General features: G+C 64.5%; 55 protein-coding genes and 1 tRNA gene (2 of these 56 cut by a window edge). 28 read left to right on the forward strand and 28 right to left on the reverse strand.

Translation table 11 applies throughout. The features are described 5' to 3' along the window. The 3 genes in view from G404_RS0104430 to phhA are tightly spaced (each overlapping or abutting the next) and all read left to right on the forward strand, a layout consistent with a single transcriptional unit that may run on beyond the window. On the forward strand, window positions 1-273 hold the 3' portion of the coding sequence (locus G404_RS0104430) for a VOC family protein (RefSeq protein WP_028640018.1). It extends 270 nt beyond the left edge of the window; 273 of the gene's 543 nt are visible here — the last part of the coding sequence; the start codon falls outside the window, past its left edge; it ends in the stop codon at window positions 271-273. Continuing rightward, window positions 246-1,556, forward strand: coding sequence for a fumarylacetoacetase (gene fahA / locus G404_RS0104435; RefSeq protein WP_028640019.1), 1,311 nt, complete (start codon window positions 246-248; stop codon window positions 1,554-1,556). The genes G404_RS0104430 and fahA overlap by 28 nt, the downstream gene beginning before the upstream one ends. After that, complete coding sequence (gene phhA / locus G404_RS0104440) at window positions 1,553-2,380, forward strand: phenylalanine 4-monooxygenase (protein WP_028640020.1); 828 nt, start codon at window positions 1,553-1,555, stop codon at window positions 2,378-2,380. Before fahA ends, phhA begins: the two co-directional genes overlap by 4 nt. Here phhA and G404_RS18050 read toward each other — a convergent pair. From G404_RS18050 to glmU, 3 genes are all read right to left on the reverse strand, one after another. Next, window positions 2,377-4,704: a putative bifunctional diguanylate cyclase/phosphodiesterase gene (locus G404_RS18050; RefSeq protein WP_084601027.1), complete on the reverse strand. Its 2,328-nt coding sequence runs from the start codon at window positions 4,702-4,704 to the stop codon at window positions 2,377-2,379. The genes phhA and G404_RS18050 overlap by 4 nt on opposite strands. Before the next feature lie 158 nt (window positions 4,705-4,862). Further along, window positions 4,863-6,686: a glutamine--fructose-6-phosphate transaminase (isomerizing) gene (gene glmS, locus G404_RS0104450; protein ID WP_028640021.1), complete on the reverse strand. Its 1,824-nt coding sequence runs from the start codon at window positions 6,684-6,686 to the stop codon at window positions 4,863-4,865. Window positions 6,687-6,797: 111 nt separating this feature from the next. Beyond that, window positions 6,798-8,174, reverse strand: a complete 1,377-nt coding sequence (gene glmU, locus G404_RS0104455; RefSeq protein WP_036520392.1) for a bifunctional UDP-N-acetylglucosamine diphosphorylase/glucosamine-1-phosphate N-acetyltransferase GlmU — start codon at window positions 8,172-8,174, stop codon at window positions 6,798-6,800. Window positions 8,175-8,236: 62 nt separating this feature from the next. Between glmU and G404_RS0104460 the strand changes: the two genes are divergently transcribed. The 4 genes from G404_RS0104460 to G404_RS0104475 all read left to right on the forward strand — a co-directional run bounded on the left by G404_RS0104460 (window position 8,237) and on the right by G404_RS0104475 (window position 9,627). Then, window positions 8,237-8,908, forward strand: a complete 672-nt coding sequence (locus tag G404_RS0104460) for an HAD family hydrolase (RefSeq protein WP_028640023.1) — start codon at window positions 8,237-8,239, stop codon at window positions 8,906-8,908. Window positions 8,909-8,957: 49 nt separating this feature from the next. Then, window positions 8,958-9,032 (forward strand) — tRNA-Gln (locus tag G404_RS0104465). A 190-nt stretch (window positions 9,033-9,222) separates the two neighbouring features. Further along, on the forward strand, window positions 9,223-9,387 hold the full coding sequence (locus G404_RS20600) for a DUF3309 family protein (RefSeq protein WP_169719683.1): 165 nt from the start codon (window positions 9,223-9,225) through the stop codon (window positions 9,385-9,387). Beyond that, window positions 9,388-9,627, forward strand: a complete 240-nt coding sequence (locus G404_RS0104475) for a Thivi_2564 family membrane protein (RefSeq protein ID WP_245584387.1) — start codon at window positions 9,388-9,390, stop codon at window positions 9,625-9,627. Here the strand turns inward: G404_RS0104475 and G404_RS0104480 are convergent. Continuing rightward, the gene (locus G404_RS0104480; protein ID WP_028640025.1) at window positions 9,624-10,580 is read right to left on the reverse strand and encodes a GlxA family transcriptional regulator; all 957 of its coding nucleotides are present in this window, start codon (window positions 10,578-10,580) and stop codon (window positions 9,624-9,626) included. The genes G404_RS0104475 and G404_RS0104480 overlap by 4 nt on opposite strands. A 103-nt stretch (window positions 10,581-10,683) precedes the next feature. On the opposite strand from G404_RS0104480, the gene G404_RS0104485 reads away from it, so the two are divergent. The 9 genes from G404_RS0104485 (at window position 10,684) to glnT (ending at window position 20,864) form a co-directional block, all read left to right on the forward strand. After that, a complete protein-coding gene (locus G404_RS0104485) occupies window positions 10,684-11,937 on the forward strand; it encodes a sarcosine oxidase subunit beta family protein (protein WP_028640026.1) in 1,254 nt (417 codons plus the stop codon). A gap of 12 nt (window positions 11,938-11,949) precedes the next feature. Then, window positions 11,950-12,210, forward strand: a complete 261-nt coding sequence (locus tag G404_RS0104490) for a sarcosine oxidase subunit delta (RefSeq protein WP_028640027.1) — start codon at window positions 11,950-11,952, stop codon at window positions 12,208-12,210. After that, window positions 12,207-15,179 carry a sarcosine oxidase subunit alpha family protein gene (locus tag G404_RS0104495; protein WP_028640028.1) on the forward strand — a complete coding sequence of 991 codons (2,973 nt, stop codon included), beginning with the start codon at window positions 12,207-12,209 and terminating at the stop codon, window positions 15,177-15,179. Before G404_RS0104490 ends, G404_RS0104495 begins: the two co-directional genes overlap by 4 nt. Beyond that, complete coding sequence (locus tag G404_RS0104500; RefSeq protein ID WP_028640029.1) at window positions 15,172-15,669, forward strand: sarcosine oxidase subunit gamma; 498 nt, start codon at window positions 15,172-15,174, stop codon at window positions 15,667-15,669. The genes G404_RS0104495 and G404_RS0104500 overlap by 8 nt, the downstream gene beginning before the upstream one ends. A 13-nt stretch (window positions 15,670-15,682) precedes the next feature. Further along, on the forward strand, window positions 15,683-16,537 hold the full coding sequence (gene purU / locus G404_RS0104505) for a formyltetrahydrofolate deformylase (RefSeq protein WP_028640030.1): 855 nt from the start codon (window positions 15,683-15,685) through the stop codon (window positions 16,535-16,537). 113 nt (window positions 16,538-16,650) lie between these two features. Then, window positions 16,651-17,526, forward strand: a complete 876-nt coding sequence (locus G404_RS0104510; protein ID WP_028640031.1) for a class II glutamine amidotransferase — start codon at window positions 16,651-16,653, stop codon at window positions 17,524-17,526. After that, window positions 17,526-18,212: a GltB/FmdC/FwdC-like GXGXG domain-containing protein gene (locus G404_RS0104515; RefSeq protein WP_028640032.1), complete on the forward strand. Its 687-nt coding sequence runs from the start codon at window positions 17,526-17,528 to the stop codon at window positions 18,210-18,212. The genes G404_RS0104510 and G404_RS0104515 overlap by 1 nt, the downstream gene beginning before the upstream one ends. Before the next feature lie 11 nt (window positions 18,213-18,223). Continuing rightward, window positions 18,224-19,552: an FMN-binding glutamate synthase family protein gene (locus tag G404_RS0104520; protein WP_028640033.1), complete on the forward strand. Its 1,329-nt coding sequence runs from the start codon at window positions 18,224-18,226 to the stop codon at window positions 19,550-19,552. A gap of 19 nt (window positions 19,553-19,571) precedes the next feature. Further along, window positions 19,572-20,864, forward strand: coding sequence for a type III glutamate--ammonia ligase (glnT, locus tag G404_RS0104525; RefSeq protein ID WP_245584388.1), 1,293 nt, complete (start codon window positions 19,572-19,574; stop codon window positions 20,862-20,864). Window positions 20,865-20,936: 72 nt separating this feature from the next. Here glnT and G404_RS0104530 read toward each other — a convergent pair whose 3' ends face one another. Then, the gene (locus G404_RS0104530; protein ID WP_028640035.1) at window positions 20,937-22,061 is read right to left on the reverse strand and encodes an OmpA family protein; all 1,125 of its coding nucleotides are present in this window, start codon (window positions 22,059-22,061) and stop codon (window positions 20,937-20,939) included. A gap of 443 nt (window positions 22,062-22,504) precedes the next feature. Between G404_RS0104530 and G404_RS20720 the strand changes: the two genes are divergently transcribed. Next, window positions 22,505-22,888, forward strand: coding sequence for a hypothetical protein (locus G404_RS20720; protein WP_211230730.1), 384 nt, complete (start codon window positions 22,505-22,507; stop codon window positions 22,886-22,888). Window positions 22,889-22,931: 43 nt separating this feature from the next. On the opposite strand, the gene G404_RS0104540 is transcribed toward G404_RS20720, so the two are convergent. The 6 genes from G404_RS0104540 to G404_RS0104570 all read right to left on the reverse strand — a co-directional run bounded on the left by G404_RS0104540 (window position 22,932) and on the right by G404_RS0104570 (window position 28,043). Next, window positions 22,932-24,635 carry a DEAD/DEAH box helicase gene (locus G404_RS0104540; protein ID WP_028640037.1) on the reverse strand — a complete coding sequence of 568 codons (1,704 nt, stop codon included), beginning with the start codon at window positions 24,633-24,635 and terminating at the stop codon, window positions 22,932-22,934. 116 nt (window positions 24,636-24,751) lie between these two features. Next, complete coding sequence (locus G404_RS18060) at window positions 24,752-25,030, reverse strand: hypothetical protein (protein WP_036520395.1); 279 nt, start codon at window positions 25,028-25,030, stop codon at window positions 24,752-24,754. 261 nt (window positions 25,031-25,291) lie between these two features. Then, window positions 25,292-25,552, reverse strand: a complete 261-nt coding sequence (gene infA / locus G404_RS0104550; RefSeq protein WP_028640038.1) for a translation initiation factor IF-1 — start codon at window positions 25,550-25,552, stop codon at window positions 25,292-25,294. 4 nt (window positions 25,553-25,556) lie between these two features. Then, window positions 25,557-25,763: a cold-shock protein gene (locus G404_RS0104555; RefSeq protein WP_028640039.1), complete on the reverse strand. Its 207-nt coding sequence runs from the start codon at window positions 25,761-25,763 to the stop codon at window positions 25,557-25,559. Between the two features lie 184 nt (window positions 25,764-25,947). After that, a complete protein-coding gene (locus tag G404_RS0104565; protein WP_245584389.1) occupies window positions 25,948-26,601 on the reverse strand; it encodes a VC0807 family protein in 654 nt (217 codons plus the stop codon). Continuing rightward, window positions 26,598-28,043, reverse strand: a complete 1,446-nt coding sequence (locus tag G404_RS0104570) for an 8'-apo-carotenoid 13,14-cleaving dioxygenase (RefSeq protein ID WP_028640041.1) — start codon at window positions 28,041-28,043, stop codon at window positions 26,598-26,600. The genes G404_RS0104565 and G404_RS0104570 overlap by 4 nt, the downstream gene beginning before the upstream one ends. 28 nt (window positions 28,044-28,071) lie before the next feature. On the opposite strand from G404_RS0104570, the gene G404_RS0104580 reads away from it, so the two are divergent. Continuing rightward, a complete protein-coding gene (locus G404_RS0104580) occupies window positions 28,072-28,638 on the forward strand; it encodes a TetR/AcrR family transcriptional regulator (protein ID WP_245584390.1) in 567 nt (188 codons plus the stop codon). Here G404_RS0104580 and G404_RS0104585 read toward each other — a convergent pair. The 3 genes from G404_RS0104585 to dctA are packed head-to-tail and all read right to left on the reverse strand — an operon-like array spanning window position 28,635 to window position 31,296. After that, complete coding sequence (locus G404_RS0104585) at window positions 28,635-29,240, reverse strand: 2-hydroxychromene-2-carboxylate isomerase (protein ID WP_028640043.1); 606 nt, start codon at window positions 29,238-29,240, stop codon at window positions 28,635-28,637. The genes G404_RS0104580 and G404_RS0104585 overlap by 4 nt on opposite strands. Window positions 29,241-29,245: 5 nt before the next feature. Further along, entirely contained in the window at window positions 29,246-29,989 is a 744-nt protein-coding gene (locus G404_RS0104590) for an SDR family NAD(P)-dependent oxidoreductase (protein ID WP_028640044.1), read from the reverse strand. Between the two features lie 20 nt (window positions 29,990-30,009). Next, complete coding sequence (dctA, locus tag G404_RS0104595) at window positions 30,010-31,296, reverse strand: C4-dicarboxylate transporter DctA (protein WP_051280179.1); 1,287 nt, start codon at window positions 31,294-31,296, stop codon at window positions 30,010-30,012. A gap of 142 nt (window positions 31,297-31,438) precedes the next feature. Between dctA and G404_RS0104600 the strand changes: the two genes are divergently transcribed. Continuing rightward, complete coding sequence (locus G404_RS0104600) at window positions 31,439-32,710, forward strand: metal-dependent hydrolase family protein (protein WP_051280180.1); 1,272 nt, start codon at window positions 31,439-31,441, stop codon at window positions 32,708-32,710. 43 nt (window positions 32,711-32,753) lie between these two features. On the opposite strand, the gene G404_RS0104605 is transcribed toward G404_RS0104600, so the two are convergent. Further along, window positions 32,754-33,026 (reverse strand): BufA1 family periplasmic bufferin-type metallophore, encoded by a 273-nt coding sequence (locus tag G404_RS0104605; protein WP_028640047.1) that lies wholly within the window; start codon window positions 33,024-33,026, stop codon window positions 32,754-32,756. Between the two features lie 173 nt (window positions 33,027-33,199). On the opposite strand from G404_RS0104605, the gene bufA2 reads away from it, so the two are divergent. The 3 genes from bufA2 (at window position 33,200) to G404_RS0104620 (ending at window position 35,121) form a co-directional block, all read left to right on the forward strand. Further along, window positions 33,200-33,487 carry a BufA2 family periplasmic bufferin-type metallophore gene (gene bufA2, locus G404_RS0104610; RefSeq protein WP_051280181.1) on the forward strand — a complete coding sequence of 96 codons (288 nt, stop codon included), beginning with the start codon at window positions 33,200-33,202 and terminating at the stop codon, window positions 33,485-33,487. Window positions 33,488-33,556: 69 nt separating this feature from the next. Then, entirely contained in the window at window positions 33,557-34,375 is an 819-nt protein-coding gene (bufB, locus tag G404_RS0104615; RefSeq protein WP_028640049.1) for an MNIO family bufferin maturase, read from the forward strand. After that, window positions 34,372-35,121, forward strand: a complete 750-nt coding sequence (locus G404_RS0104620; protein ID WP_028640050.1) for an HvfC/BufC N-terminal domain-containing protein — start codon at window positions 34,372-34,374, stop codon at window positions 35,119-35,121. The genes bufB and G404_RS0104620 overlap by 4 nt, the downstream gene beginning before the upstream one ends. A gap of 6 nt (window positions 35,122-35,127) precedes the next feature. On the opposite strand, the gene G404_RS0104625 is transcribed toward G404_RS0104620, so the two are convergent. From G404_RS0104625 to G404_RS0104640, 4 genes are all read right to left on the reverse strand, one after another. Next, window positions 35,128-35,769: a DUF1109 domain-containing protein gene (locus tag G404_RS0104625; RefSeq protein ID WP_028640051.1), complete on the reverse strand. Its 642-nt coding sequence runs from the start codon at window positions 35,767-35,769 to the stop codon at window positions 35,128-35,130. Continuing rightward, window positions 35,766-36,305 carry a sigma-70 family RNA polymerase sigma factor gene (locus G404_RS0104630; RefSeq protein WP_028640052.1) on the reverse strand — a complete coding sequence of 180 codons (540 nt, stop codon included), beginning with the start codon at window positions 36,303-36,305 and terminating at the stop codon, window positions 35,766-35,768. Before G404_RS0104630 ends, G404_RS0104625 begins: the two co-directional genes overlap by 4 nt. A 93-nt stretch (window positions 36,306-36,398) precedes the next feature. After that, window positions 36,399-37,808 (reverse strand): succinylglutamate-semialdehyde dehydrogenase, encoded by a 1,410-nt coding sequence (astD, locus tag G404_RS0104635; RefSeq protein WP_028640053.1) that lies wholly within the window; start codon window positions 37,806-37,808, stop codon window positions 36,399-36,401. Window positions 37,809-37,820: 12 nt separating this feature from the next. Then, window positions 37,821-39,017, reverse strand: coding sequence for an aspartate aminotransferase family protein (locus G404_RS0104640; protein ID WP_028640054.1), 1,197 nt, complete (start codon window positions 39,015-39,017; stop codon window positions 37,821-37,823). Between the two features lie 113 nt (window positions 39,018-39,130). Between G404_RS0104640 and G404_RS0104645 the strand changes: the two genes are divergently transcribed. Further along, on the forward strand, window positions 39,131-40,006 hold the full coding sequence (locus G404_RS0104645; RefSeq protein ID WP_028640055.1) for a LysR family transcriptional regulator: 876 nt from the start codon (window positions 39,131-39,133) through the stop codon (window positions 40,004-40,006). A 20-nt stretch (window positions 40,007-40,026) separates the two neighbouring features. Here G404_RS0104645 and G404_RS19750 read toward each other — a convergent pair whose 3' ends face one another. Then, complete coding sequence (locus G404_RS19750) at window positions 40,027-40,707, reverse strand: hypothetical protein (RefSeq protein WP_051280183.1); 681 nt, start codon at window positions 40,705-40,707, stop codon at window positions 40,027-40,029. 228 nt (window positions 40,708-40,935) lie between these two features. Here G404_RS19750 and G404_RS0104655 point away from each other — a divergent pair, with 228 nt between their 5' ends. Then, window positions 40,936-42,336 carry an aldehyde dehydrogenase gene (locus G404_RS0104655; protein ID WP_028640056.1) on the forward strand — a complete coding sequence of 467 codons (1,401 nt, stop codon included), beginning with the start codon at window positions 40,936-40,938 and terminating at the stop codon, window positions 42,334-42,336. 34 nt (window positions 42,337-42,370) lie between these two features. Here G404_RS0104655 and tauD read toward each other — a convergent pair whose 3' ends face one another. Next, window positions 42,371-43,189, reverse strand: a complete 819-nt coding sequence (gene tauD, locus G404_RS0104660) for a taurine dioxygenase (RefSeq protein ID WP_028640057.1) — start codon at window positions 43,187-43,189, stop codon at window positions 42,371-42,373. Between the two features lie 107 nt (window positions 43,190-43,296). Next, window positions 43,297-43,863 carry a hypothetical protein gene (locus tag G404_RS0104665; protein WP_036520398.1) on the reverse strand — a complete coding sequence of 189 codons (567 nt, stop codon included), beginning with the start codon at window positions 43,861-43,863 and terminating at the stop codon, window positions 43,297-43,299. Between the two features lie 255 nt (window positions 43,864-44,118). Here G404_RS0104665 and G404_RS18070 point away from each other — a divergent pair, with 255 nt between their 5' ends. From G404_RS18070 to G404_RS0104685, 4 genes are all read left to right on the forward strand, one after another. Then, window positions 44,119-45,450, forward strand: a complete 1,332-nt coding sequence (locus G404_RS18070) for a cyclic di-GMP phosphodiesterase (protein WP_051280187.1) — start codon at window positions 44,119-44,121, stop codon at window positions 45,448-45,450. Window positions 45,451-45,535: 85 nt separating this feature from the next. After that, entirely contained in the window at window positions 45,536-47,971 is a 2,436-nt protein-coding gene (locus G404_RS18075) for an HAD family hydrolase (protein WP_156906189.1), read from the forward strand. A gap of 98 nt (window positions 47,972-48,069) precedes the next feature. Then, on the forward strand, window positions 48,070-48,867 hold the full coding sequence (locus G404_RS0104680) for a hypothetical protein (protein WP_028640059.1): 798 nt from the start codon (window positions 48,070-48,072) through the stop codon (window positions 48,865-48,867). A 41-nt stretch (window positions 48,868-48,908) separates the two neighbouring features. Beyond that, window positions 48,909-50,507, forward strand: a complete 1,599-nt coding sequence (locus G404_RS0104685; protein WP_036520402.1) for a tetratricopeptide repeat-containing sulfotransferase family protein — start codon at window positions 48,909-48,911, stop codon at window positions 50,505-50,507. A 43-nt stretch (window positions 50,508-50,550) separates the two neighbouring features. Here G404_RS0104685 and G404_RS0104690 read toward each other — a convergent pair whose 3' ends face one another. From G404_RS0104690 to G404_RS18095, 6 genes are all read right to left on the reverse strand, one after another. Then, on the reverse strand, window positions 50,551-53,058 hold the full coding sequence (locus tag G404_RS0104690; protein ID WP_028640061.1) for a TonB-dependent receptor: 2,508 nt from the start codon (window positions 53,056-53,058) through the stop codon (window positions 50,551-50,553). Between the two features lie 366 nt (window positions 53,059-53,424). After that, on the reverse strand, window positions 53,425-53,820 hold the full coding sequence (locus G404_RS20825) for a PepSY-associated TM helix domain-containing protein (protein WP_028640062.1): 396 nt from the start codon (window positions 53,818-53,820) through the stop codon (window positions 53,425-53,427). Continuing rightward, on the reverse strand, window positions 53,820-54,296 hold the full coding sequence (locus G404_RS20830) for a hypothetical protein (protein ID WP_245584391.1): 477 nt from the start codon (window positions 54,294-54,296) through the stop codon (window positions 53,820-53,822). The genes G404_RS20825 and G404_RS20830 overlap by 1 nt, the downstream gene beginning before the upstream one ends. After that, window positions 54,293-55,234 carry a tannase/feruloyl esterase family alpha/beta hydrolase gene (locus G404_RS18085; RefSeq protein WP_051280190.1) on the reverse strand — a complete coding sequence of 314 codons (942 nt, stop codon included), beginning with the start codon at window positions 55,232-55,234 and terminating at the stop codon, window positions 54,293-54,295. The genes G404_RS20830 and G404_RS18085 overlap by 4 nt, the downstream gene beginning before the upstream one ends. Window positions 55,235-55,265: 31 nt before the next feature. Next, complete coding sequence (locus G404_RS18090; protein ID WP_051280192.1) at window positions 55,266-56,219, reverse strand: alpha/beta hydrolase; 954 nt, start codon at window positions 56,217-56,219, stop codon at window positions 55,266-55,268. 1 nt (window position 56,220) lies between these two features. Next, window positions 56,221-56,414, reverse strand: partial view of an MFS transporter gene (locus tag G404_RS18095; protein ID WP_051280194.1) — the final stretch only. The gene runs 1,006 nt beyond the window's last position; 194 of the gene's 1,200 nt are visible here — the last part of the coding sequence; its start codon lies off the right edge, out of view — the gene reads right to left on this strand; the stop codon is at window positions 56,221-56,223.

Consider the following 56,414-nt stretch of genomic DNA (forward strand, 5'->3'; position numbering starts at 1 on the left):
TTTGAAGTGGCGGACGAGGCGGCGCTGATCGCCGCCAAGGCGCATATCGAGGCGCAGGGCATCGACGTGTTGGGGCCGACCTATCACGGCGTGTTCCGGTCGATCTATTTCTTCGATCCCAACGGGCACCGGCTGGAACTGGCCTGCAATATCGGCACCGCCGACCAGTACGCGCAATTGCGCGCGCTCGCCCCTGTGATGCTGGAGGAGTGGAGCCAGACCAAGCGCGCGCCGCGCCACGCCGAATGGCTGCACAAAGAGCCGCAGGCGTGATCGACCATACCCACGATGCGCACGCGTCGAGTTGGGTTGCGGGCGCCGATGATCACGCCGATTTCCCGGTGCAGAACCTGCCGCTGGGGGTGTTTTCAGCGGGATCGGGGCACCCGCGGATTGGTACCGCGATTGGCGATCATGTGCTGGATCTGACCGGGATTGCCCTGCACCTGCCCGTGGCCTGCCGCGGTGCGCTGGGTGCCACGACGCTGAACGCGCTGTTTGCGCTGCCCGCAGCAGACCGTTGGGCGCTGCGTCACGCGGTTTTTACACTGCTGACCGACAGCGCCATGGCACAGCGGATCGCGCCGCACCTGCATCACATGGCCGATTGCACGCCACACCTGCCGTTCCGCATCGGCGACTACACCGATTTTTACGTCGGCATCCATCACGCCACCGCGATCGGCAAGCTGTTCCGCCCCGATCAACCCCTGCTGCCCAATTACAGGCACGTGCCGATCGGCTATCACGGGCGCGCCTCGTCGGTGCGGGTGTCGGGCACGCCGGTGAACCGCCCGCATGGCCAGATCATGCCCGCCGGTGCGGTCGCGCCGGTTCATGGCGCATGTCAGCGGCTTGATTGCGAGCTGGAGCTGGGCCTGTGGATCGCGGGCGACAATGCACTGGGACAGACCATACCGATTGCCCAGGCGCGCGACCGCATCGGCGGGCTGTGCCTGCTCAACGACTGGTCGGCGCGTGATATCCAGGCCTGGGAATATCAGCCGCTGGGACCGTTTCTGGCCAAGAATTTCCTGACCACGGTGTCGCCCTGGGTGGTGACGGCCGAGGCGCTGGCGCCGTTCTGGCTGCCACAGCCACCGCGCGCGGCAGGCGATCCGGCGCCTTTGGACTATCTGACCGACGCCGACGACCAGGCGCAGGGTGCGCTGTCGATCGATCTGGCGATCATGCTGTCGACACCCGCGATGCGCGCGCAGGGTCTTGGTCCGCACCCGCTGGCGCAAACCAACAGCCGCAACGCGATGTACTGGACGCCGGCGCAGATCGTGTGCCACCACGCCTCTGGCGGGTGCGATCTGCACGCGGGCGATCTGCTGGGTACCGGCACGCTGTCGGGTCCGGCACAGGGCAGCGAAGGCAGCCTGATGGAAATGAGCCGGGGCGGCCGGCATCCGATCGTTCTGCCCAACGGCGAAACCCGCAGGTTTCTTGAAGATGGCGACGAACTGGCGCTGATCGGCCACGCCCGCCGCGACGGATATCGCGCGATCGGGTTTGGCCCATGCATCGGCCGGGTAGAGCCCGCGCGATGACAGACAAGGCAACCGACTGGACCATTCCCCAGAACTGGGCGGCCTATACCCCCGCACAACACGCCACCTGGGACACACTGTTCGCGCGGCAGGCAAAGCTGTTGCCGGGGCGCGTGGCGGATGAATTTATCACCGGGCTCGACATCTTGCGGCTGTCCAAACCGGGCATTCCGGACTTTGACGAATTGTCCGAACGGCTGATGAAGGCCACCGGCTGGCAGGTTCTGGCGGTGCCGGGGCTTGTGCCCGACGACGTGTTTTTCGACCATCTGGCCAATCGGCGGTTTGTGGCGGGCAATTTCATCCGGCGGCCCGACCAGCTTGATTATCTGCAGGAACCCGACGTGTTCCACGATGTGTTTGGCCATGTACCGCTGTTGGCGAACACGGTGTTTGCCGATTACATGCAGGCTTACGGGATCGGTGGGCAACGCGCCAACGGGTTGGGCGCGATCCGCAATCTGGCGCGGTTGTATTGGTATACGGTGGAATTCGGGCTGGTGCAGACCGCGCAAGGGTTGCGCGTCTATGGCGCGGGGATTGCCTCGTCATACAGCGAGACACTGTTTGCGCTGGACGATCCTTCGCCCAATCGCATCGCATTCGATCTGCGGCGGATCATGCGCACCTGCTATCGAATCGATGATTTTCAGCAGAGTTATTTCGTGATCGACAGCTTCGCAGCGCTGCTCGATGCGACACTCAGGACCGATTTCGGACCATTGTATGACGCGCTGGCCACACAGCACGACATCGCGGCCGATGCCATTGTTGCCGATGACCGCGTTTTGTCGCGCGGCACCCAAAGCCACGTTCAACGCTAGGCCGCAGCGTCGCGCGCGTTTTTGGTCATATCCTCGATGGTCCTGCGCGCCTTGGGCTTTGGTGCGACCAGCTCATAAGCCTCTTCCGGCGGCATGGGGCGCCCGAACAGATAGCCCTGGATCTTGCGGCAGCCGAGTTGCCGGACCATCGCCAGTTCTTCTTCGGTTTCGACGCCTTCGGCGGTGGTCGACATTTCCAGGCTGTCGGCCATGGCCACCACCGCGCGCACGATCGCCAGGCTTTCGGGATTTGACCGCGCCGCGCCCTGGACAAAGCTGCGGTCGACCTTGATCGTCGAAAAGCGGATCTTGCGCAAATACCCGAGCGAGGAATAACCGGTGCCGAAATCGTCGAGCGCGACACCGCAGCCCAGCGCGATGATCCGGTTCAGCGTTTCCAGCGCCACGGTCCCATCGCGCAAGAACACGCTTTCGGTGACTTCGATTTCCAGCCGGTGCGGCGGCAGCCCGCTGGCGGCCAATGCACTGACGACGGTTTCGGAGAACCCGGTTTCCAGCAGCTGTTCGCCCGAAACGTTCACCGCGATCTTGATCGGAGCAGGCCAACGAGCCGCCTCCTGGCAGGCCGTGCGCAGCGCCCATTCGCCGATCGGCACGATCAGCCGTGCGTCTTCGGCCACAGGAATGAACCGCGCCGGGGACACCGCACCATGTTCGGCGCTGGTCCAGCGGGCCAGGGCTTCAAAGCTGAGCACTTTGCCGCTGCTGGCATCGACCACCGGCTGATAAACGAGTGAAAATTCTTTTCGTTCAAGCGCATGACGCAGCGCCATTTCAAGCTGGCGGCGCTGTTCGGCATTGGTGTGCAGCGATGGTTCGTAGCAGAAATGGGTGCCTCCGCCTTCATCCTTGGCGCGATAAAGCGCCAGATCGGCATTGCGCATCAGCGTTTCCACCGTCGCACCGTCGCGCGGCCCGATGGCAGAACCGACACTGGCGCCAATATAAAGCGTGTGGTGATCGACGAGATACGGCTGTGACAGGCCCGAGATGATCCTTTGCGTTACGGTGTAGATCGTTTCGCTGTCGGCGCCATTGCCCAGCACCACTGCAAATTCGTCACCGCCCAGCCGCCCGCACAGCCCGGCCTCACCCACGTAAGTGCCCAGCCGTTCGGCCACCAGTTCCAGCAATTTGTCACCGATCAGGTGCCCCAGGGTATCGTTGACCGCCTTGAACCGGTCGAGATCGATCATCAGAAAGGCGCAACGGCTGCGGAACTGATCGGCGCGGCGCATCGCGGCATCCAGCGCTTCGGTCAGTTGCAGGCGGTTGGGCAGGCCGGTCAACGTGTCATAGCGTGCCAGATACGCGATCTGTTCTTCGCTTTCGCGCCGTTCGGTCACATCCGAACCGACCCCGCGAAACCCCACAAAGGCGCCGTTTTCGTCAACCCGGGGCGATGCGGACAATTCCCACCAGCGATGGATGCTTTTGATCGTGACCCGCACCAGCAGATTGGAAAAGCTTTCGCGCCGTTTCATGCGTTCGGCCAGGTCATGCAGCGACGAATGGAAAAACCCGGTGTCCCAGCTTTCGCCGGCGATCAACTGGATCAGTGGCTTGCCTTCGACATCGTCGAGTTCCTGCCCCAGTGCAAAGGCAAAGCGGGGCGACACATTGCGCACGCGGCGGGCCGAATCGACCTGCCACAGCCAGTCAGCCTCGCCCTCTTCAAATTCGCGCAACAGCAACGAGACAACCTCGCCCTTGTCGCGCAATCCCGCTTCGGCCAGTTTGCCATCCAGGAAATTGCGCGCCGTTTCAAAGGCACCGATCGACACGAACAGCACGAAACACGCCGCCACCGACGCGGCAGTCGCTTCGCCGTGCATGACGAAGGCCCCGATGCCGGCAAGCCCCAGGATCCACACAAAGACCTGCGCGCCAAGCGGCACCGCGGCAAAGGCAAAGCCCATCCCCGCCATCAGCATCGCCATGATCGACCAGATCACGCCGGTATCGGTCGTGCCCAGCCACGGCGCGAATGCCACGATCGGCAGCGCCCAGATACATGCCAACCCGGCCGACCCAAGTGCCTGAACCCGGATCTGGCGCACCCCCACCCGGCGCTGGTTGGCCGGACAAAGCCGCCGGTCAAGCATGACCGAGGCGACCACGGCGGCGACCAGCAGGCACAACCAGCCCAGCCCGAGCAGCGTGCCGACACTGGCCCGCAAGACGCGCATCATCAACAGCGCTGCAATCGCATGCGCCAGCATCCGGCCCAAAGTCAGCCGGGTCAGTCCGCCAAACTGCAGGCGGCGCAGCCGTCCCCAGTCACCATCGGCCGGGTCGGTCATTCCCAGAACGGCTGTCCACAACAGACGCGACGGCAATGCCGGTTTGGCGCGATCCGCCAGATGGGCGAACGATTGGGTGAGCGGCGAGTGATTCACCGCCCCAGTCTAGCCGCCAAAGCTTGCCCAATGGTAAGCGGGCAGGCGTTTGCGGCAAACGTTTATTCGACCGTTACCGACTTGGCCAGATTGCGCGGCTGATCGACATCGGTGCCCTTGGCCACCGCAACGTGATACGCCAGCAATTGCACCGGCACGGCATAGACCAGCGGGGCAATCAGCGGGTGCACTTTGGGCATTTCGATCGTCGCCAGGCAGCCTTCGCCTGCCTCGGCAATGCCTTCGGCGTCGGAAATCAGCACGATCTTGCCGCCGCGGGCGCGCACTTCCTGCATGTTCGACACGGTTTTTTCGAACAAGGGCCCCGACGGCGCCAGCACGATCACCGGCACTTTGTCATCGATCAGCGCGATCGGCCCGTGCTTCATTTCGCCGCTGGCATACCCTTCGGCGTGGATATAGCTGATTTCCTTGAGTTTGAGCGCGCCTTCGAGCGCCAGCGGATAGTCCGGTCCGCGCCCCAGATACAACACGTCGCGCGCCGGTGCGATCAGCGGCGCAATCGCGGCAATATCGTCATCATGCGCAAGCGCAGCATTGAGCGCGGCCGGCGTTTCGTCCAGCTGGCCGACGATTTCCATTTCTTCGTCGTGCGTGATCAGGCCGCGCTTGACCGCCAGATGCACCGACAGCGCGGCGAGCACCGCCAGCTGGCAGGTAAACGCCTTGGTCGACGCGACCCCGATCTCGGGCCCGGCATGGGTCGGCAGCAACAGGTCGGCCTCGCGCGCCATGGTACTGGTCGGCACGTTGACCACCACCGCAATCGTTTGCCCGGCGGCTTTGCAATGGCGCAGTGCGGCCAGCGTGTCGGCGGTTTCGCCCGATTGCGAGATGAAGATTGCCAGGCCGCCCGCTTCGAGCACGGGATCGCGATAGCGGAATTCGCTGGCCACATCGATATCCACCGGCAGGCGCGCAAACCGTTCGAACCAGTATTTGGCAACCATCCCGGCATAATAGCTGGTGCCACAGGCCACGATCGTCACGCGGCGGATGCTGGCCAGATCGAAATCGATCTGCGGCAGCGACACCACCTGTTCGTAGCGGCGCAGATAAGACCGCAGCGTCTGTGCGACCACGATCGGCTGTTCGTAGATTTCCTTCTGCATGAAATGGCGGAAATTGCCTTTTTCGATCGCCGCAGCCGTTGCACCCGAGGCAACGATTGCGCGCGTGACGGGATGGTTCGACACATCGAAGATCCGCGCGCCGTCGCGATCAATCACGACCCAATCGCCTTCTTCGAGATAGGTCACGCGCTGGGTCAGCGGGGCCAGCGCCAGCGCGTCCGAGCCGAGGAACGTTTCGCCATCGCCGTATCCGACCACCAGCGGCGATCCCAGCCGCGCCCCGATCAGGATGTCGGGATGGCTGCGGAACGCAATGGCCAGCGCAAACGCCCCGCGCAGTCGTGGCAGCACCGCCTTGACCGCGTCCTGCGGCGAAAGCCCGGCCTCGACCTGTTCGGACACCAGGTGTGCGACGACTTCGGTATCGGTTTCGCTTTCAAAGGTGCGCCCGCGCGCGATCAGTTCTTCGCGCAGCGAACGGAAATTCTCGATGATCCCGTTGTGCACCAGCGCGACTTCGCCGGTGGCGTGGGGGTGGGCGTTGTTGGTGGTGGGCGCGCCGTGCGTGGCCCAGCGGGTGTGCGCGATGCCGATGGTGCCTGGCGCGGGATGGCGCGCCAGTTCGACCACCAGATTGTTAAGCTTGCCCTCGGCGCGACGGCGGATCAGTTCACCCGCTTCGACGGTGCAGACCCCCGCGCTGTCGTATCCACGATATTCCATGCGGCGCAGGCCGTCGACCAGCCGGTCTGCCACCTGATCCTTGCCGACGATCCCGATAATTCCGCACATGGTGATTTGCCTTCAACAGATAAGGGGCGTGATGAGATGATCGGCGAGCCCCCCGGCGCGGCCCGATCCAGCGATGGCATGGCGCAGTCAAACTGAACGCCGGATTGCCTGTCAGGGTTTGCGTTCGGCCTTTTTCTTTTTCATCGCGTCGTGGAACCGGTCGGCCCAGCCCGGTTTGACCAGCTGTTCACCGCGCACCAGCCGCAATTCGCCGTCGGACACATCGCGGCTGACCGCGCTGCCGGCGGCCACGATCGCATCGGCGCCGATCCGCACCGGCGCGATCAGCGCGGAATTCGATCCGATGAATGCGCGTTCGCCAATCACGGTGCGATATTTGAAATAGCCGTCGTAATTGCAGGTGATCGTGCCCGCGCCGATATTGGCGCCTGCGCCCACATCGGCATCGCCAAGATAGGACAGATGGTTGGCCTTGGCCCCCTGGCCCAGCCGCGCATTCTTGACCTCGACAAAATTGCCGACGCGGCTGCCGGTGCCAAGCTCTGCGCCAGGGCGCAGCCGCGCGAATGGCCCGACCGATGCGCCGCTGGCGACATGCGCGCCTTCGATATGGCAGAACGCATGGATCACGGCATGATCATCGATCACCGCGCCGGGACCGAATACCACGTTCTGTTCGATCAGCACATCGCGGCCAACCGCCGTATCCCACGCAAACCACACCGTTTCGGGCGCGACCAGCGTCGCGCCGTCGGCCATCGCGGCAAGACGGCGGCGCGCCTGCCAGCGGCCTTCGGCAAGAGCTAGTTCGCTGCGACTGTTGATCCCCGCCACTTCATCGGCATCGTCGGTCACCACCACCGCCGCGGTGCGACCATCGGCCAGTGCAATATTGACGATATCGGGCAGGTAATATTCGCCTTGCGCATTGTCGTTGCCGACGCGCGCCAGCAGCGCGAACAGATCGTCGGCGCGCGCCGCCAGCAGGCCCGAATTGCACAGCCGCGTGGCGCGTTCGCCGGGCGTGGCATCCTTGAATTCGACCATCTTGTGCACCTGGCCCTGGTCGGCGATCACGCGGCCATAGGCCAGCGCATCGTCGGGTTCGAAACCCAGCACGACCACCGCCGGGGTGTCATCGGCGTGCAGACGGTCGAGCATGGCCTGCATCGTGGCGGCACGCACGAACGGCACATCGCCGTACAACACCAGCACGTCGCCCGAAAATCCGGCCAGCGCAGCTTGCGCCTGTTGCACGGCATGCGCGGTGCCGTGCTGCGGATCCTGGACCGCGATCGTGGCCGTGGTGCCGACCGCGCGTTCCAGCTGTTCGCGCCCGCTGCCCACGACCACCACCTGGTGCTGCGGCGAAAGGGTCGCGGCGCTGTCCATCAGGTGCATCAGCATGGGCCGCCCGGCGATCGGGTGCAGCACTTTGTGCAGATCGCTTTTCATGCGGGTGCCCTTGCCGGCGGCAAGGATGACGATGGCCAGCGGACGGGTGGCGTCAGAGATCGGCGTGTTCATGGTCGCTGTCCTTGCCAGCATTTTCTTGCAGTTTCCAGAAGGCTCGGGCAATCCTGCGGGCGATGGCTGATTTTCCCTTTGACCTGGTGGGGTTCGACCTCGACGGAACCCTTCTGGATACGGCAGATGACCTTGGCCATGCACTGAATCATGCGCTGGCGCAGATCGGCCGCCCGCTGATCCCGCTGACCGATGTGCGCGGCCTGATCGGTGGCGGCACCGCCCAGATGTTGCGCAACGGCCTGGCGCGTACCGGTGGCATCGATGAAGCGGTCCTGCCCGACCTGACCGAACGGCTGGGTGCATTCTACGCCGACAATATCGCCCGCCATACCGTGTTCTATCCCGGCGCCATGGCAATGATCGCCGATCTGGAAGCGCGCGGCGTCAGGATTGCGGTGGCCACCAACAAGCGCGAGGCGCTGGCGCGCCGGCTGCTGGACGAAGTCGGCCTGACCCCGCGCCTGGCAACAATCATCGGCGGCGACACGCTGGGGCTCGATCGCGCCAAGCCGAAGCCCGACATGCTGATCGAAATGGTCGAACGCACCGGCGCCAACCGCGCGGCATTTGTCGGCGATACCACCTATGATATCGGCGCCGCGCGTGCCGCAGGCCTGCCGGTGGTGGCGGTCAGCTTCGGTTTTTGCGACAAGCCGCCGCATGAACTGGGTGCCAACGCAGTGATCGACCATTTCGACGAACTTGTCCCCACGCTTGCCCGACTGGGCTGACAAGACCCCTTTTCATCCCCGCCGGTGCCGCTATATGCGCAACTCCCGTTGGGGCGTCGCCAAGTGGTAAGGCACCGGTTTTTGGTACCGGCATCCGCAGGTTCGAATCCTGCCGCCCCAGCCAACCGTTCAGATCCGACCGATTGCGCCGAAGGTTCCCGTGCGGCAGCTTGGGCATGCTTCGTACGCTTTGGTCGTCCGGGTATATTCCGATCCTGTTGCACGGCTTGCCGCGCTGTAAGGTGCGAAAATGCGGCCTTGGGCCGATGACGCGGGGGACGGTCGGTGGCACGTCGCCAATTCGGGGAAACTGCATGACGCTCGGGCTTCTTCTGACGATTGTACTCGTCATCGCGCTGCTGGGCGGATTTTCCGGCCGGATCGGCGGATATGGCTATGGTTTTGGCAATGGCGGGATCAGCGTGATCGGCGTGGTGCTGATCATCGTGGTCGTGCTGTTGTTGACCGGGCGCCTGTAATTGGACGGGTTCAGCAAATTCCTTGCCCGCGCGCCGCAGACCGGCCCGATGAGCCTGCTCAATGTCATGATCACCCTGATCACGGTCGGGGTGATCCTGTGGCTGGTGAACACGCTGATCCCGATGGATGGCAAGATCAGGTCGATCCTGAACTGGGTGATCGTGATTGCGGTGGTGGTCTGGCTGTTCAAGGTGTTCGACGTTGCCCCATTGCTGACCGGGCTCCACACCGGTCATTAAGGCCTGCGTGCGCACGACGGCGGCATGCCGAACCTGTGGCGGAAACGCCGCGAAAAATGCGCCGCGCTGGCAAAACCGCAATCGAGTGCGATGGTCATGACCGGCGCATCGGTGGTGCGCAGCCGGTGCGCCGCGCGGTCCAGCCGGATCGCAAGCGCGGCCTCGGTCATGCTGTGGCCCAGATGGACGTGAAACAGGCGTTCGATCTGGCGCAATGACCGTCCGCACGCCCTGGCGACGGCGTCGCGCGGCAGTGGCCGGTCCAGCCCCGCCTCGATCAAACCAAGCGCCTGCAACACGACATGGTTGGTGGTGCCGTGGCGCTCTGCCGGGCTTGGCCGTTGCGGCCCCGCGGCATCGCGCGGTGCGGTGCGGATGAACCATTCGCCCACCCTGCGTGCCAGATCATCACCATGATCGCGCGCGATCAACGCCAGCGCCAGATCGAGCCCCGCCGTCCCTCCGGCGCAGGTGATGACCGGGCCGTCGATCACGTAAAGCCCGCGTTCGAGTGCGACATCGGGAAAATCCTGCGCAAACAGATCGCGGTGTTCCCAATGGATCGTGGCGCGTCGTCCGGCAAGCAGCCCCGCGCGCGCCAGCACGAACGGCCCGCCCGACACCCCGGCAATCGCGCACCCGCCCCGAGCCAGCAGGCGCAGCCAGGCATATGTCGCCCGATCATCGAACTGCCGGGGATCGCCGCCTGCAAATACGAACACCCTGCCGCAATCGAGCCGATCACCCACCCGGGCATCGGCCAGGATGCGTGCGCCATTGGTGGCCTCGACCGCGGCGCCATCGGGCGAAATGTGGCTCCAGGCATAGAGCGCGCGACCCGACAGCGTATTGGCGGCGCGAAACGCCTCGACCAAGGCGGCATAACCCATCAGCGCAAAACCCGGGATCAGCAGCAGGCCAAGTCGGATCGGGGGCGATAATTCGCTGGTCATGTCTTTTTCGGACATGGCGATATCATAAATGGACAAGCCACGTGCGCACAACCGGCATATGTTTCTTTGCGAGAATTAATTTTGGCCGGTGCGAAAGATCCCCATGCGCTATTCGATCGTGCAACTGGCCCGTCAGGCCCTGGGCCGGCATCGCGGCTGGGCCCCGGCATGGCGCGATGCCACGCCCAAGGACGGATATGACGTGGTCATCGTCGGCGGCGGCGGACATGGGCTGGCAGCGGCCTATTATCTGGCCAAAGTGCATGGAATCACAAATGTCGCGCTGGTCGAACGGGGCTGGATCGGCGGGGGCAACGCCGGGCGCAACACCACGATCATCCGGTCGAACTATGGCCTGCCCGGCAACGAGCCGTTCTACGAATGGTCGATGAAGCTGTGGGAAGGGCTGGAGCAGGACCTGAACTATAACGCGATGGTCAGCCAGCGCGGCGTGCTGAACCTGTATCATTCCGATCCGCAGCGCGATGCCTATGCCAGGCGGGGCAATGCCATGCGCATGCACGGGGTCGATGCCACGCTGCTGGACGCCGATGCGGTGCGCAAGATGGCGCCGTTCCTGGATTTCGACAACGCGCGTTTTCCGATCGACGGCGGGCTGCTGCAGGAACGCGGCGGCACTGCGCGGCACGACGCGGTCAACTGGGGCTATGCCCGCGCCGCCTCGGCGCTGGGGGTGGATATCATCCAGAATTGCGAAGTGACCGGGTTTTTGCGCGATGCCAGCGGTGCGGTGACGGGCGTCGAAACCGGCCGCGGCACGATCCGCGCGGGCAAAGTGGGCCTGGCCGTGGCGGGGATGACCAGCCATGTTGCGGCCAAGGCCGGCCTGAAGCTGCCGATCGAAAGCCACGTGCTGCAGGCGTTTGTGTCCGAAGGGTTGAAGCCACTGATCCCGGGCGTGATTACCTATGGCGCAGGGCACTTCTACGTCAGCCAGTCGGACAAGGGCGGGCTGGTGTTCGGGGGGGATATCGACGGCTACAATTCCTATGCGCAGCGCGGCAACCTTCCGGTGGTCGAGGACGTGTGCGAAGGCGCGATGGCGCTGATGCCGATGATCGGCCGCGTGCGCATGTTGCGCAGCTGGGGCGGGATCATGGACATGAGCATGGACGGATCGCCGATCATCGATCACACCCCCATCCCCGGCCTCTATCTCAATGCCGGCTGGTGCTATGGCGGGTTCAAGGCAACGCCGGCATCGGGATGGTGCTTTGCGCACCTGCTGGCCACCGACACCGCGCACGATACCGCCACCGCCTATCGGCTCGACCGGTTCCGCACCGGCCACGTGATCGATGAAAAGGGCGCCGGCGCCCAGCCCAACCTGCACTGAGGATCAACCGGCATGCGCATTCCATGTCCGTTTTGCGGCGCACGCGATTCGCGCGAATTCGTGTTTCGCGGCGATGCCCAACCCGTTCGTCCCGGTGGGGATGATGCCGGTGCGATGTTCGATTACCTGTATCTGCGCGACAACCCGGCGGGGGCGTTCGAAGAATTGTGGTATCACGCGCAGGGGTGCCGCAACTGGCTGCGCGTCACGCGCAACACCGTGACCCATGCGATAACCGATGCCCGCCTCGCCCGGCCCGAGCCCGCGGCATGAGCGCGCAACCCTTTCGCCTTGCCCATGGCGGCCTGATCGACCGCAGCCGGACACTGACGTTCACCTTTGATGGCAAGAGCTACACCGGGCATCCCGGCGATACGCTTGCCTCGGCACTGCTGGCGCATGGGGTGCGTTTGTTCGGGCGCAGTTTCAAATACCATCGCCCGCGCGGTGTGCTGACCGCGGGCAGCGAAGAACCCAACGCGCTGGTGACCTTGCGCGAGGGTGCGCGGGCGGAACCCAACACCCGGGCAACCACGATCGAACTGTTTGATGGCCTGGTTGCCACCAGCCAGAACCGCTGGCCCAGCCTGGGTTTCGACCTGATGGCGGTCAACCAGCTGGCCGCACCGCTGTTTGTCGCCGGGTTCTACTACAAGACGTTCATGTGGCCGGCCAAAGCCTGGGAAAAACTGTACGAGCCGCTGATCCGCCGCGCCGCCGGGCTTGGCGCCTTGTCGGGGCAGGAAGATCCCGACCACTACGAACATGACCACGCCTTTTGCGATGTGCTGGTGGTGGGTGCAGGACCTGCGGGCCTGATCGCCGCGCTCGATGCCGGGCGCGCGGGCCTGCGGGTTGTTCTGGCCGACGAGGGCGCGATGCCCGGCGGGCAATTGTTGACCGAGCGGGTACAGATTGACGGCCAGGACGGCCCAGCCTGGGTGGCCGGTGCGATCGCCGCGCTGTCGGCCATGCCGCATGTGCGCGTCATGCGGCGCACCACGGTGTTTGGCCGGTTTGACGATGGCGAACACGGCGCGATCGAGCAGGTGGCCGACCACCTGCCCGTGCCGCTGCCTGGCCAGCCACGCCAGCGCCTGTGGAAAATCGTTGCCCGCCAGACCATCCTGGCAACCGGCGCGACCGAACGCCCGATCGTGTTTGATGGCAACGACCGGCCCGGCGTGATGCTGGCCGGCGCGGTGTCGACATATTGCAACCGCTATGGCGTGGCCCCCGGACGCCGCGCGGTGGTGTTGACCGCCAGCGACAGCGGCTGGCAGACTGCGGCAGACCTGATCGCCGCCGGTGTGACGCTGCTGGCCGTGATCGACACCCGAGCCGGTGTACCCGAAATCCTGACCGCGCCGATCCGCGCTGCCGGTGTGCCGGTGCTGACCGGCGGGCAACTGGTTGCCGCCAAAGGCAGCCCGCTGTCGCAGGTGATTGCTGCAGACAACCAAGGACGGCGGCACAGCTATGCCGCCGACCTGCTGGCCGTAGCCGGCGGCTGGAATCCGCAGGTGGCGCTGGCCGCGCACCTGGGTCACAAGCCGGTGTGGCGCGAGGATATCGCCGCCTATGCGCTGGGCGCTGCGCCTGCCGACGTGTCTGCGGCAGGGGCCGCCGACGGGGTCTATGGCCTGGCCGGGGCGATGGCCTCGGCGCGCGCGGCCGTGCTGAAGGCGGCAGCAGCGCTGGGCACGGCGCTGACGCCTGCCGCCTTGCCCGCAGCACAGGACACCGCCCACGCCGTCAGCGCGGTCTGGGCGACGGGGCCGTGCAAGGCCAAGGCGTTTGTCGATTTTCAGCACGATGTCACCGCCAGCGATGTCACGCTGGCGGTGCGCGAAGGCTATACCAGCGTCGAGCACCTGAAACGCTATACCACACTGGGCATGGCGACCGACCAGGGGCGGGTCAGCCAGGTCAACGGGCATGGACTGCTGGCCGCGGCAACGGGCAAGGCCTTGGCCGAAACCGGCACGATCCGCGCGCGCCCGCCGGTGGTGCCCGTGGCGATCGGCGCATTTGGCGGCCATCATCGCGGGCGGCAGTTCCGCCCGACGCGGCACACCGCCAGCCACGATTGGGCCGCGGCGCGTGGCGCGGTGTTCGTCGATGCCGGCCAGTGGAAGCGTGCACAATGGTATGCGTTGCCGCATGAAACCACTTGGCGCCAATCGGTCGACCGCGAAGTCCATGCCACGCGCAATGGTGTTGGCCTGTGCGATGTGTCGACGCTGGGCAAGATCGAACTGATCGGCGCCGATGTCGGCACACTGCTCGACCGGTTGTACATCAACGGCTTTGCCGCGCTGCCGGTGGGCAAGGCGCGCTATGGCCTGATGCTGCGCGAAGACGGGTTTGCCATGGATGACGGCACGGTCACGCGCTTTGCCGATGATCGCTGGTTCATGACCACCACCACCGCCAATGCCGCGCGCGTGATGCAGCATATCGATTTTGCGCGTCAGGTGCTGTGGCCCGATCTGGACGCGCAGGCCGTTTCGGTGACCGAACAATGGGCGACCTATTCGATCGCCGGGCCGCGCGCGCGCGAATTGCTGGCCGCGGCTTTGCCCGATAGCGATGTCTCAAACGTGGCGCTGCCGTACATGGGCGCCGTGGCGATGCGTTGGCGCGGGTATGCGGCGCGGTTGTTTCGCCTGTCGTTTTCGGGCGAACTTGCCTATGAGCTGAGCGTTCCGGCCCATCTTGGCGCAGCACTTGTCCACCATCTGTGCGATGTCGGCACGCTGTTCGGCCTGACCCCTTATGGCACCGAAGCGCTGGGGGTGATGCGCATCGAAAAGGGGCATCCGGCAGGCAACGAGCTGAACGGATGGACCACTGCGGCCGATCTCGGGCTTGGCCGCATGGCTTCGAAAACAAAGGACTACATCGGTCGGATCATGGCCGGGCGGCCCGCGCTGGTCGATCCGGCACGCCCCCGGCTGGTCGGGCTTAAGCCGGTCGACGGTGTATCGGCGGTGCGCGCCGGCGCACACCTGCTGCGCCCCGGCGCCACCCCGGCGCCTTCGCATGATGAGGGCTATGTCTCATCGGCGTGTTATTCGCCGACGCTGGGCACCCCGATCGCGCTGGCGCTGCTGGCGCATGGCGCGGACCGGCATGGCGAGGACGTGGTGGTGCACGATCCCGTGCGCGGTGCCGATGTGCGCGCGCTGGTGTGTGATCCGGTATTTTTTGATCCGGCAGGAGAACGGCTGCGTGGCTGATGTAGCGATTGGCGAAGCCGTCCACTTTGGTCTGGCCAGTGTTCTGCCCTACGCCGGCGTCGGGCCCGCAGCGCTGTCAGCGGCACTGGGTTTCGAGGTGGTTTCAGCACCGGTGGAAAGCGCTGGCGACGGCGTTACGCTATGGGGAACAGGCCCGAACCAGTGGCTGGCCCATACCAGCGTTGCCGCGCCCGACTGGGCCGAAGCCTTGGGAAAAACGCTGTCGGGCGTGGCCGCGGTCGTCGACCAGTCAGGCGCTTATGCCGGGTTGTCCATCAGCGGATCGGACGCACGGCGGCTGCTGCAAAAGGGGTTGCCGATCGATCTGTCGCCACAGGTCTTTGTGCCCGGCGCGGTCGCGGTCAGCGTGATCGCGCATATCGGCGTGATCGTCCACCACGCCGCACCCGGTACTTACGACCTTGCGGTGTTCCGCAGTTTTTCAACCAGCTTTCGCGAATGGCTTGACGCCGCAGTCGCGGCACTTTGATCAGGATCCGAGCATGACCGACTTTCTGCTGACCCTTTCGTGCGCCAATCAGCCGGGCATCGTGGCGGCAATCGCGACGACCGTGTTCATTCACGGCGGCAACATCACCGAAGCATCGCAATTCGACGATGCCGAAGCCAACCGCTTTTTCATGCGGCTGGCCTTTTCCACTGCCGATGCCGCCAGCGATGACGCGGTGGCGCACGAACTGGGCAGGATTGCCGACAAGTTCGCCTTTGTGTGGAGCTTGCGCCGCCGCGATCACCTGCAAAAGGTGCTGCTGATGGTCAGCAAATTCGACCATTGCCTGGTCGATCTGCTGTATCGCCTGAAAATGGGCGAAATCGCGATGGATGTGGTGGGCGTGGTGTCAAACCACCCGCGTTCCGCGCTGGGCGACATCAACCTGGGCGAAATCCCGTTCCATCACCTGCCGGTCACGCGCGAGACCAAGGCCGCACAGGAAGCCCAGATCAAGGCCATCGTCAACGAAACCGGTGCCGATCTGGTGGTGCTTGCGCGCTATATGCAGATCCTGTCGGACGACATGGCGGCCTGGCTGAGCGGCCGGTGCATCAACATCCACCATTCGTTCCTGCCCGGTTTCAAGGGCGCCAAGCCCTATCACCAGGCGCACGAACGCGGGGTCAAGCTGATCGGGGCAACCGCACACTACGTGACCGGCGATCTCGATGAGGGCCCGATCATCGAACAGGATGTCGAACGCATCACCCATGCAGACCATGCCGACGATCTGGTGCGCAAGGGCCGCGATATCGAACGCCGCGTGCTGGCGCGTGCCGTGCAGTTCCACCTTGAAGGCCGCAGCCTGCTGCACGGCACCAAGACGGTGGTATTCCGCGACTGACCGGCAAATATTCTTCATGGGAAATTTCTTTTCCTCTTGATTGACATTCCGACAGTCAACCGACTATCCCGGAGGCCTGGCACCAGATTGCGGGTTTCCGGGAGAATCACGAGATGTGCGGTATTGTCGGTCTGTTTTTAAAAGACCCGGACCTCGAGCCCGAACTGGGCCGGTTGCTCGCCGACATGCTGGTGGTCATGACCAGCCGTGGCCCCGACAGCGCGGGCTTTGCGGTGTTTGGCGATGGCAGTGCCAACCATCTGAAAATCACGCTGCGCGGCACCCGGCTGGATGACGTGGCCTCCGCGCTCGCCGACGTGGCAACCGCCACCCGGCGGGACACGCACATGGTGCTGTCGTTCGCCGCCGGGTGCGAAGACCAGGTGCGCGGCTGGCTGGCGCTCAATCGCCCCGATGTGGTGGTAACCGGCACCGGCAAACGCATCGAACTGTACAAGGAGGTTGGCCTGCCGCGCCAGGTGGCAGACCGCTTTGCCCTGCCCGCAATGGCCGGCACCCACGGCATCGGGCACACCCGCATGGCCACCGAATCCGCCGTGACCACCGATGGCGCACACCCCTTTTCCACCGGGCGCGACCAGTGCCTGGTGCACAACGGATCGCTGTCGAACCACCGTTCGCTGCGGCGCAAGCTGGAACACGAAGGGCTGAGCTTTGCCACCGACAACGACAGCGAAGTGGCTGCGGGCTATATCAGCTGGCGCCTGCGCGAAGGCGACAGCCTGACTGCGGCACTCGAAGCCGGGCTTGAGGATCTGGACGGGTTCTACACCTTCGTCATCGGCACCGAAAACGGCTTTGCGGTGATGCGCGATCCGATTTCGTGCAAGCCGGCGGTGATGGCCGAAACCGATCGATATGTCGCATTCGGGTCGGAATATCGCGCACTGGTCGGTCTGCCCGGCATTGAAACCGCGCGCATTTTCGAACCCGAACCCGCCCACGCCTATGTCTGGGAGCGCCACTGATGCCCGCTGTCGACCTTGCCGTCATGACCAAGCGCGACCTTAATGCGGCGCTGCATGCGCTGCCTGCCGATACCAATGAAACCCATTGGACCGTTGCCAATCCCGAAGGCGCGCATGCCATTGCCGCCGGGGTCGATGCCCCGATCACGGTCGAGATCGAAGGCCACGCCGGATATTACTGTGCCGGGATGAACCAGCGCGCAACCGTCATAGTGCATGGCAATGCCGGGGTCGGAGTTGCGGAAAACATGATGTCGGGCCGGGTCCATGTCAAAGGCGATGCCAGCCAGGCCGCAGGCGCCACCGCGCATGGCGGGCTGCTGGTGATCGATGGCAACGCATCGGCGCGGTGCGGCATTTCGATGAAAGGCATCGATATCGTCGTAAAAGGTTCGATCGGGCCAATGTCGGCGTTCATGGCGCAGGCGGGCAACCTGGTGGTGCTGGGCGACGCCGGCGAAGCGCTGGGGGATTCGCTGTACGAGGCACGGCTGTTCGTGCGTGGCGCGGTCAAAAGCCTGGGCGCTGATTGCATCGAAAAAGACATGCGGCCCGAACATGTCGCGATCCTGGACCGGTTGTTGGCCGATGCCGGGGTCGCAGGCGTCAGCGCGCGCGAATTCCGCCGTTATGGCTCTGCCCGCGGGCTGTACAATTTTCACGTCGACAACGCCTCGGCCTACTGAGGATCGCCCAGATGGACAATGCCCAGACCCCCCGGACTTTGCCGCGTTTTTCGGCGACGTTCGATCCGCACACGCTGGCCGAGATCCGCCGCGCGGCGGCCACCGGCATCTATGACATTCGCGGCGGCGGCACCAAACGCGCACTGCCCCATTTTGACGACCTGCTGTTCCTGGGCGCATCGGTGTCGCGTTATCCGCTGGAAGGCTATCGCGAAAAATGTGCCACCGATGTGTGGCTGGGCACGCGCTTCGCCAAAAAGCCGATCCATCTGAAAACCCCTGTCACGATTGCCGGGATGAGCTTTGGCGCGCTGTCGGCGCAAGCCAAGGAGGCGCTGGGACGCGGCGCAACGATCGCGGGAACCAGCACCACCACCGGCGACGGCGGGATGACGCCCGAAGAGCGCGGACAGTCGCAGACGCTGGTCTATCAATACCTGCCCAGCCGTTATGGCATGAACCCCGACGACATCCGCAAGGCCGATGCGATCGAAGTGGTGATCGGCCAGGGGGCAAAGCCGGGCGGCGGCGGAATGCTGCTGGGCCAGAAGATTTCCGACCGCGTGGCGGCGATGCGCACCCTGCCCAAGGGGATCGACCAGCGTTCGGCCTGCCGCCATCCCGACTGGACCGGGCCCGACGACCTGGAGATCAAGATCGAGGAACTGCGCGAGATCACCGATTGGGAAAAGCCGATCTATGTGAAAGTGGGTGCCACACGGCCGTATTACGATGTGGCGCTGGCGGTGAAATCGGGCGCCGACGTGGTCGTGCTTGACGGCATGCAGGGCGGCACCGCGGCGACGCAGGACGTGTTCATCGAACATGTCGGCATTCCGATCCTCGCCGCGATCCGCCCGGCGGTGCAGGCGCTGCAGGATCTGGGCATGCACCGCAAAGTGCAGCTGATCGTGTCGGGCGGCATCCGCAACGGCGCCGATGTGGCCAAGGCGCTGGCGCTGGGCGCCGATGCGGTGGCGATCGGCACGGCCGCGCTGGTCGCGCTGGGCGACAACGATCCGCGGTGGGCCGCCGACTATGCCGCGCTTGGCACCGAGGCCGGCGCCTACGACGACTGGCACGAAGGGCGCGACCCGGCCGGCATCACCACGCAGGACCCCGACCTGGCATCGCGACTGGATCCGGTGGCAGCCGGGCGCCGTCTGGCCAATTACCTGGCAGTGTTGACGCTGGAGGCACAGACGATCGCGCGGGCGTGCGGGAAAAGCCATCTGCACAATCTGGAACCTGAAGATCTGGTGGCCCTGACCATCGAAGCCGCCGCCATGGCGCGCGTGCCGCTGGCGGGCACCAGCTGGATCCCCGGACAGCAATTCTGATCCCTTAGCGAAAGACGCCATGATGAGCATCGATCTGGCAGAAGTGGCCCAAGCCAAGGGCATCAAGTATTTCCTGATTTCCTATACCGACCTGTTCGGCAGCCAGCGCGCCAAACTGGTGCCAGCATCGGCCATCGCCGAGATGCAGAAAAACGGTGCGGGCTTTGCCGGATTTGCCACATGGCTCGACATGACGCCCGCCGATCCCGATCTGTTTGCGGTGCCCGATCCTGAAAGCTTCATCCAGGTGCCGTGGAAAAAGGAACTGGGCTGGCTGGCGGCGGACCTGTGGATGGCGGGCAAGCCCGTGGCCGCATCCCCGCGCAACGCACTGAAGGCCCAGATCGCGCGCGCGGCAGAGCTGGGATACCAGCTGAAGACCGGGGTGGAGTGCGAATTCTTTCTGATTTCGTCCGACGGCAGCACCATTTCGGATGGCGCCGATACCCAAGTCAAACCGTGCTATGACGAACAGGCGCTGATGCGGCGCTATGACGTGATCACCGAAATCTGCGACGCGATGCTCGAACTGGGGTGGAAACCCTATCAGAACGACCACGAGGACGCGAACGGCCAGTTCGAGATGAACTGGCATTATGACGATGCCTTGGTCACCGCCGACCGCATGGCGTTCTTCAAGTTCCTGACCAAGTCGGTGGCCGAAAAGCACGGCTATCGCGCGACCTTCATGCCCAAGCCGTTCGTCAACCTGACGGGCAATGGTTGCCACATTCACCTGTCGATGTGGCAGGGCGATGTGAACGCATTCGAGGCCGGCGACGATATCAGCCCGCTGGCCAAGCATTTCATCGGCGGCCTGTTGCACAGCGCCCCGGCGATGGCTGCGATCACCAACCCGACGGTCAACAGCTACAAGCGGATCAACGCGCCGCGCACCAATTCGGGCGCAACCTGGTCGCCCAATTCGGTAACCTGGACCGGCAACAACCGCACCCACATGATCCGCGTGCCCGAGCCCAACCGGCTGGAACTGCGGCTGGCCGACGGTGCGGTCAATCCCTATCTGTTGCCCGCAGTGGCACTGGCTGCCGGAATCGACGGGATCATCAATGCCCGCGATCCGGGGCCGCGGCTTGACATCAACATGTACACCGAGGGCGAAAAGGTCGGCAATGTGCCCAAGCTGCCGCTCAATCTGCTCGATGCGATCCGCGCGCTGGAATCGAACGCGGTGCTGGGCGAAGCGTTGGGGCCGCTGGTGCCGTCATACCTGAAGCTCAAGCATGCCGAATGGAACGAATATACCCGGCACCTGACCGATTGGGAACGCGCCACCACACTTGATTGCTGATGCGAAGACAGGCGGGGGGCCGGATCGCTCCGGCCCCCCCGCCCCTTTTCTTCGATCGGATCGGGCGCAGGATCAGTTGCCTGCGCCAGGTCCATAATTGATTTCCACGCGACGGTTCTGCAATTCGCGCACGCCGTTGGCGGTGGGCACGCGCTGGTTGGCTTCACCATACGCATGGGACGAAATTGCCCCGGCAGCGACGCCGTGGCTGGTCAGATAGGCCTGCACCGAGGTATCGCGACGACCGGCAAGGCCCATATTGTAGACCGGCGTGCCCGAACTGTCGGTATAGCCGGCCAGCGTGATCGGCACGGTGCCGCAATTGCCATAGGCGGTAACCGCGCTGTCGAGAATCTGGGCGGCTTCTGCCGAAATGTCCGATTTGTCCCAGTCAAAGAACACGATGTACGGCCCCTTGTTGCACACTTGCGCGATGACGATCGGCGGCGCCGGGGGTGGTGGCGGCGGCAGCGGCGCAGGCGGCGGCGGCGGCGGCGGGGCTGCGGCCGGTTCGACCGCCGGTTGCGGGGCAACGCGCCCAAAGTTGTAGGTCAAGGTGGCCAGCACCGAGTGCGAGCGCAGCTTGGCCGTGCGGTCGGCCCCCTCTTCGGACACGAAATGGTTGGCGCCGGTCGGATTGAAGTACCGGTAGCGTACGCCCAGATCGATATGGCGGCCAAGCGGTACGGTCAGGCCCGCCAAGCCCTGCCAGGCAAAGCCGTCGGCGCGAGCATAGATCTGATCGCCATATTGCGAATGTTCTTCAAGCCTGGTCCGGGCATAACCGGCACCACCACCGACATACAATTTCAGCCCGCCCCAATGCCCCAGGCCGAGCAACGCATTGCCCATCGCAGCATAGGTCTGGGTGCGACCGGCCAGGCCATTGCCATTGGTGGTGACCACGGTGCCCGCGTCGCCCCCGAAATAGCGATCCTGTTCATGCAGTGTGGAGCGGTTGAAAAAGCCTTCGGCTTCGAGCCGGAAATGGCCGAAGTCATACCCGACGGCAGAGCCAGCCTCCCATCCGGTGCTGAAACGGTCGGTATAATCCAGGCTGCCGGGCGCATAGACGTTGGCACGTTCCTGTTTGACCCCGCCCCCTTCGACCGTGATGTAGGGGCCGGTATCGTCGGCAAAGGCCGGTCCGGCCATCGCGCACGACGCCAGCGCCGCAGCAACAAAAAGCTTGTTCATCAAATTGTCCATTCTTTCGCGTGAAATCTTCGAGCGTGCCGGGTGAAGTGCGCGCAGGGGGCAGCCGGCTGGCCGGCCCGAAAGGCTTGGCCAGGCAGACGCGGCCAAGTCCTGCAAAAGGCGACACACAAAGCGACGGTCGCACACCGCCAACCCTTGAAACGTGGTCTATGCGAGTGTTCCGCCGCTGATGATACCGACCATCAAAGCCGCATGGCAACGTGGATGGAGACTATGCGGCTGCGAACAACGTGCCGGCAGGTACGGCCGCCCGGCCACCCTGCCCAGCGTCGGAATGTACCCAGTTGGCACACGGCAATGCCCGTGATCGCGCGGCGGCGGTTCTGCGTAGATTCCGGTCCTGCCGACCGGACACGCGCATTTTATGGTGCGCGCCTGGTCTGCCGGGATGCGGGCCACTGTCTTAGCCAGGAAAATTGCCCATGGATGTCCGTAAAATGTTTGTCACGTTGTCCGCGCTGGGGCTTGCCGCGGGGGTTCTGCCTGTGGCCCCGGCCGTCGCCCAGCACCAAAGCGAGGCCCATGGCGGAGGGGGCGGCCAGATGCACGGCGGTGGCGGAGGCGGTCATGGTGGCGGCGGACGGATGCACGGCGGCGGCGGCCACGGATATGGCGGCGGTGGCCAGATGCATGGTTACGGCGGCGGCCACGGATATGGCGGTGGCTATCGCGGGTCGCGCGCCGGATGGGGCCGCGGCTTCGGCTATTATGCCGGTTACCCCTGGTATTGCCGCGAACACCGCCATTGGCGGTGGAGCCGTCGGTTGCAGACCTATGTCTACTGGACCGGCGGCGGGTATTGCTGATCGGCAGGCGGCGCAGGTCTTGCCTGCGCCGCCCACATCCTGATCAGTCCCGGCGCCGGGGCGGACCCTTGCGCACCGGTCCGCGCGGACCGCGTGGTGCCTGCCCGGCGTTGTCGCGCGAATGGGTGGGCTTGTTGTCCTTGGGCGGTTCGGGCGAAAATTCGATGGTGATGCCGCTTTCATCTTCGGCACCGGGGATCGACGTGCGCTTCAGCGCGGCGCGGAATTTCGCCTCGACATTGCGCGGCACCTGGAAATAGGTGTCGTTGGCTCCGATGCGGATCGCCCCGATTTCGTTGCGGGTGATATGCCCGCGCCGGCACAGCAGCGGCAGGATCCAGCGTGGATCGGCGTTCTGGCGACGGCCGATATCCATGCGGAACCAGGCCACGTCTTCAAACCCGGCGCGCCGTTCGGGCCGTGCGCCAGGCTCAGGCGCCGATGCCTCGATCAGGTCTTCGGGTTCGGGCACGCCCTTCTTGCGCGCGACGACCAGCGCCAGCGCCACATCAAGCGGTTCCATCGTTTCGATGATGCGTTGCGCCATCGCGCGATCGCCGTCGCTGGCTTCGACCGGTTGGGCCAGGTCCTGCAGCAGGCGTTCCCGATCGCGATCGCGGATCGCTTCGGACGACGGCACCGGCACCCAGGTGGCGGTAACGCGCGCATCGCGCAGCATGCCTTCGACGCGGCGGCGGCGCGGATAGGGCACCACCAGCACGGCCGTGCCTTTGCGCCCCGCGCGGCCGGTACGGCCGGACCGGTGTTGCAGCACTTCGGCATCGCGCGGCACTTCGACATGGACAACCAGGCTGAGCGAGGGGATATCGATCCCGCGCGCGGCCACGTCGGTGGCGACGCAGATCCGTGCACGGCCGTCACGCAGCGCCTGAAGCGCGTTGTTGCGCTCGTTCTGGCTGTGTTCGCCCGACAACGCCACCGCGGCAAAACCGCGTTCGATCAGCGATGCGTGGAGATGACGCACATTGTCGCGCGTGGCACAAAACAGGATCGCGGTTTCCGCCTCGTGAAACCGGACCAGATTGATCACCGCGTTTTCGATGTCGGCGGGCGACACCGCGACCGCCTGGTAATCGATATCGCCATGCCCCGAGCTTTCGCCGACGGTCGAGATGCGCAGCGCGTCGCGCTGATAGCGCTTGGCCAGCGCCACGATCGGGCGCGGCATCGTTGCCGAAAACAGCAACGTACGCCGCTCGTTCGGAGTTGCCTCGAGGATTTCCTCAAGATCGTCGCGAAAGCCCATGTCGAGCATTTCGTCGGCTTCATCGAGCACGACATACCGCAGTGCCGACAGGTCGAGCGCGCCGCGTTCAAGGTGATCGCGCAGGCGTCCGGGCGTGCCGACCACGATCTGCGTGCCGTGGTTCAGCGCGCGGCGCTCCTTGACCGCATCCATCCCGCCAACGCAGGTGGTGATGCGCAAGCCCGTCTTGGCAAACAGCCACATCAATTCGCGGCTGACCTGCAGCGCCAGTTCGCGCGTAGGCGCAATCACCAACGCCAGCGGGCTGCGGCCATAGGCTTCGCCTTCGCCGGCCAGGATGCGTTCGGCCATGGCGATGCCAAAGGCCACGGTCTTGCCCGATCCGGTCTGGGCCGAAACGAGCAAATCGCGATTTTGCGCCTCTGCTGCCAGAACGGCGGCCTGAACCGGGGTCGGTTCGGCATAGCCTTGTTCGGCAAGCGCGGTGGCGATCAACGGAGGAAGTGAAGAAAAGGGCATAATGTTTATGACTTTGGGCTTTTGGCTCAGGCGCGACACATTGCGGTTTGGCACCTGCAGGCAGAAACGGGAAACGCCGGGGTCAGACCCCGGCGCACAATCGAGTGATCCGCGCCTTATACGGTTTCGTGGCCGGATGCAGCCCCGAACAACATGGCAGGATCGGGCCGGGTGTCGAAGCCGGTAGCCGTCAGATCGGTTTCGACCTGGCGTGCCACCTTTTCCGCATCGCGTTTTTCACGCGCAGCGGTGATTTCGATTTCCCGGTCGGCCAATGCCTGCCACGCAGCCCCGGCCCGCGTGTAGGTTTCACGCTGGTTGGCCAACGTGGCGCGCTCTGCCGATTTGGCGCAGAGTGCGGCCTGATCGAGGTAGAACTGGCAAGATGCAGACATGTCGGCCCCTTTCGGCTCTGCCATTACAACGGCAGATACGCACTTCGGCACGCCGGAAGGATTAATCCACCATATCGAGGATCAGGCGCTGCAATTCCTGGCGTGACAGCACAGGCGGAGGGCGGCGCGAAACGATTGGGCCGCTTGGCGCGGCAACGACGGGTTTTGGCGAAATGTGCAGTTGATAAGTACTGAAGACAGAATTTGACGTAAACATTGAGATCCTTGACGCTCTTGTGGCGCCTGATTGTATTGGTTGGTTCAGCGCCGCTTGCGCGGGGGTCCGCCGGGTCCGCCACCAGGACCCTTGTCCCGGAAAACGATGCGACCCTTTTGCAGGTCATAAGGGGTCATTTCAACGCGAACCCTGTCGCCAACGACTGACCGGATGCGGAATTTGCGCATCTTGCCAGCCGTATAGGCGATGATCCGATGGTCGTTTTCAAGCATGACGCCAAAACGACCATCGGGCAGGATTTCGTCGATCTGGCCTTCGAGGGTCAAAAGCTCCTCTTTGGCCATACGATCAGACCGCTTCGATGTTGACAGCCGCAGTCTTGCCCCGACGGTCGGTTTCGAGCTCGTACTTCAGGCGCTGATCCTTGAGCAGCGTGCGAAGACCGGCGCGTTCGACCGCACTGATGTGGACAAAGTTGTCGGGCGTGCCATCATCGGGTGCGATAAAGCCATAGCCCTTGTCGGTATTGAAAAATTTCACGGTGCCTACTGGCATGATCCGGTTCCTTACACAGGTAGAATGGTCTGCCGACAAAGGTGCCGGCAGAGCGAAGAGTCGTGATAAGGATCGGAAGGCGAAGGAGCCGAAAGTCCAGTCTCAGGCGACGTTAGCCACCCTCATATAGGCGACATCGCACCAAAGTGCAATGTCTGTTCCGGCGATGTTCGCATGAAGGGGCTCAATCGCGCGCATGGGCCTGCGCCAGACGTGTCCTGCGGCGGCGATAAAGCACGGTCCAGCCGGTCAATCCGCCGATCGTGACATAGCCGACAACGGGCCCCACAATCAGATATTGCGCCACGCTGGTGGTATAGATCAGCAGGACCGAAACCGCAAAATCAAGCAGCAGGCCAAAGCCCCAGGCCAGTGTCATCACCATGATCGTGCGGCGCAAAAACGGATCGTTGCGTCGCGCATCGAAGGCCGCCAGTGATTCGGCGGATTCGCGCGCCACGGTCGCGCGCGCCAGCGGCCCGATCAGCGGCCGGCCGATCGCTGCCGATCCCAGGAACGCCATGGCGATCGACGCCGTCACCAGCTTTTCGCGCAATTGCAGAAACCGCGCCGAGCCGCCGCCAGCCATCGCGATCAACGACAACGCGATCCCCACCAGCACCATGATCGACAGGGCATCGATCCGGCGATGGCGGGCAAGCCCGACCAGCGTCCACACGAGCGGCGGCGCGCACGATGCCAGCAGCGCCGGAACTTCGCCCCAACGGTCCTGCAGAATGGCATAGATCAGCGCCGGGGCGGCAATGTTAATGGCGCCTTCGACGATCACCACCGGGCCGTTCCGGCGCAGCCAGGCCAGGGCCGTGTCGCGGCTCACTTGGCAGTGCCTGTTGCAATCCAGTTGCCGTGAAAGCCCGGCGGAACACGGTGCGGCAGATGGATCATTGCCACCGGCGGCGCGTCGAACTGGCGGGCATCGAGAATGACCAGATCGGTGGTGCTGTGCGCCATATCGACCACCAGCCCGACCAGCCAGCCATATCCTTCGGGCGCATCGGCCGTGTGCGGTACGAACACGAATTCGCCGGGATAGCGGTCAGGCCCGAAATCATGGACCTGCCGCGTGCCGGCGACCAGATCATGCGCATAAAGCCGGGTCGATCCGATAAACCGGTCGTCGGGCTCGGTTGGCGTCGCCATCGTCCAGGCATGGCGATAGGGCTGCCCGAAAAAGCGTTCATCGCAACGCGGAAATTCCTGCGGCGCCGGATCGAGTGTCGTCATCGTGACGGTCTGCGATTGCGGGTCGATCGTCCAGCGTTCAAGCCCCCGCGCCCGCGCATCGGGGCCTTGCGCTCCATCGCCGAACATCGTGTCATAGGTACAAAGATCAAGCACCACCGTGCCGTCGGCAGCGTCATAGGCATTGGCAACGTGGAATGCGAAACCCGTGGCACCCTGACACCAGATGATATCGTCCTGCGTGCCATGGCGCGGCATCAGGCCGATGCGGCCAGGATGCGCCGGATTCCAGCGATAGGGAAATCCGTGCCCGGCAATATGGGTCTTCATCGAAAACGTGACCGGCAGATCGAGAATGACCACATAACGCCCGGTGATCGCGCAATCGTGGATCATCGGCCCGTGGCGCACCGCGATCGGTTCTTCGCGGATCACACGGGCCTGCGCATCGACCACGACGTGACGGATCGTGGTCAGATCGCCGGCGGCATAAGCGATTGCATGGTGTTCGCCGGTCAACGGATCGTGATGCGGATGGGCCGAAAAACTGCCGTGGAGCGTGCCATCAAACGGATTGAAGGCCTGTCCGTCGAGCGTTTCATCCAGTTCGACCGGATAACTGCCGGCCTCGACCAGCGCGAACGTGCGCCCGGCAATATCGAGCACATTGGTGTTGACCGTGTCGAAGATATGACGCGGTCCCGGTGCGGGCTCGACCCCCAGGGCATCTGCCACAGCGTTCGAGCGGATCCAGCGGTTGCGATACCACAACGCCTGTCCGTCGGCGATGGCCAGGCCGTGCACCATGCCGTCGCCGATGAACCAGTGATAGGCGCCGGCATTGGCCGCCACCGGGTTCGGGCCGATGCGCAGATAGCGGCCATTCAAACCGTGCGGGATTGTGCCGGTAACGTCGAGCGCGGTCAGGGTCAGCTGATCGGTCATCGGCGTATGAATGCCGGTCAGGAATGGGCTGCCGCCGGCAGGGGGCGCCAGCCGGCTGCGATTGAAGCTGGCCAGCGCCTCGATCCCGCGTGTGACTGTGCCGCGAATCAGTGTCTCGATTGCGCTTCCCATTGCCGGCTCCTATGTTTACAGTGTTACCATGACCGCAAATGCTAACACTGTCAACATGGTTCGTCGCAGCTATCATCACGGTGACCTGCGTGCCGCGCTGATCGCCGAGGGGCTGCGCCTGCTGGCCGATCAGGATGCGCAATCGCTGTCCTTGCGCGAAGTGGCGCGCAACATCGGCGTCAGCCCGACATCGGTCTATCGCCATTTTCCCGACAAGGATGCGCTGATGACCGCACTGGCGGTGGATGGGCTGAAACAACTCGGGCTGGCGCAGGCCGCCGCCAGCGAACTGGCCGGTGGCGGCCCTGCCGGATTTGCCGCAACGGGCCGTGCCTATGTGCGGTTTGCGCTCGACAATCCGGCGCTGTTCCGCCTGATCTTTGCCTCACCCGCGTTGCGTGCGGCCGATCTGGGCAATGCCCGATTGGCAGGTGACATGTTGCAGACCAACGCCATGCGACAGGCTGCGCACGAAGGCGGCGAAGCCGGCCTGCGCGCGATCAGGGCCTGGTCGCAGGTCCATGGTCTGGCGATGCTGATGCTCGATGGCCAGATTCCGGTCGATCAGGACGTGATCGAACGCGCGATCGGTTAAGCCGTCAGCTGTGCCTCGATCTGGGGCAGCCGTTCCTTGCCGAAATAGATCGCGCCATCGACCCACATCGTGGGAATGCCAAAGGCGCCGCGCGCAGCCGCAGCCTCGGTGCTGGCGGCAAGTTCGGCCTTGATCGCGGCGTCCTGCGTTGCGGCAAGCAGCGCCGCGCCGTCGAGGCCTGCGGCATTCATCACCGCGACATAGACGTCGGGATCGTCCATCGCGCACCCTTGTTCCCACATCGCGGCAAGGCCGGCTTCGACGTAGGCCGCCTGCTCGCCGCGGTGGCGGGCAGCGACCAGTCCGCGCATCAGCAACAGCGTATTCACCGGGAAATGCGGGTTCATCGCAAACCCGGTCAGGCCGTGGCGCGCGATGAAACGCTGCATTTCCAGATGTTCGTACGCCATTTTGCCCTTGATCGACCCGAACGCCACCATCGGTGCCTGGTTGCCGGTCAGCTTGAACAACCCGCCCAGCAGGCAGGGGACCAATCGCAGTTCGGCATCGTGGCGCCGTGCCATCTCGGGCAGGACCTGCCACACGAGATAGGCATTGGGGCTGCCGAAATCGAACAGCAATTCAATCAGTGGACGGGTCATGCAGGTCACCATTGTTCGCGCCAGGGGCGCAAGTCGATTTCGTGGCTCCACGCTGATCGCGGCTGGCGGTGCAACCACAAATAGGCCTGGGCAATGTCGTCGGGTTTCAGGATCGCATCGTCGCGCAGCAGGTCGGTGGTGTCGCCCACGCGTTCGCGGATGAACACGCCGTCGATCGATCCGTCGCAGATCACGTGCGCCACGTGCACGCCCTGCGGACCGAGTTCGCGCGCCATCGATTGGGCCAGTGCGCGCAAGCCATGTTTGGCGGCGGCAAAGGCCGCAAAGCCTTCGCGCCCGCGCACGCTGGCGGTGGCGCCGGTAAACAGGATCGTGCCGGCCCCGCGCGGCACCATCACCCGCGCCGCTTCGCGCCCGGCAAGAAACCCGGCAAAACAGGCCATTTCCCAGACCTTGGTGAAAACGCGTGCGGTGGTTTCGCGAATGCCGAACTGCACATTGGCACCGATGTTGAACACCACAACGCCGATCGGCCCGATCTCGCGTTCGATCCGGTCAAACAGCGCCACGGTTTCCTGTTCCGAACGAGCATCGACGCCAAAGGCATGCGCCTGCCCGCCGGCGCCGCGGATGCCGTCGATCAGTGCATCGAGCTGGGCCAGATTGCGCGCGCGGCGGGTTACGCAGACCGGGTGTCCGTCGGCCGCGAAGGCGCGGGCAACCGCCTGCCCCACGCCCTCGCCGGCGCCGATCACCACGCAGACCGGTTTCGCGGGATCGTTGTCCATCGCGGTTTGCCCTAAGGGGTTCATGCGCGTGTTCCGCCCAGCGCCGTGGCCAGCCGTTCGCGATCGAGCGTGCCTTCCCAGCGCGCAACGACCAGCGTCGCGACAGCGTTGCCCATGAAATTGGTCAGGCTGCGGCATTCGGACATGAAGCGGTCGATCCCCAGAATCAGTGTCATCCCGGCAATCGGAATCGATGGCACGATCGCCAGCGTTGCCGCAAGCGTGATAAAGCCCGCACCGGTAACGCCGGCGGCGCCCTTTGACGACAGCATCGCCACGCCCAGCAGCAGCAATTGCTGACCCAGCGTCAATTCCACTTTGCACGCCTGGGCGATGAACAGCGCGGCCAGCGTCATGTAGATATTGGTTCCGTCAAGATTGAAGCTGTAGCCGGTGGGCACGACCACGCCGACAATCGCGCGCGGCACGCCTGCATCTTCCATCTTCTGCATCAAGCCAGGCAGTGCGGATTCCGACGAGGACGTGCCCAGCACCAGCAACAGTTCCTGCCCCAGATAGCGCGCCAGCCGGAACACCGAGAACCCGCACAGCCAGCCGACCACACCAAGAATGCCGAACACGAACACGAACGAGGTGACGTAAAACGTCGCCACCAGCATGGCCAGCTTGGCCAGCGCCGCCACCCCGAACTTGCCCACGGTAAAGGCCATGGCACCGAATGCACCGACCGGCGCCGCGCGCATCAGGATCGCCACGAGCCGGAACATGACCGCGCCCAGATCTTCGAACACGCCCAGCAGACGTTCGCCCGCGCCCGGCACAGTGGCCAGCGCCACACCGAACAGCACCGCCACCACCAGCACCTGAAGAATATTGCCTTCGGTCTGCGACGAAAGCAGCGTGTCGGGGACCAGGCCCAGGAAAAATCCGATCAGCGTGGTATCATGCGCCTTTGCGACATAGTCGGCCACTTTGGTCACATCGAGCGCGCCGGGTGCGATCGCGAAACCTGCCCCGGGGCGCACCACATTGGCGACCACCATGCCCAGCACGAGGGCAAAGCCCGACATGACCGCGAAATAACCGAGCGCACGCGCCGCCACCCGGCCCAGTGCGCCCAGATCGCGCATGCCCGCGATGCCTGTAACGATCGACACGAAAATCACCGGCGCAATCACCATCCGCACCAGCTTGACAAAAAAGTCGCCCAGCGGGCGCAGCGCCTCGCCAAAGTGTGGTGCAAACGCACCCACTGCGACCCCCGCAACGATCGCAATCATCACCTGCACCGGCAGCCGACCCAGCGCACGAACCGTTTTTGATGCCACCTGCAGACCCTCTGTCATTTGAATTGCCCCGCACCGCCTTAATGCGAAGCACGCCATTCGCAAAGAGATCCGCGCCGACGTTGCCCGGTATCGTGCCACAGGCTTTTACTGGGCAGCCGTGGCGTTGCGGAATGTGTCCATGCCGCCTAGCATACAGCGCATGAAAACCCTGTTTTGCCGTGCGATCGTCGCGTTTGCCGCCTGTATGCCGCTGCCCGCCATGGCTGCGCCGACCCTGCTGCGCCCGGCCCAGGTGTTCGACGGGGTCGACGCCACCGCGCATCCGGGATGGCAGGTGCTGGTCGACGGCGACAGGATCGTTGCAGTCGGGACAAATCTGCCGGTTCCGGCAGGCGCCAAAGTGATCGATCTGCCGGGCGCGACGCTGATGCCGGGGATGATCGAGGGGCACGGTCATCTGTTCCTGCACCCCTATAACGAAACGCCATGGGACGATCAGGTGCTGCACGAGCCACTGGCGCTGCGCACGGCGCGCGCCGTGGCGCAGGCGCGCGCGACACTGCTGGCCGGGTTTACCACCGAACGCGACCTGGGCACCGAAGGCGCCGGCTTTGCCGATGTCGGTTTGCGCGATGCCATAGCCCAGGCGATCGTGCCCGGGCCGCGCATGCTGGTTGCGACACGCGCGATCGTGGCGCGCGGTGCCTATGGCCCCAAAGGGTTCGAACCGGGCGTGCCGATACCCCAGGGCGCCGAAGAAGTATCGGGCATCGACGAAATCGTGCGCGCGGTGCGCGGTCAGATTGCCGCCGGGGCCGATGTGGTCAAACTCTATGCCGATTACCATTACCAGCGCGGTGAACCCAGCCGCCCGACGCTGACGCTGGCGGAGATGACCGCCGCGGTTGCCGCCGCGCACGATGCCGGGCGGCCCGTTGCAGTTCATGCAGTCACGGCCGAAGGCATGCGCCGCGCAATTGCGGCGGGCGTCGATACGATCGAACATGGCGATGAAGGCACGCCCGAGCTGTTTCGTGCGATGCATGACAAAGGCATTGCCTATTGCGCAACGCTGGCCGCCAGTGATGCGATTGCCCGGTATCGCGGGTGGAATGGCCAAGGCACACCGCCTGCGGCGGTGACAGAGGCGGTGCACGCGTTCCACCTGGCCATGACCGCGGGAACGCCCTTGTGCATGGGTGGCGATGTCGGCGTGTTTGCCCACGGCACCAATGCGCGCGAAATGGAACAGATGCAGGCGGCCGGCCTGCCCCCGGCCCAGGTGCTGATCGCGGCGACATCGGGCAATGCCCGGTTCTTCGGTCTGCGTGACAAGCTGGGCAGTGTGAAGCCGGGTCTGTTGGCAGATCTGATTGCAGTGGCGGGCGACCCTACGCGCGACGCAGCCGCAGTGCGCCACGTGGTCATGGTGATGAAGGGCGGCACTGTCATCACCGCGCCGCGGGACTGACCGTAACGACCGCAGACAACGGCGCTTCGGCCCCCCGTTGCGATCAGCTGGTGCGGGGGGTCAGCGATCCCTTGCCTTTGGGCGTGCTGATCGTGGTGCAGGTGCCGGCCTTGACCATTTTCCACAGATTGCCCTGATAATCGGCCTTTTGCGTGCCCGCGCACGATGTCACGCCACCCGCGGCGCAATCGTTCTGTCCGGCGCGCGCGACGCCGTAACATTTTTCCATCGCCGGCTTGCCATCTGCGGCCTGCGCGGCCCCGGCGGCAAGACCCAGCGCCACGCTGGCGGCAAAGGCGGCGGGGGCAAGTTTCATGCGGTGTTCTCCTGCCGGACTGTTCCGTTCGGTGTCGTTGTGCCCCAAAACGGCCCGTGCATCGACTGCCCTTGCGCACAGTTTGCCGCAAAACGGTGGATCGGGTGTAACCATGTGCGAACATGGCGCGAAGGGGGTCATGCCACACTGGCACACCTGAGGAGGATCGTTCCATGACCAAGCCCGTTTCGCGTTATGCGCCCAATGCCCTGATGCTTGCCAGCCAGGCGGCCCTGGTTGCCGCGGCGCTGGCCGCACTGCCCGCACCTGCCATGGCCGACCAAACTCCGGCCGCCAAGGCAGTGCATTGCTATGGCATCAACAGCTGCAAAGGCACGTCCGACTGTGCCACCGCCAAGAACAGCTGCAAGGGCCAGAACAGCTGCAAAGGCCAAGGCTTCAAGGCCGAGAGCAAGGACCAGTGCATGGCCGACGGCGGCAGCCTGACCGAACCCAAGTAATCCCCCCTGTTCGATGGCCGCCCATAACGGGCGGCCATCGCCCCTTTTGCAAGCGGACACGCCACGACCATGCCCACGCCCCTGTCCGGATTTGGCCTTGGCATGCGCCGGCCGCATTATGCCAGCTATCTGGCGGGCGATGCTCCGGTTGATTTTGTCGAAGTGATTTCGGAAAATTTCATGGTCGAAGGCGGCCGGCCGCTCGATACGCTGCTGCGGGTGCGCGAACATTACCCCGTTGCGCTGCACGGGGTGTCCTTGTCGGTCGGATCGGCCGATGGCCCCTCGATCGATTATCTCGACCGGCTGAAAACGCTGGTTGAACGGATCGATCCGGCGGTGGTGTCCGACCATCTGTGCTGGACCGGCGTGGGCGGGTTCAATTCGCACGACCTGCTGCCAGTGCCGCTGACGGACGAGGCGCTCGACACCGTGTGCCGTACGATCGACCGGGCGCAAAGCCATCTGGGCCGACGCATGCTGTTCGAAAACCCGTCGAGCTACATCGCGTTTCCGGGCACGATCACCGAATGGGATTTTCTGGGCGAAATGGTCCGCCGCACCGGCTGCGGCCTGCTGCTCGACGTGAACAATGTGTTTGTCAGCGCAATGAACCACGCAATCGACCCCTTCGCCTGGCTCGATGGCCTGCCGCTGCATGCGGTCGGGCAGATCCACCTGGCCGGGCACAGCCAGGGCGCGCACGGGCTGATCGATACGCATGATGCGCCGGTCGATCCGGCGGTGTGGGCGCTGTATGCCAAGGTGATCGGCCGCACCGGCCCCGTGCCGACAATGATTGAACGCGACGGCAACATTCCCGATCTTGGCGAATTGCTGGCCGAACTGGCGACAGCGCGCGCGGTTGTGGCAGAGCCGGTGGCATGAGCGACATCGCGCCACTGGCCACGGTGCAGCACCGGTTCTGCGCCTGGTTGACCGAACCCGATGAAGACCGCGCGGCCGAGCTGGCGCAAGCGCTGCATGTGGGGCCGGGCCTGGTCGTCTATCAGAACAATTACCGTGTCGCGCTGATCGATGCCTTGCGCGAAACGCATCTGCGCGCGGCGGCATGGCTGGGCGAAGCTGCGTTTGCGGCCGCGGCGGCGCGCCATATCGATGCACACCCCCCGACACGCTGGACGATCGACGCCTATGGCACCGGTTTTCCCGAGGGGCTGCGCGCGACCGACCCGGTTGCGGTCGATCTGGCCACGATCGATCGCGCCATCGGCGATGCGTTTGTCGCCGCCGATGCAATGCCGGCCGAGGCCACGGCGCTGGCCGCGGTCGACTGGGAACGGGCAGCCATCCGTCCTGTGCCGTCACTGGCGCTGATCCCGGTCGAAACTAACGCCGATGCCATCTGGCTGGCGTTGGTGGCTGAGACCGCGGTGCCGCAACCCTGTGCCTTGCCCGGCACAGTGCTGGTCTGGCGTCAGGGGTTCGAGCCGGTGATGCGCCGTGGCGACCCACTCGAATGCCGTATCCTGCGCCGATCGCTTGACGGCACCGCCTTTGCCACGATCTGCGAAGATCTGGCCGACGAAGGTGATCCCGAACAGGTGGTCACCCGTGCCGGAACGGCGCTGGGTCGGTGGCTGGGCGAATCCATGATCGCCGGATTCGACTGATCGTCCTTACCAGCGCAGCAGGCGCGGCCCCGCCAGACGCCCGACCAGCGCGGCCCCCAGCATCCCCAGCGAATACCAGGTCAGCACGAACAGGGCCGAGGTTTCCGGGCAGTGCAGGCAATACAATGTCGCGCCCCACGCCCCTGCGGCCATGCCCGCGCTGGTGCCGGCCAGCGCCAGCCGCGTCGGGGCAAGCCGGCGGAATGACCAGGCAAGCCCGGCAAAGATCGGCAGGGCAAGCAGGAACACATTGCGCGAACAGATCGTCCAACTGGCCCCGAGCCACATCGCCAGCCATGGCGCACCAGGTGCTGCGGCCAATTCGAACGCGGCGATCACTGCCAGCCCCAGCACCGGAACCGCCATCAGCCATAGTGACGCACCGACCCGGCCATCGGGCCGCGCCAGCCGCGACGCCGCGACAGTGGCACAGACCGCAAGACTGATCGTATAGGCCCATTTCAGCCAGAACGTGGACCCGTGCATGGCCAGCGCCAGATCGGGACGCAAGCCAAGCCAGCCGATCACCGCCGCCAGCGTGACCAGAGCACCGCCGACAAGGCCCAGCGCCAGTCGCAGGCCCAAAGCATGGCGCGGCACGGGCCGAAGATCCTGCGCCAGGCTGGCAATCAGATCATCGCTATTCACAGCCAGCTGTCCCTGACCCGCGCCGCCAGCGCCTTGAGCCCGCGATGCGCCGATACCTTCACGTCGGATTCGCCGATGCCCAGGCGCTCTGCCGCTTCAGCCGTGTTCAACCCATCGATGCGCGTGGCGCGCAACACTGCGGCCTGTTTTTCGGGGATCGTTGCCAGCAGGCGATCAAGATCGGACCGCGCGTCGCTGGCTTCGGCAAAGGCAAAGTCATCGGCCAGTTCAGGCAGATCGTCGATCGGCGTGGTGCGGCCCGACCGGCGATAGCGATCGATCAGTTTGTACCGCGCGATCGCATAGACCCAGGCCCCCAGCGGGCGGTCAGGGTCATAAGTGGCACGGCGTTGGTGCACGGCGATCAGCGTTTCCTGCACAAGGTCCTCGACATCATCATCCCGCCCGCCAAGCCGGCGACGGAAAAACCCGCGCAATGGCATCAACAGCGCGCGCAACAGCGCTGCATGCGCAGCGCCATCGCCCGCCAGCCCTGCCAGCATCAAAGCCCGCAGGCGATCATCATCCTGCCGCATGCGCATCTACCCCTGCGTATTCGTGGTACGCAGCGGTTTGGTTACAGCAGGTCCGGACAAAGGTCAGCGCAAAAAGTTGGCGCGCCAGCGCGATCAGGTCAGCCCGGTGATCGGCACCGGGGTCAGATCCGACGCTTCGAAGCTGGCCACCGGATAAGCGCAATAGTCGGCCGCGTAATAGGCGCTGGGGCGATGATTGCCCGATTCGCCCAGGCCTCCGAACGGCGCGGCCGAGGCGGCACCGGTTGTCGGCCGGTTCCAGTTGACCACGCCTGCGCGGATTTCGGTGACAAACCGATCCCACAGCGCGGGATCGGCGGCCAGCAGACCGGCGCTGAGGCCGAACGCGGTGTCGTTGGCGGCGGCGATGGCTGCGGCAAAATCGGCCACGCGCACGATCTTGAGCACCGGGGCAAAGATTTCCGCATCGGGTGTGGCAATGCCCGTGGCATCGAGCAGCACCGGGCCAAAGAACGCCTGGCCCCGCCCGTCGACGACATTGCAATCAAGCAGCACCCGACAGCCCGACGCGACCAGCCCGGCCAGCGCCGCGCGTGCGCCTAGCGCTGCCTGCACCGAAATCAGCGGGCCCATGAACGCGGTGTCATCGCCCGAACCGATCGGCAGGCGTGCCGACAGATCGACCAGCGCGGCCACCAGCGCATCGCCGGCAGGTCCCTGCGGCACGATCAGGCGGCGCGCGCACGAACAGCGTTGCCCGGTGGTGACAAAGGCCGAATGCACCACCAGATTGGCCAGCACCGCCGAATCGGTGGCGTCATCCCACACCACCAGCGGATTGTTGCCGCCCAGTTCAAGTGCCAGGATCACCCCCGGCCGATCCACAAAGGCGCGGCGGAAATGGCGCCCCGCGGTGGCCGATCCGGTGAACAGCAGGCCATCGATATCCTGTTCGATCAGCGCCGCCCCGGTGTCGCGTCCGCCCTGCAGCACCTGCAACACATCGCCCGGCAGGCCCGCTGCGTGCCAGGCATCGACCATTGCCGCGCCCACGCCGGGCGTCAGTTCGGATGGCTTGAACACCACCGTATTGCCCGCCAGCAAAGCCGGCACGATATGCCCGTTGGGCAGGTGACCGGGAAAATTGTAGGGCCCCAGCACCGCCATGACGCCGTGGGGATGGTGGCGCAATACCGCGCGGCCAAAGGGCTGCGCGCCGGCGCTGACGCCGGTGCGTTCGGCCTGCGCGCGGATCGAAATATCGACTTTGCCGATCATCGCGGCCACTTCGGTGCGCGCTTCCCACAGCAATTTGCCGGTTTCGCGCGCGATCAGCAGCGCCAGGTCTTCGCGCCGCGCCTCAAGCACGCCGGCATAGGCACGCGCCATCGCGATTCGGTGTTCCACAGGCAGCCGCGCCCAGCCCGGGCCGGCAGCGCGGGCACGCGCCACCGCGTCGGCCGCACCGGCCGCATCGGTCACCGGGCCCTGCCACACCACTTCGCCGGTGGCCGGGTTCAAAGATTGCAGCATTTCGATCATCCCGACATTCCTTCAGGCCGCTTGTGCCATGCGGCGGCGGGTCGTGGCAAATGCCATGGCCAGGCGATCCAGCGCGGCATCGACTTCGTGCGCAGTGATGATCAGCGGTGGCAAGAGCCGGATGCAGTTTTCACCACCGCCTGCGACCAGCAGCCCGTGTTCGCGTGCGGTTGCCATCATTTCGCGGTTGTTGACCACCAGCCTGACCCCGATCAGCAGGCCTTTGCCCCGCACATCGACCGCCACATCGCGATAGGCCGCAACCAGCGTGCCGAGGCCTGCGGCAAAACGGTCGCCCATCGCACGGGCATGGTCGAGCAGGGCCGGATCGGCAAGCAGGTCGAACGCGGCATTGCCCACCGCCATGGCCAGCGGATTGCCGCCGAATGTGGTGCCGTGCGTGCCAACCACCATGCCCTGCGCCGCATCGCGGGTGGCCAGACACGCGGCCATCGGGAACCCGCCGCCCATCGCCTTGGCAATCGCCATGATGTCGGGTTCGGCACCCGGCGCCCACTGGTGCGCGAACAGACGACCGGTGCGGCCCATGCCGCATTGCACTTCGTCATGGATGACCAGCACGCCGGCGGCGTGCGCCATCGCTTTCAACGCCTGCAGCCATTCAACCGACAGCGCGCGGGCCCCGCCTTCGCCCTGGACCGGCTCGACCAGCACGGCCGCGGTGGTCGGTGCCGCGATCGCGGCGGCAAGGCCCGCTGCATCATCGACCGACACGTGCACATAACCGGGCAGACGCGGGCCGAACCCTTCGAGATAGGACGGGTTGCCCGAGGCATTGACCGCCGCATAAGTCCGGCCATGGAACGATCCGGCAAAGCCGATCACGTCGATGCGTTCGGGATTGCCCCGCGCCGCATGATACCGGCGTGCGGTCTTGATCGCGCATTCGATCGCCTCAGTCCCCGAATTGGCAAAGAACACCACGTCGGCGAACGAGGCCCCGGTCAGCTTTTCGGCCAGTTCTTCCTGCCCAGGGATGCGAAAGATATTCGATACATGCCACAGCCGTGCGGCCTGCTGCTGGATCGCGGCGACCAGTTTGGGGTGGCAATGGCCCAGGGCATTGGTGGCGATCCCGCTGACGCAATCGAGATAGGTCTGCCCGTCGCGCGCGTGCAGCCACACGCCTTCGCCGCGGTCGACCTCGACCGGGGCTCGATTGTACACGCCCATCAATGCATCGGTCATCGTGCGGCCTTTCGCGAAAACTGGTTACCTGTTGCAAATATCGCATGGTCGGGGCATTCCAAAACAAGGAATGCGCATCCTTTGATGCGCCAGACGCATCAAGCAGGGCTGCAATGACCAACCGTTCGCTGCTGCCGCCGATGGGGGCGATACATGCCTTTGTCGAATCCGCCGCAACCGAGAATTTCTCGACCGCAGGTGCGCGGCTGGGGCTGAGCCAAAGCGCGATCAGCCGGCAGATTGCGGTGATCGAAGCCATGGCGGGCACGCCGTTGTTCGAACGGCGCGGCCGGCGCGTGGTGCTGAATGCTGCCGGGCGGCAGGTGCATGCCGCGCTGGTTCCCGCACTTGACCAGATTGCCGGCGCAATGCGCGCGGTGCGGGCGCGCGAAAGCGAATTGACCGTGGCCACCCTGCCCGGTTTTGGCATGCGCTGGCTGGCGCCGCGCCTGCCGCAATTGAGCGCACGGCACCCCGACCTGATCGTCAATCTGACCGTGCGGATCGATCCGTTCGACCTGACCCGGGAAGGGTTCGATGCGGCCATCCATTTCGGCGCACCCGACTGGCCCGACGCAGAGCATCATTTCCTGTTCGAAGAGGACCAGGCCGCGGTTGCGGCGCCGGGTTGGGCCGACGCGCACGACGTGTACCGACCCGAACATGTGATCAATGCGCCTTTGCTGTTTCAAAGCCTGCGCCCGACCGCCTGGAACGACTGGCTGGCAGCACAAGGCATTGCGGCACCGCGGTTGACCGGGGCGCGGTTTGATCAGTTCATGATTCTTGCTCAGGCCGCCGCCGCCGGCTCGGGCCTGGCGCTGATCCCGCGGTTTCTGATCGAGCCGGAACTGGCTGCGGGCACGTTGGTCGAACCCTTTGCGCACCGGCTGAAAAGCCGTTCGGCCTATTGGCTGGTGCACGCAAAAGGGCCGGTGTCGCCGGCCCTTGTACGATTTCGCGATTGGCTGACCGGGTTGCAAACCTGATCAGCCGATCATCCGAAGGTTTAACGGTGACCGCCATGGCCGCCGCCGTAACCACCATGACCACCACCGGCATAGGCGTGTCCGCCACCGGCATAGGCGTGTCCGCCACCGCCATAGGCATGGCCGCCGCCCGCATAGGCTGCGTGCCCACCGGCGGCATAGCCGCCATGATAGCCGCCGTTCGCGTATCCGCCATGGTATCCGCCGTTGGCATAACCGCCGTGATAGCCGCCGTTGACATAGCCACCGCGGTATCCGCCATTGGCATAACCGCCGCGATAGCCGCCGTAGGCATAGCCGCCGCGATAGCCGCCAACCACGAACGGATGGGCATAGCGCGCACCGCCATACCACCAACCGCCGTCATGCCAGCCCCAGCCGAGGTTCACGTAATACGAGGCCGGATAGCAATAGCCGTCATAACCGGGATAGGCGGAATAGCAGGGCGGCGGCGCATAGGCGACCGGCGGAGCGTAATAGCCGACCGGAACCGGCGCCACATAAGGGCCATGATCCGACGCAATCGCAACCCCGGCGGCAAGTCCGATCAAGCCAGCGGCAACCGCAACGCCGCCGCCGCCGTGATGGTATTCGCCGCCCCAAGGCCGTGCCTCTGCCGGCGCTGCACCTGCAAGAACGCCGGCTGCCGCGGTTGCGGCAAGCACGGAGCCGAGCACCGCTTTTTTGAAGATGGTCTTCATGGTCTGCCTCCTTGTCGGCGTTGTCAGGGGGTGAAACTTGATCCCGACAGCGATTCGTTGGTGTTAAAGCCTGTTTACCGTCTGGAACCTGAACGCTGGTGGAAGCGGGGATGCAGCGAATGTTCATCTGCGGCAGCCCGCCGCCAAATTGCGGGGGACCGATTGCGCATCGCCCGCTTATGCTATAATTCATATCAATAATCGCATCCAGCCGGGAGAGCTTTGGCCATGGAATTCGCCCGTTTGAACCCCCTCACCGGGGCCATTGCCTCATCCGCGCCGGCCATGCAGGCCGCAGCAATCCCCGCGATCGCGGCGCGTGCCGCAGCCGCGCAACCGGCCTGGGGCGCCTTGGGGCCCAATGCGCGACGTGCCGTGCTGATGAAGGCGGCATCGGCGCTTGAGGCGCGCAAGGATGATTTTGTGGCGGCAATGATGGGTGAAATCGGCGCCACCGCCGGGTGGGCCATGTTCAACCTTGGCCTTGCCGCATCGATGGTGCGCGAAGCGGCCGCGCTGACCACGCAGATCGCAGGCGAGGTGATCCCTTCGGACAAGCCGGGGTGCCTGGCCATGGCAATGCGCGAACCGGTGGGCGTGATCCTGGGCATTGCGCCGTGGAACGCCCCGATCATCCTGGGGGTCCGCGCGATCGCGGTGCCGCTGGCCTGTGGCAATGCGGTAATCCTGAAGGCCAGCGAACAGTGCCCGCGCACCCACGCGCTGATCATCGAGGCCTTTGCCGAGGCGGGCTTTCCCGATGACGTGGTGCAAGTGGTGACCAATGCGCCGGCCGATGCCGCCGCGGTGGTCGGCGCGCTGATCGACGCGCCGCAGGTCAGACGCATCAACTTTACCGGATCGACTGCGGTTGGCCGGATCATCGCGATGCGCGCGGCACAGCATCTGAAACCCTGCCTGCTGGAACTGGGCGGCAAGGCACCGCTGATCGTGCTCGAGGACGCGGACCTGGATGAAGCGGTCAAGGCCGCGGCATTCGGCGCGTTCATGAACCAGGGGCAGATCTGCATGTCGACCGAGCGGATTATCGTGGTCGAAGCCGTCGCCGCAGCCTTTGCCGAAAAGTTCCGCGCCAAAGTGGCAACGCTGGCGGTGGGCGATCCGCGCGAAGGCAAGACCGCGCTTGGCGCAGTGGTCGATGCCAGGACCGTGGCGCATTGCCACAGCCTGATCGACGACGCGCTGGCCCATGGCGCAACCCTGCTGATCGGCGGCAAAACCACCGACGCGGTGCTGATGCCGGCGCACGTGGTGGATGGCGTGACCCCGGCGATGAAGCTGTTTCGCGACGAAAGCTTCGGGCCGGTGGTGGGCGTGATCCATGCCCGCGATGCAGCGCACGCGATCGAGCTTGCCAATGACAGCGAATATGGTCTTTCGGCGGCGATCTTCACGCGCGACACGGCACGCGGCCTGACGCTGGCGCGCCAGATCCGGTCGGGAATCTGCCATGTGAACGGGCCCACCGTGCACGACGAGGCGCAGATGCCGTTCGGCGGTGTGGGTGCGTCGGGCTATGGCCGGTTCGGTGGCAAGGCCGGGATCGATGCCTTTACCGAACTGCGCTGGATCACGGTCGAAACCCAGCCAGGACACTATCCGATCTGAGCGAACGGGGGCCGATAGTGCCCCCGACCCGGTGTCAGAACGGCTTGTCGCCCATCATCGTGGCGCGGTTCATCACGCGGTGCGCATTGCCGTAGTCATACGTGGCATAGTGCTGCGTGACGCGGTTGTCCCAGATCGCCACATCGCCCACGCGCCATTTCCAGCGCACGGTGAATTCGGGTCGGGTAACATGGGTGTAAAGCATGGCGAGCAAGGGGCCGGCCAGCGTCGGGTCCATTCCGACAATGCCGGTGGTAAAGCCTTCGCTGACAAAGATCGCTTTTTTGCCGGTGACCGGATGCGTGCGGATAACCGGGTGGACCACTGGCGGATTGTTGCGCTTGGCCGCGGCCAATGCGTCCGATTCAAAGCGTTCGGCAGGAAACGACTTGGCCAGATCGTGGATCGCCGACAAGGTGCCGAGATAGGCTTTGAGCGTGTCGGGCAAGGCGTCATAGGCCGCAGTGGCGCTGGCCCAAAGGGTATCGCCGCCCAGCGGGGGCAGCTTGCGCGCCAGCAGCACGGCGCCGAGCGAAGGCGTTTCCAGAAAGCTGACATCGCTGTGCCACAAGGCGTTGTCGCGCAGATCGTTGAGCGCGGTATCGAGCAGCATGATTTCGGGCACGCTGTCGGATCGTGGATAGATCGGGTGGATGTGCAACGGGCCGAAACGCGCGGCAAAATCGCGCTGCTGCTGCTCGGTCACGGCCTGATCGCGCAAAAACACCACCTGGTGGGTCAGCATCGCTGCCTCGACCGCGTGGAACGTATCGTCATCCACCGGCTGCGCCAGATCAACGCCGGCAATCACGGCGCCAATGGCAGGGGTCAGCGGTTCAATCGAAATGGCCATATGCACCTGTCCTGTCGGATTTGCCCCGAGCTTACGCCAGCCCGTGCGCCGGACGAAATCCCGTAACGCAGCGATTAGCAAATTGCATGGCCGCCTGCGCCTTGGGGTTAACCCCCGGCCGCGTTGGCGCGGCGCGGCTGCACATGAAATCCGGCATCCGCGCGCACCCAGATCACCCGCTGGGGATCAAGTGCCGCGGCCACACCCGTAATCGCATACTGCGCCTCAAGGCCACCTGCAGCGGGTACAAAGCGGGTGCACAGCTCATGCCCGATCGTGCTGGCCATCGTATCGGCCAGGTGGACCAGAACCGGCAGCGCGCTTTGCGCTGGCACCTGCCGGTCGAGCAAACGGAGTTTGCCGGCCAGCACCTGTTCGCGCGACATAGTCCCGCACACGGCGCCGCCGCGCACGGTGACCGGGATGTCGATATCGACAGTCAAAGGCAGCGCCGGATCGGCCAGGATCGTCGCCGTATCGGTCCAGGCACCGTCACGGCCACGGTGATAGGTGGCAATGGCCGTACAGCTGTGGTCGGCGGTGCTGGGGTCATAGCACTGAACCATGCCCGACTGCGCCGGCGCCAGCGGGTTTTGGACCAATTCGTCAGGTACCGAGGTGTCGATCGCCAAAGCCGATCCAAGCGCGAGCCCTGCGGAAACGAGTGGCAGCATGGCGATGATCGATCCCTTCGGACAACAATGACGGCACCAAGCCATAGACCACGGCGCATAGCGGGCAACGCAAAAAGCCGCTGGCACGTGCGCCGGGCGCAAAAAGCGGGCGGGGCACAGACGGGCCGCGCGCCGCTCCGATTAATAAGGCGTTTTACGTATCGGACTGCGGGGCGGGATTCACCGCACGCTGCCATTGTGCCCGTTCGCAGCGCGCCGCTGTGCGTTGGGCGTTGCCCCCGCCCGGAAGGACCCATGTTCGAACGGATCGATCCTGTCGATGTCACGCTTGGCATGTTCATCCACAAGCTGGAGGGGAACTGGTTTCTCCACCCGTTCTGGCGCGCGCGCTTTTTGTTGACCGATCCGGCACAGTTGGCCCGGCTGCATGCCAGCCGCGTTCCGGCGGTGATCATCGATACCGACCGCGGGCTGGCCCCGCGGCCGTCAGCCGATGCGCCTTCAACGGGTCCGACGCCAAACGCCGGCCTGTCGCGGCCCCTCGCGCGGCGATTGCCGCTGCCCCCGCGCGCCGCACCGCCTGTCGCAGCGACAGCTGCGACAGGCCGGTTTCTGTCGGCACCGCCGGCACAGACCGTGCAGGCATTTGGGCGGGCCAGCACCGTGGCGGATCGCGGGCTGAAAGTGGTTGCCAACGTGTTTCTGGAAATGCGGTTGGGCAAGGCAATCACGCCGGCGACTGTCGGCCCGGTGATCACTGCGATCATGACATCGATGCAAAGCAATCCATTTGCGTTCAATGGCTTGATGCGGTTTCGCCGCGACAGCGAGATGGTCTATCGCCATGCGCTGGCGACCAGTGCACTGATGATCGCGCTGGGGCGCAATCTGCATCTGGCGCCGATCGAGCTGCATGCCGCCGGTCTTGCCGGGCTGCTGCTCGATTCGGGCATCAGCCTGTTGCCCACCGCCGACGACGGTCGATCGGCAGACCCGCGCGACCTGCCCGCAGAGCAGTGGCGCGACCATGTGCGCCTTGGCCATGATTTCATCTTGCGCAGCCGCCTGTCCGAGCCTGTCGCACGCGCGTGCCTGGAACACCACGAACGCCATGACGGCGGCGGATGGCCCAACGGCACCGGCGCCATGGGCCTTAGCCTGTTGGGACGTATGGCGGCGATCTGCGATGCCTATGACCTGCTGATCAGTCCGGCCGACGGATCAGCAGGGGCGGATCCCGCGGCAGCCTTGTGCGCGATGCGGGCAGACACCGGCGCCTATGACCCGGATCTGCTGTGCGTGTTCGAAACGGCGGTGGGCGTGTGGCCCACCGGTTCGCTGGTCATGCTGCGCAGCGCAAGGCTGGCCGTGGTCATCGATCAGAACCGCGACGCGCTTGATCGCCCGATGGTGGCGGTGATCTTTGCCCCCGCCACGGGCCAGCGGATCGATGATCTGTGGATCGATCTGAACACCTGTTATGGCGCCGATGCCATTGCCGGGCCCGCAGCGATTGCCGATCTGCCCGTGGCGATGCAGGCCGACGCGCATGCCGCGCTGGCCATGGCGATTGACCGTGCAACCGGCACGGCCAAGCGCCCGAGACGCGCGCCCAAAGCTGCTTAGGGCATTTCCCCTAGCGCCCCGATCGAAGCGCATTTACCAACCGGCCCTAGGCTGATGGCGAGCCAACACAGCCGAAAGCCTGACCATGAACGCCCCTTTTGCGCCCCGTCCGCCCTTGCGCAATGGCGCGGCCCTGGCGGCGCATGTGCCATCCGCTGCGTCATTGCCGGGCTGGTGCACCCCCGATGAATTGCCCGGGGTACTCGACCGCTTTGCCGGGCTGAAAGTGCTGAGCCTTGACTGTTTCGACACGCTGCTGTGGCGTGATTGCCACGCGCCGACCGACCTGTTTGCAGCGCTGCCCGATTGCAATGCATTCCAGCGCGCCCATGGCGAACAGCGCGCGCGCCAGATTGCGCGCGCCAGCCGCGGCCAGAACGATGTGGCGATCGACGCAATCTATCGCGCGATCATGCCCCGCGCACGCGACGCCGACCGCGCCCGCGCGATTGCCGCCGAACTCGATTGTGAAGCGCGCCATTGCTATGGGTTTGGGCCGACCATCGCGTTGATGCACGCGGCGCGACAGCGCGGCCTGCACATCATCCTGGTGTCGGACACGTATCTCGGCCCGCGGCAATTGCACGATCTGGTAGCGCGCGCCGCCGGGGCGGATGTGGCCGCGCTGATCGACCGGGTGTTCTGTTCTTCGACCTATGGCAAACCCAAGGCGGGTGGGCTGTATCGCGAGGTGCTCGACAAACTGAAGGCCAGACCGGGCGAAATCCTGCACATCGGCGACAATGCCGCGGCCGATGTTGACGGGGTGGCCCCGTTTGGCGTGCAGACGCTGCATCTGCGGCAGTTCACCCCGCGCACGGCGCAGCAATTGCGCCTGGAAAGCACCGTCGGCGCGCTGATCGAAGGCCACGGAGCCCGGCGATTGCAGGCGCCACAGCCGCACCGCGCCGCACTGGCCGTCGACACGCCGCGACTGACCGATCCGGCGCAACTGTTCGGGTTTGCCACGCTGGGCCCGGTCATGTTCGGATTTGACCAGTGGCTGCGGCACGAGGCCGCCGCATTGCAGGCCGCAACGCGCGGCACCGTGCACTGGTTGTTCCTGATGCGCGACGGCCATCTGCCCATGGCCATGCACCGGGCGGTCAGCGCGACCGCGTCGTGCCATGCGGTCGAAATCAGCCGACTGACCGCAACATATGCAGCATTTGCGCAAGATAGCGCGATCATGCGCCATCTGGAGGAAAACCGGGGGATCGATCCGGCGATCCTTGCCGGCCAGTTGCGGCTGTCACCCGAGACCGCCGAGCGCTTGTGCGGGAACCGTAGCCATGACGAAGGCTGGCACGCGCTGGCGCAATGGTGCCGCAACCCGGCCAACCGCCGACCGATCGTGAAAGATGCGCAGGCATTTGCCGACCGGCTGGTCACGCATGTTCGCCGGACCGTCCAGCCCGCGCCCGGCGATACGCTGATGCTGGTGGATCTGGGCTATAACGGATCGGTGCAATCCCTGGTCGACGGCCTGCTGGCGCGATCGATGCACGTGCATGTCGCCGGCCGCTATCTGATCCTGCGCGAGGTGCAGGTGTCCGGCCTGGACAAGCGGGGCTATCTGGATGCCGAGCACCACGATCCGGTGCTGTTGAATGCCATGACCGCCAATGTCGCGCTGATCGAGCAACTGGCAACCACCACGACCGGGTCGGTGATCGATTACGGCAACGATGGCCAGCCGGTGCGCGGCGCAAACGGCATCGCGCACCGCCAAAGCGCGGCGCGCGATGCCGTACAACGCGGATGCCTGGCGTTTGCCGGCGCGGCGCAGGCCCACGTGCATCGCGCCACAGCGCCAGACGCAATCGCGTTGTGGCGCAGGGCAAATGCGGCCACGCTGCTGCGGCTGATGTATTTGCCGATGCGCGAAGAACTTGCCGTGGTCAGCGCGTTCGAACACGATGTCAATCTGGGCACGGCTGAAACGTTGGCGCTGTATGACCCGGACATCGCGCGCAAAGGCCTGCTGCAACAGGGGCTGTTTTATCAAAAGGGCGCACGGCGCATGTACCTGCCTGCCGAACTGGCCGAACAGGGCCTGGCCACGCGGCTGACCCATTTGGCCACGGCACGGTTTCACATGCCGCTGATGGCGACAGATTTCGGCGGCGATACCGGCCAGATCGGCGTTATCCTGAGCGATGCGCGCGATGCCACGCGGATCGAATTACCGATCCGCCCCACGCACGACGGGTATTGCGCGCTGTGCATCCCGGTGGGCGCGGGCCGCTTTGTGGCAGCCGTCCCTTTCGGCGCGCTTGCCACCCATGTCGAAGTCCATTCGATCACGGCCATGCCGGCCACCGAATATCTGGGTGGCCGCCACGACAGCGATGCGCGCGCGCATCGGGTTGATCCACAGTTCGATGGTATCACGCCGTTGACCCCCCACCTGTGGCATTGCCCCGATCCCGCGGGCTTTGCGCTGCTGACACCGCCGGCGGTGCATGATGACACCGCAATGGTGATCGTGGTGGTGTTTCGCATGATCGGTGTGGGCTGACACGGCGCGAAGGATACGCGAATACGACTGCATGCGGGGCTGATTTTTGAACAACTTTGGGATAATGCCGTTCCCTGTCAAACGACAAAGGTACGGCCATGGTCCCCCCAGCCCGCCCCAACCGCCGCCGGCTTGCCGGTGTGCTGATCGCGCTGATCGCGGCTTGGCCAGCCGCGTCGCAGGCCGTATCGCCCTTGCCCCAGCTTGATCCGGAACTGTGCGACGGACCGGAAGAGCCCGATCTGGCGCTGCCCGAATTGGCCGACCTGGGCACCGATCTGCCCGACCGCATCGAAGGGTTTGACCTGGCCTTCAACGCCGCGATGGTCGAAAATATCCTGAAATCGGCAGGTGATGTGACCAGGTTGGCGCTTGCCCCGATCAAGCCCCACCCGGCGGGTGCCCTTGATGCCTTCAATCTCAAGGCCCCTGCAAGTGTGACCGCCGCGCCGACACTGACAGCATTGGCGCATCCCACGTTCGGCAATCGCGACGGCATGGCCGTCAGTGTCAACCCGCGGCTGGTCCAGTCGGGCGCATTGAACACCGACATCCGGTTCAGCCACAGCAGTGCGTTGCTTGACGCGGGGTTCAATCTGAACACGCAGCAAAGCCTTGTCACCGCCGAACCGATGGTGGTGCAATATGACGGGCGGGCCCTGGTGAAATTCGGGCCGACCCTGCAAATGGGTGTGGCCGCGCGTGGAACACTGGGCACACTGACCGCACCGACCCTGGCTGGCAACGAAATCGCGGGGCCCCTGCTGCATCTCAACCTGTTCGACAGCAACCTGTCGCTGGCATCGGACATGGGTTATGATTTCGGACTGAACCCGCTGAACACAGCCGCCCGCGCGCAGTTTCATGCAAAGCTGGACCTGAAGCTCAAGCTTTGACAGGCTGCTGTCAGGGGTTTGCAGGTCTGAAGGGAACAACAATGGCTGGGGATGGTGCCACGACCATGCTGGCACAGGCCCGCAATGCATTGTTGCAGGGTGATTTTGCCCAGGCGGCACAGATTGCCGAACGGGTCGGCCGCGCCGATCCGCAAACGGCAGAGGCATGGTTTGTGCTGGGCATGGCGCTGGCCGAAACCGGGCATATCGGCCACGCGCTGGGGCAAGTGCAGCGGGCGGTCGATCTGATGCCAGGCAACGCCGAATATACCGCCCAACTGGCCCGCCTGCTGATCCAGTTGCAACGCGATGCGCAAGCGCGCGACGTGGTCGCCCATGCCGCCACGCTGCCCACCGACGACGCGTTGGTGCTCGACACGATCGGGTGCGCGATGGCGCGACTGGGGGACCATGGCGCAGCGCTGCCGCTGTTTGAACGCGCAGTGCAGGCGCAGCCCGATGTGCTGTCGTTCCGGTTCAACTATGCCAGCAGCCTGGGATTTTTCGGCAAGACGGCCGAGGCGGCAGACCAGTACGAAGCGATGATCGCGCGCGATCCTGCCAATGGCGCAGCGCACCATGGCCTGGCCGGATTGCGCAAGGCCACGCCAGCCGGCAACCACATTGCCCGGATCGAAGCGGCCATTCCCGCCGCGCGCGATCACGCCGAACGCGTGCGGTTGCATTATGCCGCCGCCAAACAGCACGAGGATCTGGGGGCATACACGGCGGCATTTGCGCATCTCGATACGGCCAACCGGGCACACAAGACCCGTATCGGATATCGCGCCGAGACCGATGCCGCACTGATCGACGGCGTGCGTACCGCCTTTGCCAGACCCGGCTATTTCGCCGACACCGGCCTGCCCGACGCGGCACCGATCTTTGTTGTCGGATTGCCACGCACCGGAACAACGCTGGTCGATCGCATTCTCGACGCGCATCCGCTGGTACGATCGCTGGGCGAACTTCAGGCGATGCCGCTGGCGATCAAGCGATTGTCGCAAAGCCCTTCACGCCTGATCCTTGACGCGCAGACCATTGCCGGTGCCGCAAAGCTACGTCCACGCGATGTTGCCACGGCCTATCTGGCGCAGGCGCAAGCCCAGGCCGGTGCGCCTGCCGATGCCGCAGCCGGCCTGCGTCTGCTCGACAAGTTTCCGCTCAATTTTCTTTATGTCGGATATATCGCCCGCGCCTTTCCACAGGCGCGCATCGTGTGCCTGCGACGCCATCCGCTCGACAGCGTGTGGAGCAATTACAAGCACCTGTTTGCACTGAATTCGCCTTACTACGGATACAGCTACGACCTGCTCGACACGGCGCAGTACTTTGCCGGGTTTGCCGGACTGATCGCGTTTTGGCGCAACGCATTTCCGCACCAGGTGATGGAACTGGAATACGAACGCCTGCTCGACGATCAGGAGGGGCAGACCCGCCGCCTGCTGGCGCATTGCGGCCTGCCGTGGGATCAGGCCTGTCTTGATTTTCATACGCGCAGCGGCGCTGTCGCCACGCCCAGCGCACAACAGGTGCGCCGCCCGCTCAATCGCGATTCGGTCGGACGGTGGCAGGGCTATGCCGCCCCGCTCGCCCCGATCACGCAGTTCCTGCACCAAAGCGGTCTGTTGGACCTCTGAAACGGGGCCGCACCGGCCGGTGCGGCCCTTCTGCCACGCGGGATCAGAATTTCTTGGACAGTTCGATACCGGCCCGCCGCGGCGTCAACACGCTTTGGGTGTAGAAGCGCGACGCAAAGCCATTGTCGATGATGCGGCTGCTGAGATTGTTGCTGACCCCGATAATCGCGTATGTGTTGAACAGATTGTCGGCATAGAGTTTGACGACAAATCCCTGATCGACAAAGTCGTACCCGATCGAGCCGCGGCTGGTCACATAGGCCGGAAGCGTCTGGCCAAAGCCCCGATCGCCGGGCCGGGTCAACACGTTGCCGTTGTAGGTGGCGGACATGTTGAAATCCAGGCTGTTGGCCCCTGTCGGCACGCTGTAATCAAGACCCAGAGTGCCCGAATTCTTGGCCGATCCCGGCAGGCGGTCACCCGCCAGTGCATCGGTCTGGAAATAGCCGCCATTGCCGTAATGGATCAGGTTCGTCACATCCTGGGTCAGATGTGCATCGTTGTAGGAATAGTTGCCGCTGAGTGTCAGCCCCTTTGCCGGTTTGGCGACGAAGGTCAGTTCTATTCCTTTCGATACCGCCTTTCCGCCGTTTACGGTGATCCCGATTGCGCCGTTTTGGGTCACGCCGGCAAGCTGGATGCCATCCCAGTTGATCGTATAGGCGGCGATTGAGCCGCGCAGCTTGCCGCCGAACAGCGCATAGCGGATACCGATTTCCTTGTTGTAGGTGGTATCCGGCTGGAACGACTGTTCATTGGGCAATGCACAGAGGTTCTGCTTGGTGGGATCAAGCACGGGCGGGCACGGCGCCACGTTGTTGACGCCCCCAAGGCGATAGCCCTTCGAAAACGTAAAGTAGGCAAGCAGATCGCTGCTGAATTTGTACGAGGTGTTGATTTTCCAGACCGCGCCTGATTTTCCCGTGTCGCCCGTGGCCCCCTTGTACGGCACGGTTGGATAGGGGGCGAACAGCGGCAAATCCTGACCGCCGGCGACGATGGCCTTGTACGAGAAATAGCGTGCCCCGCCGGTAACCTGGAACGCCGGCGTAAAATTCATCGTTGCTTCGCCGAAAACGGCCTTTTCCTCGTTCGAACTGCGCACGAAAGAGGCATATTCCCACTCGTCGGGGCGGTCGATCCCCGCAAATGCCGGATAACCCGGCACGACTTCATGATAATTGCTGGCATAATTCATCTTGTTGTAAAAACCGCCCAACGTCCAATTGAGCGGTCCACCATGTTTGGAAACCAGCCGCAATTCCTGGTTGAACTGGGTGCGGCTGGACTGCTGTTCGTTGTAGCTGGTGAAATTGGGGAACTGTTCGTAGCCGTAGTTGAGATCGAGCAGCAGGTCGGTGTTGTCACCCTGGTGCGCATATTTCTGCTTGGTCCACGCGGTATCGGACACCAATTGGGCCAGATGCCCGATATCGGCCTCTACCTCGATCGCATAGAGGTCAGCCGTGCGGTGGGTGGGTTCAAGGTACCGTTTCGACGCCTCGTATCGGCCGGTTCCGAGCACGCCGCCGCTGTTGATCTGGTCACCACCGGTATCGGTAACCTGATGCGCCCAGGTCAGATAGGCACGCACCCCCTCGGCCGGGAAAAAGCCCAGCGTATTGCGCATCGAGAAGGTATTTTCATAGTTCACGCCTTGGGCATTGTGCACATTGGCCGCCAGCTGCGCCGGGGTCGCATTGTTGGTGCCCCACCCTGCGGGCGCGGCGCCGGTCAAAGGATCCACGCCGATCACGCTGGAACTGTAGGGAGCGTGCAGCGACGAAGCCTGCGTCGTGTAATCACCGATCGGGCCACCGGGCTGCGGATTGGAAATCCCCGGCTGGTTGACAAGGCCGACATAGTCGATGAACCCGGGGTTGTCCCAATAACCGACCGATGAACGCAGTGCGAGCCTGCCCGCGACAAGCGGGATATTGACCGTGCCATCAACGGTTGCGCCTGGCGAATGGGCGTGGCTTTCGCCAAACATCCGCATGTCCGCAGATCCCTCCCATTTGTCGGGATTGGGGCGATTGGGCAAATAGCGGATCGCGCCGGCCAGCGTGCCTTCGCCATACAAAGTGCCCTGCGGACCCAGCAGCGTTTCGACACGCGCGATGTCCATGAATTTGAAATCGGCATAGATCGGCGTTTCGCCAAGGTAGATCGCCAGAGCATTGTCATAATTGTTGCCCGACGAGGCGGTATCGTCGGCCGAAAGCCCGCGCATGATGATGGTGCCGTTGGCCGAGGGTCCGGCGTCCTTGATCGTCAGGCCGGGCGTGACCGCGCCAAGATCGCGCACATCGTCGATATGCTGATCCTGCAGCGCCTGCGCTGAAACCGCGCTGATGTTGATCGGCACATCCTGCAGCGAAGTCGACCGGCGCGTTGCGGTGACCACGATGGTCTGTTCGTTGGTGCTGGCAGCGTCTGCCGATGGCGCAGGCGCAGCATCAGCCTCTGCCGCACGGGCACCCACCGGCCCAAGACCAAACAGAACCGTCGCAGACAGCAAGCCCCGGCGGATGGCAACGCGATGTGTCATGAAGTCCCCTCATGTCATGTGCGGACAAGTCCCGCCTGCACACCGCCCGTTGGCGTCTGCGATTACGGGAAATTGGCCGAAATCATGGATCTGCCGGCATGGTCTCGCCGGATCAGACAGGGGTGACCATGCGGTGTTTGACGTACATGCTGCAGATGCACAGGTTTGGCGCCATCCGATGACACCAAAGGGTATTCGGCTATTCTGGGCGATGGGGCCGCAGACATGGCATCTGGCCCGGCCCGGTGACGGGCTCGAGCCGCCCGATCAGCGCGCGGCAAATCTGCGCGCGCATGGCACCTGGCCCATGCAGACAGACCTTGTACGCACTGCCGAAGACCGCGCCGCGCGATCCCTTGGCACGTTTTATTTCCAGAACAAACCTGGCCGTCCGTTGCGCCTGCGTTTGCGAAACATGTCGATGTACATCCACACGCCGGAGATGGAAAAGAACAGCATCGCCGCACCCAGCAACGCGGAAACACCTTTGCCGACAGGTCCGAAATAGGCCCCCGAGTGCAGATCGATGATGACATGGTACAGGTCGGGCGAACCGCCGTGTTCACCGGGGGGGCCATTGCGATCACCATCATCCGCAGCGGCGGTTGGCAGTTTCGGCCTGCCGGCGTTTGCCCCGGGGGGTGGTCCTTCATGGTGTTCGCCGCCTGCCAGCGAGACGACTTGGCCGACCAGTCCGGTCGCAGCGATCCAGACCAGAAACACGCCGGTGAAGACGACCAGCCAGCGATGCCATTTGCGCATCAAGCGTTGTCCTTGTTCGAATTGGATCTGCGTACGACCCACGCCAACGGTACTGCGAAAAACAGGTGCGACATCACGCCGCCGATCACCACATCGGGATTGCGATAATCGGGGTGCTGATGTCCGGTGAGTGCAATTGCGGCATGCATCACCACCCACAGCACCACGGCAAAAGGCAATGCCAGCGCGGTTGCCTCGCAATTGCGGCGCTGAAACCACGGCCAGATTGCCGCGAACACCACGCCCCAAGCCGCGGCAAACGCGAAATGGATCGTGGTGCCAAGCACGCTTGCCCAGAACCCCAGTCCCTGCTGGGCTGCTTTGCCCAACATCAGGCCGGTGGCATTGGCAGGGATTGCGGCCAGCGGCAGCACATGCTGCACGCCCGCCCATACCGCGGCTTCATAGGCCCAGATACAGGCCCCGCCCAGCAGACCGCCGGCAACACCGGCGCGGACGGTCGATCCGGCGATCACGGGCGGGCACCGGCCCAGTCGCTGATACCGTTCACCGCTGCGGGTGTGACCGCGTGGAAGCTGGCGGCGTTGTTCACCGAGCCCGCACCGTTGTACTGTGCGATTTGCGGATAGGCATAGATCGGGCGGGCGCGTGGACCCAGCTGGGCGAGTTCCGCCTCGCGAGCCATCATTTCGCGGATCATTTCGGGCGGCGGGCCATCGTGACCATCTTTGTTTCCACCATCCTTGGGCGCACCATCCGGGCCGGCACCAGGCGGTGGCCCCATCGGCATCGGCGGCTTGCGATGCGCAACCAGCATGTCCGGCGCATGGCCGTTTTCGACCCAGGCCATCAGCCCGGCCAGCAGCGGAAATGCGCTCGGACCTTCGCCACCGCCGCAATGGCCCATGGCCGGCAGCAGGAACATGCGCACGAAACCGTCGCGGGTGCCCGCACCCATTCTGACGCCGATCCGCTCGTAATAGTCGATCGTATTGAGCGGGCTGATGTGCGGGTCGGACCACCCGTGGTAGAGGATCAGCTTGCCGCCGTGGCTGGCAAACGCCCCCAGGTCGGGATTGTCGGCGTTGTAGAGGACGCGCGCATCTTCTTCGCCGGCCAGCATCGCTTCGGTGAAAGGAAAGCTGGCGATCGTATACGTGCGGTTTGGCGTATAGAGCAGATTGTTGATCGTATCGAGCGCCATCCCCTCGCTGCCGATCTTGCCGGTCGTTGCGCGGGGCACGAACACGCCGACCCATTCGCTTTCGCTGCCCGGTTGCACCGGCCCGACTTCAAGCCGTTTGCCCGTGGCGCTGCGCGCTCCGCCATAGATGGCGCGCACCGTTGCCACTTGCGCGGCGGTCATTGGCGCGAGCGAGGCCTGGGCAAGCGCCGGTTGCGCGAATGTCGCAACCAACACGCCAAGCAACACATTCAGCACATGTTTCATCATGGTCCGATCAATCCTGGTTCACGTTGGTCGATCAAGGTTTGGCGGCGAAATGATCTGCGGCAAAAGCCTGCCGAAAAAACGCTATGACGCTGGCCATGTTGGCAGGCGTGTCGAACGCGCTGTCGGCATGTGTGGCACTTTGGCGATATTGCAGCAGTGCGCGCCCCGGTCCGGCAACCGCATTCACGCGGTCCGCCAGGATGCGGCTTTGCAAAGGGGGGACGGTGCAATCGCCGGTACCGTGCTGCAACAGCAACGGCGGTGTGGCGGGGTTGGCATATGTCAGCGGATTGGCCTGCGCGACCATGGCGGGAACGCGGGTGATCTGTGCGCCGAGGTATCTTGATTCGGGACTGTCCACCGCGCTGTGATTCTGCGCGCCTGCGCTGCATCCGGCGGTGGCCAGTTGCTGGTCCATGGCGATGAAATCGGTCGGGCCGTACATCGACACCACCGCACTGACATGGTCATCTGCGGCTGGTGCCAGTGCGGCAGGGTCGTTGAACAGCGCGACGCCGCGGCTCATCCCGGTATCAAGCGCGATATTTGCACCCGCCGATTGGCCCCACAGCGCAATCCTGGCCGGGTCAATGCGATAGCTGGCCGCATTGGCACGGATGAAGCGCAGCGCCGATTTCATGTCCTGCACCGCCGCCGGAAATTTGGCTTCGCCGCTCATTCGGTAATTGATGCTGACCAGCGCAAACCCGGCTGCGTTCAGCGCATTCACGTCATCGCGAAAACCGCGCCCGAACATGCGTTTGTCGCCGAACATGAACGCGCCGCCATGGGCAAACACCACGGCGGGAAACGGCCCGCGCCCTTGCGGAACATAGATATCCAGATGCTGGCTTGGCGAGGTGCGGCCATACGCCACATCGGTGTAATCCGCATCGCGCGCCTGACCGGTGTAGACCCAGATGCCAACCCCCAGAGCGGCGACCAGCAACACCGGCAAAACCCTGCGCAGAAGAAACTTGCCCATCTCAGCCCCCTTCGTCCAGACGCACGGCCATGGCCGCAAATCCTGTCGCCAACATCGGCACGCAGAAGATGCCGAACACCACCACCAGCGGCAGCCCGGCGCTGATCGCGGCACTACCGATCAACGGCCCGAGCAACGCACCCACACGCCCGATGCCCATCGCCCAGCCGAGGCCGGTGGCGCGCATGTCCGCCG

Source organism: Novosphingobium acidiphilum DSM 19966 (genome assembly GCF_000429005.1).
GTDB lineage: Bacteria > Pseudomonadota > Alphaproteobacteria > Sphingomonadales > Sphingomonadaceae > Novosphingobium > Novosphingobium acidiphilum.

What these genes read in the sequence shown, in the direction of transcription:
- fahA (WP_028640019.1), top strand. Translation starts at nt 246, where the DNA reads ATGGCTGCACAAAGAGCCGCAGGCGTGATCGACCATACCCACGATGCG.
- phhA (WP_028640020.1), top strand. Translation starts at nt 1,553, where the DNA reads ATGACAGACAAGGCAACCGACTGGACCATTCCCCAGAACTGGGCGGCC.
- G404_RS18050 (WP_084601027.1), bottom strand. Translation starts at nt 4,704, where the DNA reads ATGACCGACCCGGCCGATGGTGACTGGGGACGGCTGCGCCGCCTGCAG.
- glmS (WP_028640021.1), bottom strand. Translation starts at nt 6,686, where the DNA reads ATGTGCGGAATTATCGGGATCGTCGGCAAGGATCAGGTGGCAGACCGG.
- glmU (WP_036520392.1), bottom strand. Translation starts at nt 8,174, where the DNA reads ATGAACACGCCGATCTCTGACGCCACCCGTCCGCTGGCCATCGTCATC.
- G404_RS0104460 (WP_028640023.1), top strand. Translation starts at nt 8,237, where the DNA reads ATGGCTGATTTTCCCTTTGACCTGGTGGGGTTCGACCTCGACGGAACC.
- G404_RS20600 (WP_169719683.1), top strand. Translation starts at nt 9,223, where the DNA reads ATGACGCTCGGGCTTCTTCTGACGATTGTACTCGTCATCGCGCTGCTG.
- G404_RS0104480 (WP_028640025.1), bottom strand. Translation starts at nt 10,580, where the DNA reads ATGACCAGCGAATTATCGCCCCCGATCCGACTTGGCCTGCTGCTGATC.
- G404_RS0104485 (WP_028640026.1), top strand. Translation starts at nt 10,684, where the DNA reads ATGCGCTATTCGATCGTGCAACTGGCCCGTCAGGCCCTGGGCCGGCAT.
- G404_RS0104490 (WP_028640027.1), top strand. Translation starts at nt 11,950, where the DNA reads ATGCGCATTCCATGTCCGTTTTGCGGCGCACGCGATTCGCGCGAATTC.
- G404_RS0104495 (WP_028640028.1), top strand. Translation starts at nt 12,207, where the DNA reads ATGAGCGCGCAACCCTTTCGCCTTGCCCATGGCGGCCTGATCGACCGC.
- purU (WP_028640030.1), top strand. Translation starts at nt 15,683, where the DNA reads ATGACCGACTTTCTGCTGACCCTTTCGTGCGCCAATCAGCCGGGCATC.
- G404_RS0104510 (WP_028640031.1), top strand. Translation starts at nt 16,651, where the DNA reads ATGTGCGGTATTGTCGGTCTGTTTTTAAAAGACCCGGACCTCGAGCCC.
- G404_RS0104515 (WP_028640032.1), top strand. Translation starts at nt 17,526, where the DNA reads ATGCCCGCTGTCGACCTTGCCGTCATGACCAAGCGCGACCTTAATGCG.
- G404_RS0104520 (WP_028640033.1), top strand. Translation starts at nt 18,224, where the DNA reads ATGGACAATGCCCAGACCCCCCGGACTTTGCCGCGTTTTTCGGCGACG.
- glnT (WP_245584388.1), top strand. Translation starts at nt 19,572, where the DNA reads ATGATGAGCATCGATCTGGCAGAAGTGGCCCAAGCCAAGGGCATCAAG.
- G404_RS0104530 (WP_028640035.1), bottom strand. Translation starts at nt 22,061, where the DNA reads ATGAACAAGCTTTTTGTTGCTGCGGCGCTGGCGTCGTGCGCGATGGCC.
- G404_RS20720 (WP_211230730.1), top strand. Translation starts at nt 22,505, where the DNA reads ATGGATGTCCGTAAAATGTTTGTCACGTTGTCCGCGCTGGGGCTTGCC.
- G404_RS0104540 (WP_028640037.1), bottom strand. Translation starts at nt 24,635, where the DNA reads ATGCCCTTTTCTTCACTTCCTCCGTTGATCGCCACCGCGCTTGCCGAA.
- G404_RS18060 (WP_036520395.1), bottom strand. Translation starts at nt 25,030, where the DNA reads ATGTCTGCATCTTGCCAGTTCTACCTCGATCAGGCCGCACTCTGCGCC.
- infA (WP_028640038.1), bottom strand. Translation starts at nt 25,552, where the DNA reads ATGGCCAAAGAGGAGCTTTTGACCCTCGAAGGCCAGATCGACGAAATC.
- G404_RS0104555 (WP_028640039.1), bottom strand. Translation starts at nt 25,763, where the DNA reads ATGCCAGTAGGCACCGTGAAATTTTTCAATACCGACAAGGGCTATGGC.
- G404_RS0104570 (WP_028640041.1), bottom strand. Translation starts at nt 28,043, where the DNA reads ATGGGAAGCGCAATCGAGACACTGATTCGCGGCACAGTCACACGCGGG.
- G404_RS0104580 (WP_245584390.1), top strand. Translation starts at nt 28,072, where the DNA reads ATGACCGCAAATGCTAACACTGTCAACATGGTTCGTCGCAGCTATCAT.
- G404_RS0104585 (WP_028640043.1), bottom strand. Translation starts at nt 29,240, where the DNA reads ATGACCCGTCCACTGATTGAATTGCTGTTCGATTTCGGCAGCCCCAAT.
- G404_RS0104590 (WP_028640044.1), bottom strand. Translation starts at nt 29,989, where the DNA reads ATGGACAACGATCCCGCGAAACCGGTCTGCGTGGTGATCGGCGCCGGC.
- dctA (WP_051280179.1), bottom strand. Translation starts at nt 31,296, where the DNA reads ATGACAGAGGGTCTGCAGGTGGCATCAAAAACGGTTCGTGCGCTGGGT.
- G404_RS0104600 (WP_051280180.1), top strand. Translation starts at nt 31,439, where the DNA reads ATGAAAACCCTGTTTTGCCGTGCGATCGTCGCGTTTGCCGCCTGTATG.
- G404_RS0104605 (WP_028640047.1), bottom strand. Translation starts at nt 33,026, where the DNA reads ATGAAACTTGCCCCCGCCGCCTTTGCCGCCAGCGTGGCGCTGGGTCTT.
- bufA2 (WP_051280181.1), top strand. Translation starts at nt 33,200, where the DNA reads ATGACCAAGCCCGTTTCGCGTTATGCGCCCAATGCCCTGATGCTTGCC.
- bufB (WP_028640049.1), top strand. Translation starts at nt 33,557, where the DNA reads ATGCCCACGCCCCTGTCCGGATTTGGCCTTGGCATGCGCCGGCCGCAT.
- G404_RS0104620 (WP_028640050.1), top strand. Translation starts at nt 34,372, where the DNA reads ATGAGCGACATCGCGCCACTGGCCACGGTGCAGCACCGGTTCTGCGCC.
- G404_RS0104630 (WP_028640052.1), bottom strand. Translation starts at nt 36,305, where the DNA reads ATGCGGCAGGATGATGATCGCCTGCGGGCTTTGATGCTGGCAGGGCTG.
- astD (WP_028640053.1), bottom strand. Translation starts at nt 37,808, where the DNA reads ATGATCGAAATGCTGCAATCTTTGAACCCGGCCACCGGCGAAGTGGTG.
- G404_RS0104640 (WP_028640054.1), bottom strand. Translation starts at nt 39,017, where the DNA reads ATGACCGATGCATTGATGGGCGTGTACAATCGAGCCCCGGTCGAGGTC.
- G404_RS0104645 (WP_028640055.1), top strand. Translation starts at nt 39,131, where the DNA reads ATGACCAACCGTTCGCTGCTGCCGCCGATGGGGGCGATACATGCCTTT.
- G404_RS19750 (WP_051280183.1), bottom strand. Translation starts at nt 40,707, where the DNA reads ATGAAGACCATCTTCAAAAAAGCGGTGCTCGGCTCCGTGCTTGCCGCA.
- G404_RS0104655 (WP_028640056.1), top strand. Translation starts at nt 40,936, where the DNA reads ATGGAATTCGCCCGTTTGAACCCCCTCACCGGGGCCATTGCCTCATCC.
- tauD (WP_028640057.1), bottom strand. Translation starts at nt 43,189, where the DNA reads ATGGCCATTTCGATTGAACCGCTGACCCCTGCCATTGGCGCCGTGATT.
- G404_RS0104665 (WP_036520398.1), bottom strand. Translation starts at nt 43,863, where the DNA reads ATGCTGCCACTCGTTTCCGCAGGGCTCGCGCTTGGATCGGCTTTGGCG.
- G404_RS18070 (WP_051280187.1), top strand. Translation starts at nt 44,119, where the DNA reads ATGTTCGAACGGATCGATCCTGTCGATGTCACGCTTGGCATGTTCATC.
- G404_RS18075 (WP_156906189.1), top strand. Translation starts at nt 45,536, where the DNA reads ATGAACGCCCCTTTTGCGCCCCGTCCGCCCTTGCGCAATGGCGCGGCC.
- G404_RS0104680 (WP_028640059.1), top strand. Translation starts at nt 48,070, where the DNA reads ATGGTCCCCCCAGCCCGCCCCAACCGCCGCCGGCTTGCCGGTGTGCTG.
- G404_RS0104685 (WP_036520402.1), top strand. Translation starts at nt 48,909, where the DNA reads ATGGCTGGGGATGGTGCCACGACCATGCTGGCACAGGCCCGCAATGCA.
- G404_RS0104690 (WP_028640061.1), bottom strand. Translation starts at nt 53,058, where the DNA reads ATGACACATCGCGTTGCCATCCGCCGGGGCTTGCTGTCTGCGACGGTT.
- G404_RS20825 (WP_028640062.1), bottom strand. Translation starts at nt 53,820, where the DNA reads ATGCGCAAATGGCATCGCTGGCTGGTCGTCTTCACCGGCGTGTTTCTG.
- G404_RS18085 (WP_051280190.1), bottom strand. Translation starts at nt 55,234, where the DNA reads ATGATGAAACATGTGCTGAATGTGTTGCTTGGCGTGTTGGTTGCGACA.
- G404_RS18090 (WP_051280192.1), bottom strand. Translation starts at nt 56,219, where the DNA reads ATGGGCAAGTTTCTTCTGCGCAGGGTTTTGCCGGTGTTGCTGGTCGCC.